Origin of the sequence: Methylomicrobium album BG8, from assembly GCF_000214275.2 — a bacterium.
GTDB lineage: Bacteria > Pseudomonadota > Gammaproteobacteria > Methylococcales > Methylomonadaceae > Methylomicrobium > Methylomicrobium agile.
The window spans coordinates 1,790,211-1,846,801 of the sequence record NZ_CM001475.1 but is presented as its reverse complement, the minus strand read 5'-3'; the positions used below and the strand labels follow the sequence as shown (position 1 = coordinate 1,846,801).

The window sequence follows — 56,591 nt, the reverse complement described above, 5'->3', positions numbered from 1 at the left end:
GCTATCGCTAACCCGGCCTACGCACTTAATCTGTTTCATGATGGTCATATGAAACACATTCATGTCTCTGTGAAACACAATGAGACACCAAAGTACCTCTAATCAGAAACGGTATCCGCAGTTTTCTAAAGCCGGGCCGCTTCACTCAAATTTCCCGCCGGACGGCATCAATCCATCCTCAGCCTGTAAATTGAACCGAGACTCAATCTTTTGCGCCGAAAAGTACCGAGTATTTTCAAAGCGCCTATTCGAACGTTTTTAAGTTGGCACGCACATTGCTGCTAACACAACAGCATTCATTTAAACGATAATCTAGCGGTATCGTTCCTAATAACAAGAGGAGAAGCAAAATGATTTTCAAACAATTATTCGACCCCGAAACCTGGACTTACACCTATTTCATCGCCGATACCGACGCCAAGGAAGCGGTGCTGATCGATCCGGTCAAATCGCATATCGACGAGTACATCGCCCTGCTCGACGAGCACGGCCTGAAGCTGAAATATACGCTCGAAACGCATGTGCACGCGGACCATATCACCGCCAGCGGCCTGCTGAGGCAAAAACTCGGCGCGGAAACCGGCGTCGGCCAGTTGTGCGGCGCCATCGGCGCGGATCTGCAATTGCAGGACGGCGATGTGCTGGAATTCGGCAACGGCGAAAAAATCAAGGTCATCGCGACGCCCGGCCACACCCAAGGCAGCGTCTCGTTCCTGTGGCGGGACCGCGTGTTTACCGGCGACTCGCTGTTCATCGGCGGCTGCGGACGCACCGACTTCCAGAGCGGCGATGCGGGCGCGCTGTACGACTGCATCACCCGGAAACTATTTACTCTGCCCGACGAAACCCTGGTTTATCCGGGGCACGACTACCAGCAGCGCTGGGTCAGCAGCATCATGCAGGAGCGCATCACGAATCCGCGCCTGGCCGGCAAGACCCGCGAGGAATTCATCGAGATCATGAACAATCTGAATCTGCCAAGACCCCGGCTGATCGATGAAGCGGTGCCGGCCAACCGTTACTGCGGCCTGGACGAAGACGAGCGGCAGGACGCGGTGGCGCGGCGCGATTCGACGCGGCCGGAACGGGCTATGATCAGCGCGCAGGATCTGGTCTCGGCAGCCAAAGAGCGGATCACCGAAATCGGCATCGACAAGGCCAGGCAGTTGCTGAACCAGAGCGGCGTTGCCGTGGTCGACGTGCGCGAAGAGAGCGAATATGCGGCCGGCCATATCGACAACGCGCTGCCGATTCCACGCGGCGTACTGGAGTTCAAAGTTGGCGCCACGCCGGAACTGGCCGACAAGTCGAAAACCGTCGTCGTTTACTGCCGGACCGGCGGCCGCGCGGCGCTGGCCGCGCAAACCCTGCAAAACCTGGGGTATTCGAACGTGCTGTCGATTGCCGGCGGTTACGAGGCCTGGCAAAAAAGCCTCTGATGCGGTAAATCCGCAATGCCGGTTGACTTAAGCCGAGTTTAGCGTAAAAGTGAAGCCGGACGGACGATCGGACGTTCGTCCGGCAAAGTCTACGGATACCTGAGAGATTAAAGAGGCTTTGCTTCTACCAATAAGAAACTTCAAGCGAGGAGATTTTATGTCGCAACACCATACCCTTCTGATCGTCGGCGGCGGCGCTGCCGGCGTGTCGGTCGCGAACAACCTGCTTCGGCAACGGCCGGAAATGGATATCGGCCTGATCGAACCTTCCGAAAAGCATTATTACCAGCCGGGTTTCACGATTATCGGCGGCGGCGAATACACCCTGAAAAAAACCACCCGCAACGAAGCCGACCTGATCAACCCGAAGGTCAACTGGATCAAGGACTATGCCGAAAGCTTCCAGCCGGAACAAAACACCGTCACGCTGCGTTCGGGCGAAACGGTCAGTTACGATTATCTGGTCGTCTGCCCCGGCCTGCAACTGGATTGGGACAAGATCAAAGGCCTGAAGGAAACGCTCGGCAAAAACCGGGTCAGCAGCAACTATTCGCCCGAAACCGTCGAGTATACCTGGGAGTGCATCCGCTCGCTCGAAGGCGGCACCGCGCTGTTCACCCAGCCGACCATGCCGATCAAATGCGCCGGCGCGCCGCAAAAGATCATGTATCTGGCGGCCGACCGTTTCCGGAAGAAAGGCATCCTCGACAAATTCACGATCGAGTTCTGCAATGCGGGTCCGGCCATGTTCGGGATCCCGTTTTTCGCGAAGGCATTGGAGAAAGTGGTCGACGGCTACGGCATCAAAAAATGTTTCAACCATAATCTGGTCGAGATCGACGGCCCGAACAAGACCGCGATTTTCGAAACGACCGACAGCGACGGCAATAAACAGCGGGTCGAGAAAAAATTCGACTATATCCATGTAACGCCGCCGCAAAGCGCCCCGGATTTCGTCAAGCGCAGCCCGCTCGCGAACGCGGCCGGCTGGGTCGACGTGAATGAAAATACCCTGCAGCACAACAAATATCCGAACATTTTCGGCCTGGGCGATGCGACCTCGACTCCGAACGCAAAAACCGCCGCAGCAATCCGCAAACAAGTGCCGGTCGTGGTCGACAACATTTTGCGCCTGATCAAAAGCGCCGGTGTGGAAAGCCAATACGACGGCTACGGTTCCTGCCCGCTGACGACTTCGCTGAGCACGGTGATGCTGGCCGAGTTTTCCTATGGCGGCAAGGTGACGCCTTCGTTCCCGCTCCTGGATCCGCGTATGAACCGCTGGATCTGGTGGTGGGGGAAAAAGGTCGGTTTTCCCTGGATGTACTGGCATTTGATGCTGAAAGGCTACCGGATCGACATTCCGCACAAGACCCGCTATGCGGAAAAATTCTTGAAGGAACAATAAGCGAGAAAGGCTCCGGACAAACGGCGCAAGAAAAACGCGGAGCCATCGCCGGGCAATTCAGCCCCCTTTCTACCCGGCGCATCCGCAGCGCTAAATCCGGCCCCATACTCAGCAACGTTCCCACGCCCTTTGCGTGGGAATGCCTTCCGCGATGCATTGCAGCCTTCCGCGCTTTTCCAGCCGGCTCTTGCCTGATTCCGATCTTGAAGACGTTTTTCAGGAACGATCCATCCGCGGCCGCAACCGCGGTCCTTGCTGAAAAATTGTTTTTGACCGGTTTTGTCACTAACCTATTTGTTTTCGATGCGCCCGACTGACTTTCTGCCCATTTTCGGCTGGCTCAAAACCTATTCCCGGAGCGATCTCCAGGGCGACGCGTTCGCCAGCGCGATCACGGCCATCCTGCTCGTGCCGCAAGGCATCGCTTATGCGCTGCTGGCCGGGATTCCGCCGCAACTGGGACTCTATGCCAGCATTTTGCCGCCGATGCTGTATGCGCTGTTCGGCACCAGCCGGACCTTGTCGGTCGGTCCGGTATCGATCGCCGCGGTGATGATCGCCAGCGCGCTCGCCTCGCCCGAGATCAGCGCCCTGCATCAGCCCGAACAAAGCGCCGTGATGCTGGCCGCCGAAACCGGGATGATTCTGCTGCTGATGGCCCTGTTGCGCATGGGGAGCCTCGTTAATTTCATCAGCCATCCGGTGCTGACCGGCTTTACCAGCGGCGCCTCGATCCTGATCGTATTCAGTCAGCTGCCGCCGCTGCTCGGATTGGCAAAATTCGACTGTACATGGAGTCTCGGCTGCTACGCAGACACTGTACGAACGGCCAATCCCGCTGCCGCGGCCACCGGATTTTGCGCGCTTTCCCTGTTGATCCTGTTCGGCAGGCCGCTCACCGGCCTGCTCAAAAAAACCGCCATGAAACCGGCCTGGATTACCGCCGTCAGCAAATGCGGACCGTTACTGGCGGTCGCCCTCGGCGCGGCGGCGGTCAACCGGTTCGATCTCCATACCGATTACCGCGTCGCCACAGTCGGTCCAATTCCGGCCGGACTTCCCGCTTTGCGCTTCGATATGGGCGATTATGCCCATTGGCGGCTTCTGCTGCCCTATGCCGTCTTGATCGCCCTGGTCGCCTATGTCGAAAGCGTCGCGATCGCCAAGGCGATTGCGAACCTCAAAGGCGAAAAAATCCGGCCCAATCAGGAATTGTTCGGCCTCGGCGCGGCCAATATCGCCTCGGCCCTGTCCGGCGGCATGGCCGTGGCCGGAGGCTTCAGCCGCACAATGGTCAACTTTTCCGCCGGCGCGCGGACCCAACTGGCGATGCTGGCGGCCTCCGGTCTCGTCGCGCTGGCGTTAATGTTTTTCAGCCCTTATTTTGCCGCCATCCCGAAATCGGTGCTCGCCGCGATCATTCTGGTCGCGATCACGCCGCTGATCCGGTTGAAAAACATCGTCGACACCTGGCGCTACGATGCCAGCGACGGCCTCGCCGAAGGCGTCACCCTGCTCGGCGTGCTGGTGCTCGGCATCGAGGAAGGCATCACGCTCGGCATCGTCCTGACCCTGATCAGCTACCTCAGAATCACGAGCCATCCGCACATCGCCGTGGTCGGACGCATCCAGGGCACCGAGCATTTCCGCAACGTCAAACGCCATGAAGTGAAAACCTGGCGGCACCTGCTGCTGCTTCGCGTCGACGAAAACCTCACTTTCGCCAACGTAAACTATGTCGAGGAATTCATTACCGACCAATTGCGGCGCCAGCCGGACATCCGGCATATCGTGCTGATCTTCGCCTCGGTCAGCTATATCGACAGCACTGCGCTCGAAGTGATCGAAGGCCTGAACGATACCTTGAAAAACCGGAACATCACGCTGCATCTTTCCGAAGCGAAAGGCCCGGTGCTCGACAAGCTGCAGAAGACCGACTTTCTCGGCCATCTGAAACCCGGCAAGGTGTTTTTTCGGACCCAGGATGCGGTCAATGAACTGGCTTAGCATGTGGCAAAAAACCACTTCCCGAAAGCCCCCTTGACCGTTCCTCCGCGCTGCGCGCGTTATAGTTGTAGGATACGCTGTGCGCACCATCGGGAAAAAGGTACTCACAGCGTACCCTACAACGGTTTGTGCCCTTTGGAGTGTAACCCAAGCCGGGAAGGCGTCGATCGCGCGCATTCCGAAACAAAACGGCAGCCGGTTCAAAACGCTTGCCGGATCCTATCCTCTCCGCCGAAGGGCGGGCAAGGGCCTCCGCCCCGTCCTCTCAAGCCGCTTTCATCCCGATTCGCCTTCGGTTTTGCCATCGGGCTTAGTACTTTTGTACAATTCACAAACCTCGAAAAATCGGTAAACTATCGCCGTTTACGAACAATCGGCGTATGGGAACCGGAAGAATGGACATTGTGATTATCGATCATCAAGAAACATTGGCCCGTCTGATCCCTACCGATAGAGTTACCGTACAGTTTTTTGACGATCCGCTTGCCGCTTTTCGCTTCATTGAAACTTCTGAACCCGCTCTCGTCTTTGTAAGTTTCGGATTACTGAGAGATGAGGTTTTTCTCTGCATCGAATACCTATACCGGATCATTCCCGACAGCCCGATTATTCTGACCGGCTCGCGACTCGAAGACGACAGCGTCCTCGACTGCCTTCAGGCAGGCGCGCGCGGCTATCTCGAACTCGGCGACGCGGAAAAGTTCGTCGGCAAGCTGATCGGCGCGGTAGTGAACGGCGAAGCCTGGATTTCGCGGAGATTGGTTGCAAAACTGTTGCAGCGATTACAGAACCGCCGTTACGAATCGCTCGGTACCGGCTAACAAGAGCTAACAATAGAAAGAATGGAAATGAAAGATTTGCAAAGCGGCCAAGAGGCGCCCCCGACTCAAACGCAGGAGACATTGAGCCTGCAAGACCTGTTGATCGATGCGGAATCCGATGCGTTAAGCGATTATCTGGCGCTTTCGATCAGCCTGGACGGTCAGGATGCGAGAGTCAGCATCACCACCACCGATGCCGAGCCGACGACTTATTCATCGGTATTCTCCAGCATCCAGGAAATCGATCTGCAGGCCCTGCTGGCCAACTTGCAGGCCGACTCCGGCCAAGGATGAAGCGGCATTTCATCGCAAAGCCGAAACCCGGCCGTTTTGGTCTTCTATAGCCCGGGCTCCAGCGCCGCTTGGCCCGGACGGTAAACGGCGTACACATAGACCGGGATGTCCAGCCCGCCCAGGCGCTCGTCGATCAAGGGCCAGACATCGTCCCAATCCAGGTCTCCAACTCCGGTCGCCAGCCGCGGCAATGCCAACGAGGCCAGTTTTTCGTGGCGAATGATTTTGACCAGCGCGTCCAATGCGTGCCGGACATTGCCGATCGTCGCCTTGCCGTGCCGGTGATCGTGGCTGTCGACGCCTTCCTGAGTAATCAGATTGACGATCCTGACATGGTCCGGACCACCCCACATCCAGGCCTCGCCCGGCTTGGTATTGTGCATGTGGCACCAGCGATGGAAGTCCTTGTGCATGGCCGGATACCGGTCGTGCAGTTCGAGCGCCAGCCCTTTGTCCATCGGATCGTTGAGGCCCACGCCATGCGCGATCGCCTGGGCCTGGGTCAATAAGATATCGCCTTCGACTCGGTAAATCATCGTGTTCTCCTTATGTTATTCCAGGCCTGATCGCGATGGCGTCAGACCGTTTGTTTTTTAGCCACAAAGTCTCCAAAGACGCCGGTTATGCTTGCCAGCCCGAATGATAGATACGCGCTCACTGCGCTGCCGCCCATTATAAGGCGGTTTCGAAGCCTCGCGTTTCCGTATCGGATTCGGTCATCAAAAACACTGACGCTGATGCGAGAATTGCGGTAAATTTCCAATCGCTTCGGGATGAATTCCGAATTACCCTTGTCTATAGTCTAGTTTAACGGAATGAGGCTGTTATTATGAAATTAAAGCCGTTACTTTCTTCTGTCGGAGAACACATGCAGGAGCAGCCGATCGGCTCCTTGCTGACCTTGTTGTTTGCCTTGCTGGTGATCATCCTGATGAGTTTGTATTTTCGGGTTTATATGGACGATGAGCGGTGGGAAAAATTCAAAGCCGAGCACCACTGCGAACTGCGGATGAGCAAAACCGGAACGCAGCGCGCGAGCTGGGCTTGCGACGACGGCAAAACCTATTTCCGCTGGCGCCAGCAGCGTTGAGGATCGGCCAATTCCAAAATCAAGGACGCGGCTCGCGCAATCCTGCATCAACGCCGATTTCGCCGCGCGGATCCAGCGTCAGCACCGCAGACGCATGCTCGCCATCGATCGTGATCCCGCAAGCTTCCGCGGTACGGCCCTGCCACAATAATTCCGCCGCCATCCGGCGGGATATCTGCGCGCCGAACGCCTCTTTCCACAACACAAACTTGCAACCCTTGCGCCAGTCGCTGCAGCCGTAGCCTTTTCGGCCTTCGATGACCGGCGCGCCGCAGAGAGGGCAGCGCCCCAGGTCCGCCAGTGCTTCGCCGCGTCGGGATGAACTCACGATAGCGCGGGTAAAACGGACGATCCCTTCCATGAACTGCCGCGGATCGTATTCGTTCTGTTCGATTCTTTTCAAGCGCGATTCCCATTCGCCGGTCATCGCGGCCGACTTCAAATGCTCGTCGGCGATCAAGCCGATCAGCCGCTGCCCGGTTTCGGTGCTCAGCAACAATTTTTTCTGCCGGCGGATATAGTCGCGCTTGACCAGCACTTCGATGATCGCGGCCCGCGTCGCCGGCGTCCCCAGCCCTTTTTCCTTCAAGGCTTCTTTCAGTGTTTCATCGTCGCAGGTTTTGCCGGCCGACTCCATCATGCCCAGCAAAGTGGCTTCGGTATAGTGTTTCGGCGGAGTCGTCTTGCCCTGTTTGAGCGCTGGCCGGTGCGGCCCGGTTTCGCCCTGCTCGAAAGCGGGCAGAATTTTTTGCTCCTGCTCGGCAGGCTGGGAAGAAGAATCCTTATATAATGCCTGCCAACCCGGCGCCTCGATAACCGTGCCGGTCGTTTTGAACGGCACTTCGGCCGCCTCGCCGAGCACGGTGGTGACCTGCTTCAGGCAGGGCGGGTAAAACCCCGCGATGAACCGTATCGCGATCGCCTGATAGACCTTTTCCTCATCGCCCGCCAACGGCGACCGCGGCAAGGTGGCGGTCGGAATGATCGCATGGTGATCGGTCACGCCGGCGTCATTGAACAGGCGGCCGGTCAAAGCCAGTTGATTCAGGTTCAGCGCTGCGATCTGCGGCTCGAAGCGCGCCTGCAAGGCTTGCAGCAAGGGCCTGACCTGTGGCTTCATGTCCGTGCTCAGGTAACGGCTGTCGGTACGCGGATAAGTGATGTGCTTTTTTTCGTATAACGACTGCGCAAGCCGAAGCGTCTGATCGGCCGTGAAGCCGTGGCGGATGCTCATGTCTTTCTGCAGATCGGTCAGATCGTACAAAGGGGGCGGATAGACTTTTTCCTGCTTGCCTTTGACCGAGATAATCCGGAAATCGCTGCCGTCGATACGTTCCCTGAGCGCCTCGGCCTCCTCCTTTTTCTCGAAACGCCCGCCGCTGTGTTGAAAGTCGACCTCGCGGTACAAGGTATGCAGTTCCCAGAAATCTTTCGGCTTGAAATCGGCGATCTCCCGGTCGCGCTGCACGACCAGCGCCAGCACCGGCGTCTGTACCCGGCCGAGGGTCCACAGCTGCGAACCCTGGCCGAACTTGAGCGTGTAATAGCGGGTCGCATTCAGACCGACGATCCAGTCCGCCTCGCTGCGGCATTTCGCGGCCCGATAGAGCCCTTCGAAGGCCCGGCCCTCGCGCAGCCGGGCGAATCCCTGGCGAATCGCCTCGTCGGTCAGCGAACTGATCCACAGCCGCTTGAACGGCTTATCCTCGCAGCCGCACCAGGACAGGATGTAACGGAAGATCAGTTCGCCTTCCCGGCCCGCGTCGGTCGCGCACACGATCTCGCCGGCGCTCCGCAACAGGCTTTTGACCGTCTGCAACTGCTTCTGCGCGGCCGCGTCCCCCCGCGCCCTGAGCGCAAAACGCTCGGGAATGATCGGCAGGCTCTCCAGGGACCAGCGTTTCCAGGCCCGGTTGTACTGGTCCGGCTCCTGCAATTCGACCAGATGCCCGAAAGCCCAGACGATCCGGTAACCATTGCCTTCCAGGTAACCGTCGCGCCGGTTGTTGACGCCCAGGCAGCGCGCAATGTCCCGAGCCACGGAGGGCTTTTCGGTCAAAACGACTTTCATCGAAATCTATGCCCGGTTCCCCTCGACGGCTTCCGGCCGGACGATCCGGTAACAAGGCACGTATTTCTTGCCCGGCAGTTTCATCCGGTGCTGCTTCACGAAAGACGTCAGCAGCGTATCCATCAGCGCCATGATCTCGGGATCGCCATGAATTTCGAAATGGCCGTACTTTTCGACCGCGCGAATCCCTTCGTCCTTCACGTTGCCGGCCACGATGCCCGAAAACACCCGCCGCAGATTCGCCGCCAAGACATGCACGGCCTGATTTTTATGCAGGGCCAGATTGCTCATGTTGTGATGCGTCGGCACGAAAGGCGTTTGGAAGACTTTGTCGATATGCAACACCCAGTTGAAATAATACGCATCGCCGGCAGCCTTGCGGAAGGCTTGCACTTGGCGGATGCCCGCTTCCATCTCGATCGCGGCCTGCCGGGGATCGTCGATGATGATCCGGTAGCGCTGCCGCGCTTCCGTGCCGAGCGTGCCGCCGATAAACCGGTCAATCTGCTCGAAATAGTCTCCCGCGCTGTCGGGTCCGGTAAAAATCAACGGAAACGGCATCGCCTCGTTTTCGGGATGAAGCAGAATGCCGAGAATGTACAGAATTTCTTCGGCGGTGCCCGCGCCGCCCGGAAACACGACGATGCCGTGGCCGGTCCGCACGAACGCTTCGAGACGCTTTTCGATATCCGGCAGAATAACCAGGTCGTTCACGATCGGATTCGGCGATTCGGCCGCGATGATGCCCGGCTCGGTAATGCCGAGGTATTGCCCGTGCTTGATCCGCTGCTTCGCATGGCCGATCGCCGCGCCTTTCATCGGACCCTTCATCGCGCCCGGCCCGCAGCCGGTGCAAATGTCCAGGCCGCGCAGGCCCAGTTCATGGCCGACCTGCTTGCTGTACTCGTATTCCTTACGGCTGATCGAATGCCCGCCCCAACAGACGACCAGCTTCGGATCCACCATCGGCAGCAAAATGTTTGCGTTGCGGAGAATGTGGAACACCGCATTGCTGATGCCCTCCGAGGTTTGCAGATCGAAGCGCGGATTGTCGTTGATCTCGTCGCTGACGTAGATAATGTCGCGCAATACCGCGAACAGGTGCTCTTTGATCCCCTTGATCATGTTGCCGTCCACAAAGGCGTGCGCAGGCGCATTTTTCAGCTCCAGCTTGATTCCGCGCTGCTGCTGGACGACACGAATCCCGAAGGACGAATACCGTTCCAGAAGCTCCTTGCCGTCGTCCATCGAACTGCCGCAATTCAGTACCGCCAGCGCGCAATTGCGGAATACCCGGTATAAACCGCCTTGGCTGGTATCCAACAATTTACCGACTTCGGCTTTCGATAGAATGTCCAGGCGGCCTTCCTCGGGCGATATGACCGCATCCATTACTTCTTGTTTCATTCTGTTCCTCTACACTTCACTCTTCGGTGGATTGCTTCGCGACGCTCGTTCCTTGACGGAAAGTTAGGCCTCTGGCCAACACCCGCCTTTCCCGGATAAAAAACAACCGTGTATTCATGACCTATTCAGCATTTTCAATTATGATTTTCCTGACTCATAATTATATAGGGCTAAAATCATGAACCCCATCATTAAAGGAGCGATTCTGGCTGGATTGGCGATATTGCCTGCGGCTTGCGCAACCTATCCCCAAGGGTACTATGACAGCGCCGGCTACGGCTATTCTCCGAATTACTACGACAGCGGCTACGGCTATGGCGTCGTCGAACGTAATTATTACAATACATACACCTACCCTACCCCTACCTACCCTACCCCGGCTTACCGCACCGTGGCACCCTCCTATCGCCACGACGACGGCCGGCACTACTCGCCGGCTTCCGGCACCCTTTACCCTAACTCCGGCTCCCGCGGCCGCGACGCAAGGAATCATTATAACTGGAACGTACAGGCTGCGAAGCCCTACGACAACCGGAAATTCGATCGGGACCGCCAGGGATATGGCGATCGGCGCGAAGGATGGCCGCAGCATCCGGCCGCACCGAATGCGTCCGGGCAAGGGCCGCGCCGGCAAAATTGGGATCGGCAGGAAACCGGAAGTCAGAACAGCGGTTTTGAAGAGCACCACCCGGCTTACGGCAGAGCGGGATCGGAATGGCGGAACAATGCCCCGGCCGCCCCGAAAAACGGGCAGGACGGGCAAGCGAGACAAAGGCCCGGAAAACGGCACGCTCCGAATCGGCAGGACATGCAAAATGGTCAATGACCGCTTTCCGCCGGCCTGGAAGATCGAAGAGACGCGCCGACCCGCAACGAACGGATTGGATATCACTTCCCTCCGGACCGGCCGGACGCTCCGGCTTCAGGCCCCGCGAGATCATTCGACGCTTTTTAAATTATATTTTCGCACCCGGTAACGCAGGGTTTCCCGTGTCGCCCCCAAATCCCTGGCGGCCGCGGTCAGATTGTAATCTGCACGCTCCAATGCGGTCTTGATGATGAACTTGTCCATGTCGTCCAAGGCCATGCTGCCGTCCAGCGGCAGCAGAATCATGTTTTTATCGGTCACCCCGACCTGCGGCGGATTGGCCTGCCCCGGCAATTGCAGCCATTGTCCCGGAAAAACCGGCCCATCGGCAAACAGGACGCAACGCTCGATCACATTGCGCAGTTCGCGCACATTGCCCGGCCAGTCGTAATTTTTCAGTTTGCTCCAGACCTCCGCCGGAATATCCTTGACGCGCTGGCCGGCTTTCGCATTGAATTCGGCAACGAACAACGGCACCAGATCCTCCAGGTCTTCCTTGGCCGCACGCAAGGGCGGCAGCATGACCTTGAAAACGCTCAGGCGGTGGTAAAGATCGCTGCGGAAGCTGCCTTCGCGCACCATCTGTTCCAGATCGCGGTTGCTGGCTGCGATAATCTGCACATCGACACCGACCTCTTTTTCGCCGCCGAGACGGCGCACCTTGTGATCCTCGATCGCCTTGAGCAGCTTGGCCTGCAGTTCGAGCGGCATTTCGCCGATCTCGTCCATGAACAGGGTTCCGCCGTCGGCCTGTTCGAGCAGGCCGCGATGCCGGGCGGTCGCGCCGGTAAACGCCCCCGATTCGTGGCCGAACAGTTCGGATTCGAGCAGTTCGCGCGGCAGCGCCGCACAGTTCACCTCGATCATCGGCTGCTGCGCGCGGGCGCCGCCGTAGTGCAGGATTTTCGCGGCCAGCCCCTTGCCGGTGCCGGTTTCGCCGCCGATGATCAGGGCGCTGAACGGCACCTGGGTCAAGCGTTGCAGCAAACTCCGCACCTCCTGCGCCTGCCGGCTCCGGCCGACATAGGCGCTTGGCGAATAACGCTTATGCCCGGCGCTGGCCTGCTCGCGCACTCGCCTGATGATTGCGGCGCTGCGTGCGGCGCTGGCAACCACCAGATCGAGCCGCTCCAGATCGCAGGGTTTTTCCAGAAAATCATAAGCGCCGAGCCTGAGCGCCCGCACCGAATCGGGCACGCTGCCGTAGCCGGTCAGAAACAGCCATTCGGCATGCCCTGCCTTCTTCTTGATCTTTTCCATCAAATCCAGGGCATTGCCGTCGGGCAGATTCAGGTCCGAAAGTATCAGCAACGGCGCCAGATTTTTTTTGACCAGCCAATCCTCGGCTTCGGCCAGCGTGGTCGCCAAGACGACTTCCCATCCCGATTTCCGGTAATGCAGCGACAGTTCGGAACCCAACAGTTTTTCATCTTCGACGATCAGCAAGGTCTCTATCATCGATGCGCCTCCTCAACAATGGCCGGCCAACACAGCGAGACACAGGCGCCGTGCGGTATCAGATTCTTGAGACCGATGCAGCCGCCGGTCTCTTTGACATAACGTTGCACCATCGACAGGCCGAGCCCGGTGCCCCGCTGGCGGGTCGTCCGAAACGGCCGAATGCCCTGTTCGAGCAGTTCCGGGGAAAATCCGGGACCGTCATCCGCCACCTCGATCCTGAGACCTTCTCCATCCCGAACAGCCGTGACGCATATCATACCGCTCCGTCCTTCCAGAGCATCGGCCGCATTCAAGATCAGATTCAACAAAGCTTGCCTGAGGCCGCCCGCCGGCAAATGCGCCCTGAGCGGCGGAGGCGCCACAACCTCCAGACGGATGGTTTCGGCGATCTGATAACGGGTCAATGCCGCCAGATCGCGGATCAGCATCGCAATATCGATGTCGTCGGGCTCTTCCGGCGCATGGCGGCTTTGGTTCAGCAGATCGTTGAGCAAATGGCCGAGCCGTTTCAGTTCGCCGCCGATCAATTCCATGCGCGCATACTGGCCGGGATTATCGATCTCGCGCCGCAAGTTGCTAAACGCGATCTGGATGCCCGCCAGCGGATTGCGTATTTCGTGGGCAAGTTCGGCCGCGACTTCGCCGACCGCCGCGAGCCGTTCGGCCCGGGCCAGGCTGGCCTGCTGTTCGAGCAGGGCCTGGGTCGCCAGCCTGACTTCCCGCTGAAGCGATTGCGCATACAGGCGTTTGGCTTCCTCGAGTTCGGCCAGATGGCTGACCATCTCGTTATAGCTGTTGAAAACCGGCAACAGCAAAGGATCGAGATGGTCGGTCGTGATTCGGGTAAAATTGCCTTCGGTCAGGCGCTGCAGCAGCAATCTCAGATCGTGCAAAGGGTGTAGGATACGTCGATAGAAAAACCCGAACGCGACGACCACGATTACGATAAACGTGACTGCGGCCAGATCAAGTTCGGTTTGCGTGTCTTCGCTGATCTCGCCGAGCAATTTCTCGCGCTGCCCAAGCTCGTTATCCAGCGTATCGCTGAGCAGATTCAGCGCGCTGATCAAACGCTCCTGCCTGTCTGTCACGCCAGGTTGCCGCCATTCATCGAGTATCGACTTAACAAGGGTCATGTTTCCGGCGGAGCTTTCGGCCAAAAAACCGCTTTCCGCAAACAGCGCATTCAATTCGGCGACCGTGCCGCTCAACGCGTCGATCGTCGGCAGCAAGCGCTCGTGCCGGGCGATTGGGGTCACTTTGGTCAGATAATCGATCAGCGCCTTTTGCAGCGCCACCGATGCATGCTGCACGCTATGCGAATAATTGACGTGGAAAAAGACCGTATTGAAATGATGCAGGTTGCGCCAGATCATCCCGACGAACATCGCCAGCGTCAACGACATCAACAATAAAAAGGCCAGAACCCGATGCTGGATAGGACTACTCAAGAATTGCATAAATTTTAAACAGGATAGATGCGCCTGCGATCAGGGCGGGTATTTCGCCCGCCCTGATCGCTCCGGAGATTAAACTTCCTCCGTCGAACGCCGTTTATTGTCCGCGTAGCCCGGGAGACCGTGATGATCCGAGCGCCGTCTACACATGTGGTCTCTTTTCATTTTGCGCACAGCCAGCGGATGCCGTGAGTAGGTATCATGGTATTCCATCCCGAAGAACTCGCAGACGCCGCCCTGTGCTTCATAATTGTGCTGGAATTCGTGCAGGAATTCCATCACGGTATGATCGATCAGATAAGCATTGCTCAACTGAAAGATCACATGCCGGCCCTTGTCGATGCCGGCCAGCGCGTTTTTCAACGCCATGAAGTTCGAAAAGATCGCCGCCCCGACGATTTCGACCAGCAGCACGCCATTTTCCAGGCGTTCCAGCACGAAATGAATCTTGAACAGATTATTCAGCCGGACGCCTCTGAACATATGGATCGCGAATTTGGCCGCGATACCGATCGCCACGCCGACCAACAAGTCGGTCGCCAGTACGCCGATAATGGTGAGCACGAACATGAACAATTGTTCCTTGCCGATCCCCATCACTTTGGCGAATTCTTTCGGCGAAGCGAGACGAAAACCGGTAAACACCAGCAAAGAGGCCAAAGACGCCAGCGGAATGCTGTGGATCAGGCGCGGAAACAGCACCACGAACAGCAGGAGAAACGTGCCGTGAAAAAAATTGGCCCAGCCGGTTTTCGCCCCGTTGTTGCAGTTGGCGGAACTCCGGACGATTTCGGCGATCATCGGCAGCCCGCCGATCATCCCCGCCACGAGATTACCGATGCCAATCGCAGTCAAATCGCGATCTAGGTCCGAGTGCCGCCGATAAGGATCGAGTTTGTCGACCGCCACGGCGCTGAGCAGACTTTCCAGGCTGCCGACCAGGCAGATCGCGACCACCGCTTCCCAGAACTCGGCCGTCGCGATTTTCGAGAAATCCGGAAAATAGAAACTGGACAAAAAATTATCCGAAATCGCGACCAGAAACTTCGGCCCGACCGTGGCCTCGTGATGCGGCAGAAACGTAGCATCCGGCAGAAACAGATACATGTGTTCATGATCGAGATCGTAAAACTTCCCCAAACCGATACCGGCCAGCACCACCAGAATCGGCGCCGGCAGCATTTTCAGCTGCGGCTCGCGGACCACCTGCCAGAAAATCAGGATCGCGATGCTGGTCACCCCGATCATGGCGATTTCCGGATTCAGGTCGACGATGCTGCGCGGAATTTGCGCGATCGTCGAGAACAGACTGCCGCTTTCCGGTGTCACGCCGAGCATCACATGAATCTGCTTGGCCATGATGATGATCCCGATCGCGGCCAGCATTCCATGCACGACCGAAGCCGGAAAAAACGAACTGAGCCGGCCGGCCTTGAAGAACCCCATCGCGATTTGCAGCACGCTGGCGACCACGATCGCGGCCAAGGTATAGCGATAACCCGCCATCGCGTCGCCCTGCCCAAGGCTTTGCACCGCGTCCAGCACGACCACGATCAGGCCGGCGGCCGGGCCGTTGATCGTCATGAACGAACCGCCGATCCTCGAAACCAGCATGCCGCCGACGACCGCCGTAATGAGCCCGGCGGACGGAGGAAATCCCGACGCCATCGAGATCCCCAGACACAACGGCAGCGCGATCAAGAACACCAAAAACCCCGACAACAGGTCCGCTCGCCAATTTTCCTTTAATCCGGCAATCCCCGTTTCGGGTAAGCCGGGCGATAAACCTTTAGACATCAGCATCTCCGTAATATTGATAGATGCCTAAGCCTTAGCGAATACCATGCCAGCCCACATAAAACTATAAACTATTGTTTATAATATATCTTCTTATCAAGAAGCCCTCATCGTCCGGAAAAACGGTGTAAAACCACCGTTTTAAGGTTGTATTACACCTTAAGCCTGTATTCCGCCCTGTTCGCCGAGCGTTTGCCAGCTAAGAAATCGTCCGCAGGAACCGCTCGAACTCTTGAATGATAAACGGCAGTTCGCCCATCAAGCGATGATCCGCATCCACCATCGTCAGACGGACCCGGTATTCCCGGCAAAAGCGCCAGGCATGCTCGGGCGGCACGATCTCATCGCGCCAGCCGTGATAAACCCAGGTCTTGTCCGGCGGGATCGTAAACGCGGTTTGCCGGTAGCCCGGCAGATAAAAAGCGGGAGCCAGTAGAAAAAGACCGGCCGGCTTGACCGTTTCGGCCGCAACGGCGGACACGTAAGCACCCATACTCGAACCGACCAGTACAACCCGGTCGAAATTCCGCCATCCCGTCGCCAGCAATTGGTCAGCACGCCGATCGGGATCGGGCTGCGCCCGGTAATCGGGGCTTTCGAACCGGTAACCCTGACTTTCTGCGGCTTTCGCAAATGCCAGCGCCTTTTCGCCTCCCGGCAGGCTGTCCTTACCGTGGCTGTAGATCAGTAATTTTTTCATCCGTTTCTCCGATAGATCTTGCCCATTCTGGGTAATACCTTAAAATCATATAGCATTTGACCATAGCAAGGTTTCACGATAAGATTATTGATTTATGTTAGATCGCCTCCCCCGAACTATTGATCCGTTACATCTCGCCGACAAGCGCAGTGTAATTAAAGGGGAGCTTTCGCTTAAAGATTTTGGCCGCCTCTGCGGCATGCTGTTCGATACCGGCGGAAACGTCGCGATCGAGCTCCATTTCAGCCGCGAAGGCCGATTGGCCAAAATCGAAGGGAAGATTGAAACCCGTCTGCAACTGATCTGCCAGAATTGCCTGCAGCCTATCGACTGGCCCGTACAGGCGCCCGTCCGGCTGGGCGTTGTGAACTCCCTGGAGCAAGTGGACCGCTTGCCTCCGGACTTCGAACCGCTGTTCGTCGAGGAAGAAAAAATGCCTCTGCTGGATATCGTCGAAGACGAGCTGTTGCTGAATCTTCCCCAGTACCCGAAACATTCCGAAGCCTGCCAGATTCAGGAGACGGACAGCCGCGTGCCGACTCGACCCGAGGCAGGCCGGCAAAAAAGACAGGATAACCCTTTTTCCATTTTAGCCAACTTAAAAAACCAGGAGAACCCTCATGGCAGTACAAAAAAGTAAAGTATCCCGCTCGAGACGCGGCCAGCGCCGCTCGCACGATGCATTGACCGCCCGCACGCTGTCGCAAGATCCGTTGACCGGCGAAACCCATCTGCGTCATCACGTCACTCCCGACGGCTACTTCAAAGGCCGCCAGATTACAGCGGTTGCCGGCGACGAAGAATAAGCAGCGAACTTTAACTTGGCGCCATACCGAACCCTCGCCGGTTCGGTTTTTTATTTTTTGATGCGGAGACCTCGGTTAAGGTGAGCTTGACAATTTCGATTGATGCGATGGGTGGGGACTTTGGCCCGGACGTAACGATCCCGGCCTCCCTGGATTGCCTGAAGAGCAATCCGGAACTAAAGCTGATTCTGGTAGGCAATGAAGCCGTCATCAAGGAGAAGTTGGGAAACCATCTCGAAGCTTATCGCGACAGACTCACCATCCATCATGCATCCCAGTGCGTCGACATGGACGAACCGCCGTCAAAAGCTTTAAAAAACAAAAAGGATTCCTCGATGCGGGTCGCGATCAATCTGGTCCGCGACGGCCTTGCCGATGCCTGCGTCAGCGCGGGCAATACCGGCGCGCTGATGGCGACCGCCCGTTTCGTGCTCAAAATGATACCGGGTATCGACCGCCCGGCGATCATTTCCACACTGCCCTCGATTCACGGTCATACCCATGTGCTCGATCTGGGCGCGAATGTCGACTGCACGGCGCAGCATCTGTTCGAATTCGCGGTGATGGGCGCCGAACTGGTCAAGGCGGTCGAGAACATCGAATCGCCGCGGGTCGGCCTGCTGAACATCGGCGAGGAAGAAATGAAAGGCAACGAGCAGGTAAAGGCCGCCGCCAAGCTGCTCGAAGCCTCCTCATTGAATTACATCGGCTATGTCGAAGGGAACTCGCTGAACGCTGGGGACATCGAGGTCGATCTGATCGTCACCGACGGCTTCGTCGGCAATGTCGCGCTCAAGTCGATCGAAGGCGCCGCCAAAATGATCGGGACCCTATTAAAGCAGGCGTTTTCGAAAAACCTGCTGACCAAGGCGGTCGGCCTGATTGCCTATCCGGTTTTATCCTCCTTCAAAAAACGGATCGATCCGCGCCTTTACAACGGCGCCAGCTTTCTCGGCCTGCGTGGACTGGTGATCAAAAGTCACGGCGGCGCCGACGTGCTGGCTTTCAAAACTGCGATACGGTTGGCTGAAATTGAAGTCAAACAGGACGTCATACGCAAAATCAGCCAGCAGGTCGAACAGAACCTGTCTTTGGGAATGCATTCATGACCCGCTATTCAAGAGTCATTGGCACCGGCGGCTATCTCCCCTCGGAAATCTTAACCAACGATCAAATTTCGGAAACGGTCGACACCTCTGACAGCTGGATCTTTGAACGGACCGGCATCAAGAGCCGGCGTATCGCGGCTCCCGACGAAACCGCCGCCAGCATGGCCGAAATTGCGGCCCGCCAGGCCATCGCGATGGGCGGCATCGATCCCGAAGAAATCGACCTGGTCATCGTCGCGACCGGCACGCCGGACCGCGTCTACCCGAGCACGGGCTGCCTACTGCAGCATCGGCTCGGGATCAAACATTGCGTCGCGTTCGACGTCCAGGCCGCCTGTTCCGGCGCGATCTTCGGGCTGAGCATCGCCGATCAGTACATCAAAACCGGTGCGGCCCGCAAGGTGCTGATCGTCGGCTCCGAAATCTGCTCGCGCATCGTCGACTGGACCGACCGGACGACCTGCGTGCTGTTCGGCGACGGCGCCGGCGCGCTCCTGCTGGGCGCTTCCGAAGAAACCGGCATCCTGTCCACCCACATTCATTCGGCCGGCGAATACGAAGAACTGCTGTACTGCCCGAACCCGCAGGCCGCAGCGAACGGCCATAAACACGAAATGGGCTTCATCAACATGCGCGGCAACGAAGTCTTCAAAGTGGCAGTCAACACGCTCGGGCGGATTGTCGACGAAACCCTGGAGGCCAATGCGCTGGACAAGGAAGCGATCGACTGGCTGGTCCCGCACCAGGCCAATATCCGGATCATCCAGGCCACCGCGAAGAAGCTGAAAATGCCGATGGAACAGGTCGTCGTCACCCTCGAAAACCAGGGCAACACGTCTTCCGCTTCGGTCCTGCTGGCGTTCAACGAGGCAGTACGCGACGGGCGGATTCAGCGCGGCCAGATCGTCCTGCTGGAAGCCTTCGGCGCCGGGTTCACCTGGGGCTCGGCATTGCTAAAGTATTAATAAAGCGGGGGTAAAAGCACAAGGCGGAAAAGCAAAGTGGCTTTTCGCCTCGCGCTTTTGCCTCGCTCAAAAATAACAAAGACTTTAAAAAATACTCGACACTTCGCATGAGCACACAACACTACGACTTAGCCTTCGTTTTTCCAGGCCAGGGTTCCCAGTCGGTCGGCATGATGGCCGACCTGGCGGCCGGTTTCCCCGAAATCAAACAGACGTTCGAACGCGCTTCCGATGCGTTGGGCAAGGATTTGTGGACCCTGGTCGGCGACGGCCCGGAAGCCGACCTGAATCAGACGCAGAATACCCAGCCCGCCATGCTGGCTGCAGGGTTTGCGATCTGGGAAGTCTGGCGCAAGCAGTGCAGCATCCGGCCGGCCTGGACCGCAGGCCACAGCCTCGGCGAATATACCGCCCTGGTCGCCGCCCATGCGATCGCGTTCGAAGATGCCATCAAGCTGGTCGCAGTCCGCGGCCGCCTGATGCAGGAGGCGGTGCCGCCGGGTACCGGGGCGATGGCCGCGATTCTCGGACTTGAGGATCATCAGATCGTGGAAGCCTGCAAAAAAGCGGCGCAGGGCGAAGTCGTCGAGGCGGTCAATTTCAATGCGCCGGGCCAGGTCGTGATCGCCGGTCACGCAAGCGCGGTACAGCGCGCGATCGCCGAAGCCCAAATACTGGGCGCCAAACGCGCCGTGCCGCTGCCGGTCAGCGTGCCCTCGCACTGCGCACTGATGCGCGACGCCGCCGATAAACTCGGCGAGGAACTCTCGCGGATTCAAATCGACAGCCCCGAGATGACGTTGATCCACAATACCGACGTGATGTCGCACAGCGCCCCGGAAGTGATCCGCAACGCGCTGAAGGAGCAGTTGTTCAAACCGGTGCGCTGGGTCGACTCGATCAGATTCATGCACGACCAGGGCGTCACCCGCATTGTCGAATGCGGCCCCGGCAAGGTCCTGATCGGACTGAACAAACGCATCGCGAAAGATGCCGAACACCTGTCCATTTTCGACACCAAATCTTTCCACACTACACTGGAGCAGTTAAATGGCTAAACAAGTCGCCTTAGTGACAGGCGCCAGCCGCGGCATCGGCAAGGCGATCGCCGAAAGACTGGCCGGCGACGGCTTTTTCGTGGTCGGCACCGCGACCACCGACAACGGCGCGAAAGCGATCTCGGCTTATCTCGGCGAAAACGGCAAGGGTCTGCGTCTCGACGTCGCAAACGCCGATTCGGTCGCCGAAGTGATCAAGACCGTCAACGACGCATTCGGCGCACCAACCGTATTGGTCAACAATGCGGGCATTACCCGCGACAATCTCTTGATGCGGATGAAAGACGAAGAATGGGATGCGATCATCAACACCAATCTCGCTTCGGTCTTCCGAATGAGCAAGGCCGTGCTGCGCGGGATGATGAAAGCGCGAACCGGACGGATCATCAGCATTTCTTCGGTGGTCGGTTCGACCGGCAACGCGGGACAAGCCAATTATGCCGCCGCCAAGGCCGGCATCGTCGGATTCAGTAAATCGCTGGCAAAAGAAGTCGGCTCGCGGAATATTACCGTGAACGTGGTGGCTCCGGGCTTCATCGACACCGACATGACCCGGGAACTGGGCGACGAGATCAAAACCTCGCTGCTGGCGTCGATTCCGCTGGAACGGCTCGGCTCCGCCGAGGAAATCGCGCACGCGGTATCGTTCCTGGCCTCCCCGGGAGCTTCCTATATCACCGGCGAAACCCTGCATGTGAACGGCGGGATGTATATGCCCTAACCGTTGCGCCCGAGATTGGGCAAGCGTCAACCCAGCTTTATATTGTGACTTTGAATTCAGATTAAAGTATAATTTTCGCTACCGTCGTCTGGAATTTCCGTGGACGGGATTTCTAGTAAAACCAATAACAATATCATTGTAAATATATGATTTCTTATTAGAAGTATATTTACATTGCTTGAGGATATAAATTATGAGTAATGTTGAACAACGAGTAAAAAAGATTGTTGCAGAGCAATTGGGCGTCAAAGAAGATATCGCCAACGACGCGTCTTTCGTGGACGATCTGGGTGCCGATTCTCTGGACACCGTTGAACTCGTTATGGCGCTTGAAGAAGAATTCGAATGCGAAATTCCTGACGAAGAAGCTGAAAAAATCACCACCGTTCAGCAAGCTATCGACTACGTCGAAAAAAATACCTGATAGCGATTTCTTAGTGGATGACAGCCCGCGCATCCACTAACCCTCATCCCCGTTTTTCTAAACCACAGATTCCACACGGTAACACACATTGAGCACACGTCGAGTCGTAATCACCGGTTTGGGCGCCATTACGCCTTTAGCAAACACGGTAGCCGAAACCTGGGACGGCATCATTAACGGCAGAAGCGGCATCAGCCCGATCGATTCGTTTGACATCTCGCCTTTCGCCACTACCTTCGGCGGCGTGATTCGCAATTTTGACGTCACCCAATATATCCCGGCCAAAGATGCCCAGCGCATGGACGGCTTCATCCACTACGGACTGGCGGCCGGCTGCCAAGCGATCGAAGATTCCGGCCTCGAAGTGACCGACGCGAACGCGGAACGGATCGGCGTGGCGATCGGCGCCGGCATCGGCGGCGTGACCGGCATCGAAGAGTGTTACGCGCTGTACGACAAAAGCGGCCCACGGCGGATTTCGCCGTTCTTCGTGCCCGGCAACATCATCAACATGATTTCCGGCAACCTGTCGATCAAGTATGGATTGAAAGGCCCGAATTTCGCGATCGTAACCGCCTGCGCGACCGGCACGCACAATATCGGCGATGCGGCGCGGCTGATCCAGCACGGCGACGCGGACGTCATGATCGCCGGCGGCGCGGAACGATGCACGACCTCGCCGACCGCGATGGGCGGCTTCATCTCGGCAAAGGCGTTGTCGCGCCGCAACGATAGCCCGGCCACGGCCAGCCGGCCCTGGGACAAAGACCGCGACGGCTTCGTACTCAGCGACGGCGCGGGTGTGGTCGTTCTTGAAGAACTCGAACACGCGAAAGCGCGTGGCGCCAAGATTTATGCGGAACTGATCGGTTACGGCATGAGCGGCGACGCCTATCACATGACCACGCCATCGCCGGGCGGCGAAGGCGCGGCGCGCTGCATGCGCAACGCCCTGCGCAACGCCGGCCTGAATCCCGCCGACATCGATTACATCAACGCGCACGGCACCTCGACGCCGGCCGGCGATATCGGCGAAACTCAGGCGATGAAAGCCGCCTTGGGCGACCATGCCTATAAGATCGCGGTCAGTTCGACCAAGTCGATGATCGGCCACATGCTCGGCGCGGCCGGCGGCATCGAGGCGGTATTGACCGCGCTCAGCATCGAGCACCAGATCGCGCCGCCGACGATCAACCTGGATAACCCCGATCCCGAGTGCGATCTCGACTATGTCCCGCACGTGGCCCGCGACATGAAGATCAGCATTGCGATGTCGAACTCCTTCGGTTTCGGCGGCACCAACGGAACGCTGATCTTTAAACGCTACGAATAAGCCCGATCCCGCACAGGGTCGCCCTGTCCGCCGATGCTGCTTGTCAATGGTGAACGCAGAAAGACCCTGCCCGTTTCGGACCGCGGCCTGCAATACGGAGACGGCTTGTTCGAAACGATCGAAATCGAGAATTCCCGGCCGGTTTTTTTCGATCTGCACCTGAGGCGTCTCGAGGCGGGTTGCCTTCGGCTCGGGCTTCCGTTTCCCTCTCCCGGCCTATTGGCCGAAGAAGCCCGGACCTTGTGCCGGGAGTCGCCCGCTCAAGCCGTACTCAAGATCATTGTGACCGCCGGCTCCGGCGGGCGCGGCTATCGCCGTCCCGAGACGATCGAAACCACCCGGATTTTGAGCCTGCACCCCTACCCCGAGTACCCGGCCGCCTTCGGCACCGAAGGGATCCGGGCCCGCCTCTGCGCAACACGCCTGGGCATCAATCCGGCCTTGGCCGGCCTCAAACATCTGAACCGGCTGGAACAAGTACTCGCCCGCGCCGAATGGAGCGACTCCGCCATCCAGGAAGGCCTGATGCTGGACAGCGGCGGCCATCTGATCGAGGGGACGATGACCAACCTATTCTATGCCCGGAACGGCGCCCTCTACACCGCCTCGCTCGAACGGTGCGGGGTTGCGGGCATCATTCGCGAACTGATCATGCGGCTTGCCGCCCGGCATCGACTTGCCGTTATAGAACTCAGCTACACGCCCGAACGGTTAGCGTCGGCCGATGAAGCCTTCGTCTGCAATTCGATTATCGGCATCTGGCCGGTCCGGCAATTCGAGCAAATCGCCCTCCGTCCCGGTCCAATTACCCGTAACATGCAGCAATGGCTGGCGGATTACAAACAAGAGACGCTTCGCAGTGAGCCATAAAATCATAGGACTGACCTTATTATTCATCAGCTTCACGGCCGGCTGGGCGTGGATGGATTACCGTGCCGTGTTGGAAACACCGGCCGTCAAAGATAATCCGGTTGTGATCGAGATCGCGAAGGGCGATTCGATGGACCGAATTGCCGAAAAACTCGCCGAACAGCATCTGAAGATCAATCCATTCTGGTTCAAGGTGGTCGCGCTCCGAAAACAGGCGGCCTCCAAGCTGAAAACCGGCGAGTTCGAATTCGCCGTCGGACTGACGCTGCCCGAAATCATCGATCAAATCGCCGCCGGCAAGACCCGGCAACACAGCGTCACCTTTCCGGAAGGCTGGAGATTGACCGATATTCTGAACGCGCTGAACAACAACCCCTACATCGAACACACCCTGAAAGATGCTTCCCCCGACGCCCTACGCAACCGGCTTGAAATCAAGGAAAACCATGCCGAAGGCTTGTTTTTCCCGGATACTTATTTTTTCGAAAAAAACATGACGGATGTCTCGCTGCTGAAAAGAGCCTACGGTAAAATGCAGTCGGTGATGCAGGAAGAATGGCCGCAAAGATCGGCAGACCTGCCGCTTGTCTCGCCTTACGAGGCGCTAATCCTAGCCTCGATCATCGAAAAAGAAACCGGCGCGGACGACGAACGGCCCCTGATCGCGGGCGTGATGACGCGCCGACTGAAAAACGACATCCCGCTACAGACCGACCCGACGGTCATCTACGGGATGGGCTCCGATTATCAAGGCAATATCGGCGAGCAGGATCTGAAAAATCCGACGCCCTATAATACCTACCAGGTCAAAGGCCTGCCGCCGACGCCGATCGCGATGCCGGGACGCCAGGCAATCCGCGCCGCCCTTCACCCCGATGACGGCAGCAGCCTGTATTTCGTCGCGAAAGGCGACGGCACCCATGTCTTTTCATCGACCCTGCAGGAACACAACCGCGCGGTCGAACAGTTCCAAAAACAAAAAAAATGAGCGGCATGACACGCGGAAAATTCATCACCCTCGAAGGCGGCGAGGGCGTCGGCAAGAGCACAAACCTGATCTTTCTACAGGATTATCTGAAGCACCGGCGCATTTCGGCCGTCGTCACCCGCGAACCCGGCGGTACGCCCTTGGCCGAGAAGCTCCGCGAAGTTCTGCTCGCCCACGGCAGCGAATCGATCGCCCCGACCACCGAATTATTGCTGATGTTCGCGGCCCGCGCGCAGCACATCCGCCATGTGATCGAACCGGCGCTGGCTCGGGGCGAATGGGTGCTGTGCGACCGTTTCACCGATGCGACTTACGCCTACCAAGGCGGTGCGCGCCACATGGATTGCGCCGCGATCGCCTGGCTCGAAAATCTGGTGCAGGGATCGCTTCGCCCCGATCTGACGCTGCTGCTCGATGCGCCGGCCGAAATCGGCCTGGCGCGCGCGAAGGGACGCCGGAGCGAACCAGACCGCTTCGAAACCGAAAAACGCCGGTTTTTCGAAGACGTGAGGCAGGCCTATTTGCGGCTCGCCGCACTGCATCCGGAGCGGATCAGGCTCATTGCCGCAGACCGCCCTCTGCCCGAAGTACAGGCGGATCTCGCCGCTTCGCTGTCGGCTTTGCTCAAATGAAACCGTTACTGCCCTGGCAGCAAACCCAATGGCGGCAGCTCTGCGGCTACCTCCGCCAGCGGCGCATTCCGCAGGCGCTGCTGATCAGCGGCAACAAGGGCCTCGGCAAACGCGAACTGGCCGAACGCTTCGCCGCGGTCCTGCTCTGCCGGGCGCCTTCCGCCGAAGGGGAAGTCTGCGGCAGTTGCCAGGCCTGTAAACTGCATGCGGCAGGCAATCATCCGGACCTGTTGGTGGTGGCTCCGGAAGAACCCGGCAAGGCGATCGGGATCACCCCGATCCGCGAACTGATCGCCGATATCCAATTGAAACCGCAATACGACGCCCACCGGGTCGTGATCATCGATCCCGCCGAACAACTGAACCGGGCGTCCGCGAACGCATTTTTGAAGTGTCTCGAAGAACCGACCGAACGCACGGTGATCATTCTGGTCACCGCCAACCCGGCCAGACTGCCGATCACGATCGCCAGCCGCTGCCAGCGCCTGGCCTTGATGCCGCCGGCCCGGGCCGCCGCCGTTGCCTGGCTGCAAGCCCGGTCGGTCGCCGATGCGGATGCGCTGGCGGCGCTGGCTCAAAACGCGCCGCTGACCGCGCTGGCCTATGCGGAAGAACAGGTCTTGACCACCCGCAACGGCTGCTTCAAAGCCTGGCTCGACATCGCCCGCCGTCGCGTCAGCCCGGTCGCCATTGCCGAAGACTGGCAAAAACTGCCGCTCTCCCCGCTGCTCTCCTGGCTGACCGGCTGGGTGATCGAGCTGGTCAAATGCAAATTCCAGCCGCAAAATCCCCCCACGCCGCCTGCTTCGGCCGAACGCCCCTTGCAGGAACTGGCTGAGCGGCTAGACTTAAAGGGCCTGTATCGATTGTACGATTTATTGCTGGCGGCCCGCGAGCGGCTCGACAGTCAGATCAATAAACAAATGATGCTGGAAGAAATTCTGATTCAATGGACCGAACTCAACCGGAGCTAATCATCATGTCATCGCCAGACTCTACTCCCCGGCAAGGCATCTTGTCGCTGTCCATCAAGGAAAAAAGCGCGCTGTATATGGCTTATATGCCTTTCGTAACCAACGGCGGCTTGTTCATCCCGACCACCCGGAATTATGAAATGGGCCAAGAAGTATTCATTTTGCTGAGCCTGATGGAAGAAACCGAAAGGCTGCCGATTGCCGGCAAAATCGTCTGGAAAACCCCGGCGGGCAGCGTGTACCGCGCCGCCGGCATCGGCGTGCAATTCAGCGACCAGGACGGCGGCATGGTCCGCAATAAGCTCGAAAACTACCTGGCCGGCACACTCGAATCCGAACGGCCAACCCATACGATGTAAAATTCGGATGCGACTAATTTCTGCACATCGCGCCCCGATCGCGTAAAATATTTCTCCCTTGCCGGCAGCCACATCGTTGCCCGCCGGCAATCCGGGAAACGGGCCGGCATTCCACCTGTCCTCGTTTTCTAATTCAAGCCGTTTCTTATTATCCCGAAAGCTACCTCCGAAGCCTCATGCTTATCGACTCGCATTGCCATCTCGACCGCATCGACCTCGAACCCTACCTGAACGATTTCTCGGTTTTCCTGAAAGAAGCTGAAAATCAGCGCATCGAACACATGCTCTGCATCTCGATCGACATGGAAGCGTATCCGGCCATGCTCGACCTGGTCAGCCGTTATCCGCAGCTCTCGGCGACGGTCGGCGTGCATCCGAACGCGCATGAAGGTTTTGAGCCGAACGTAGAGCAATTGGTCGAGCTGGGCAGTCATCCGAAAGTGATCGGCATCGGCGAAACCGGCCTGGATTATTTCCGCAGCGCCGGCGACCTCGGCTGGCAGCACGAGCGTTTCCGGACCCATATCCGCGCCGCGAAAGCGCTAAACAAGCCGCTGATCGTGCATACCCGCGAAGCGCGCGAAGACACGCTGCGCATTCTGAAGGAAGAAGGCGCCGAAAGCTGCGGCGGCGTCATCCATTGTTTTACCGAAAACCAGGCATTCGCCGAACAGGCGCTCGACCTGAACTTTTATCTTTCATTCTCCGGCATCGTGACGTTCAACAGCGCGAAGGAAATCAAGGAAGTCGCGAAACGTGTGCCCCTCGACCGTTTTCTGATCGAAACCGACTCGCCTTATCTTGCGCCGGTGCCGTTCCGCGGCAAGCCGAACTATCCGACCTACGTGCGCTATGTCGCCGAACAGATCGCCGAATTGCGCAATACCTCGTTCGAAGAAATCGCCGACGCCTCGACGAGAAACTTTTATACGCTGTTCAAGTTGAACCAACAATCGGATAAAAAACCACTCCCTGAAATTTAACCCGCGTAGGGTACGCTGCGCGTACCTTTCGGAAGCGTGCCTTATCGGAATGCCCTGATAAGATACGCGCAGCGTACCCTACGATTGATCCATTAACCCATCCAAACCATGACGACGCTTCCTTCACTCGGGCCGGTCATGCTCGATGTCGAGGGGCCGACCCTCGCCGTGCATGAGATCGACAAAATCCGCCATCCGAACACCGGCGCGGTAATCCTGTTCGCGCGCAACTATGACAATCCCGAACAGGTCCGGGCGCTGATCGCGAGTATTCGCAAGGCGCGCGGCGGCGAAATTTTGATCGCAGTCGACCAGGAAGGCGGCCGGGTTCAGCGTTTTCAAAACGGTTTCACGCGCCTGCCGCCGGCCGCGCGCTATGCGGAAAAACCGGAACTGGCCGAAGCGGCGGGTTGGCTGATGGCCAGCGAACTGCTTGCGGTCGGCGTCGATTTCAGTTTTGCGCCGGTGCTCGACGTCGATTGCGGGATCAGCCAAGTGATCGGCAACCGCTCGTTTTCGACCGATCCCGAACGGGCGGCGGAACTGGCTTCGAGGTTCAGGAAAGGCATGCAGTCGGCCGGCATGGCCGCGACCGGCAAACATTTTCCGGGGCACGGCGCGGTCGCGCCCGATTCGCATCTGGCGCTGCCGGTCGACGAACGCGGCCTGGACAGCATCCGCGCCAAGGATTTGCTTCCGTTCAAGCGGCTGATCGCCGAAGGGCTCGAAGGCGTAATGCCTGCGCATGTCGTGTTTGCGGCGACCGACCCGCGGCCCGCCGGTTTTTCGCCGTTCTGGATACAACAGGTTTTGCGGAAAGAATTACAATTCGACGGCGCGGTTTTCAGCGACGATTTGAGCATGGCCGGCGCTTCCTGGGCCGGAGGCTATCCCGAACGCGCCGAGGCGGCGCTCGCCGCCGGCTGCGACATGGTGCTGGTCTGCAACAATCCGGCCGCCGCCGAACAAGTGCTCGAAACCCTGCCGACCAAAGCCGACCCGCTCCGGGAACACCGCCTTGCCGCGATGCGGGGCAAAGCGCAATTTACCCGCGAAGAATTAATGAATTCGGTACAATGGCGCAAAATTTCAGAACGGATCAATCGAGCTTTTCACTCATGCTAGACGAAATTCAACAGGTACAAGAAACGGCCGATTTGCTGTACAGCGAACAGGAAGTCGAAACGGCGCTCGACCGGATGGCCGAACAAATCAACCGGAAACTGGCCGGCACCAACCCGGTGTTCGTATGCGTGATGCACGGCGGCGTCGTCGCGGCCGGCCGTCTGCTCACGCGGCTGACCATGCCGCTGACGATCGATGCGGTCAACGCGAGCCGGTATCAGAACAAAACGTCGGGCAGCACACTCGCATGGACGCTGAAACCCGGCACGCCGCTGGCGGGCCGGACCGTGCTGATCGTCGACGACATTCTCGATGAAGGGATTACCCTGAAGGCGATCGTCGATTATTGCCTCGAACAAGGGGCGAACACCGTCTACACGGCCGTGCTGGTCGATAAAAAGCTCGACCATCCGAAGCCGATTCAGGCCGATTTCGTCGGCGTCGAGACCGAAAACCGTTATCTGTTCGGGTACGGGATGGATTACAAAGGCTATTTGCGCAACGCGGCCGGCATTTATGCCTGCAAGGAAGGCGGCGCATGAGCAAACTCGCGATCATCGGCGGCACCGGCCTCATGCAGCTCGAAGGTTTGAAGATCGTCAAGCGCGATGCATTGACGACGCCTTACGGCCAGCCGTCGGCCGAATTCCTGACCGGCGACTTCCACGGCCACGAAGTGGTTTTTCTGGCCCGGCACGGCAATCCGCATGCGATCCCGCCGCACAAAATCAACTACCGGGCCAACCTCTTCGGGCTCCAGCAGCTCGGGGTCGAACGGATCATTGCGGTGGCGGCGGTCGGCGGCATTACGCGGGAGATGGAACCCGCGCACATTGCGATACCAGATCAGATCATCGACTATACCTACGGCCGCCACCACACCTTTTTCGAGGGTGAAAACGACCCGGTTACCCATGTCGATTTCACCTATCCGTACACCCAGAAGCTGCGTACCGGACTGATCACGGCGGCTGCGAAAGCGGATATCCGGGTTTCTCCCCTGGGCACCTACGGCTGCACGCAGGGTCCGCGTCTTGAATCCACCGCCGAAATCCGCCGGATGGAACGGGACGGCTGCGATGTGGTCGGGATGACCGGTATGCCGGAAGCGGCGCTGGCGAGGGAAGTCGGGATCGATTATGCGGCGATGGCGGTGGTTGCGAACTGGGCCGCCGGAAAGACCGAAGGCGAAATCACGATGGTGGAAATCGAGATGCATCTGCACAAAGGCATGGCGAACGCGGCAGAAATTCTGAAAGCGTTTATTGCAGCCTGAAACGCCGCCTTTCCGCCCGGTTTCCGCGCACCCTGCGCGGAAACCGGATACCCCGCCCCGGACGGGAACAACCGTTCACTGACGGCGCAGATTATGCTTTTTGCGGTAAATGTTCTGGCTGGCCTGATTCTGGCGGCGATTCAGGCGGACCTGCTCTTTCCGCGTGAGGACCCCGTCGGCTTTGGCCTTGTCCTCCATGCGCCGGATCTTTTCCTGCTGCGCTTGCAAACGCTGCACTTCTTTCGAAGTCAATCTACCCGAGCTGACGCCTTGTTCAATACGCTGCTGCTGCTTTTCCTGGCGCCGGTCGACCCGCAGCGTATCGGTGCCGGCGTAACCTGCCGGAAGCACGGCGGTAACAAGTAAAAACCCGGCAAGTATTAAAGCGGTTAACGGCTTCATTGTCATTTTCCTCGAGGAACGTTAAACAGAGGGCTCACATTCTATCCGGTTTGAACAAAAAACCCATCTCGGATTCGCTTCTTCGGTCATTCCAGACGGTCCGCCTGAATCCGCTCGCCTTCCGCCGGAAGCAGCGGCAATGCCAACCCTGCCCGGCGCGGACAGGACCGGCCGCCGGCCAGGGACTTGGCACAATAAACAGAGATTCCGCTCAATCGATAACCGATCATTTGGCTCCCCACCTCGCGGTTTTCACCTCGACCGGGCAATGCGTCCTGCGTCACTTGAAAGTCAGTTTTTCCTGGGTCTTCAGCATATAGTCGCCGAGCTCGTTATTATAAGCGGCGAATTTTATCCCATACTGGTCCTCGCCCTCGGATTTTCTGATCACCGTGGCACCAATCTCGAAGCGCCTGGCGGTTTCGAACGTCAGTAATACGATGATCTTGGAACGTACCGCCAATTTCTCCGGACTGAAGATCAAGCAGCCCCGGTTGCTGATATCGAGTAGCTCGACCGGAATCTCCTGCCGAAACCGGTCGCCCCCGATCGCGCTAAACCAATTCTGTTTGCGGATATGGACCTTGATGTCCTTGCGGATATAACGCACGGTCCGGCGCTCGTTGGCTACCTGCCCATTTCCCTTTCGGTCGGGAGTTAAACCCTTATTGTCAATATTTAGAGTCATGGCGATACTCGATCAGAAATGATTGTCAGAAAACCAGTATCGATCTTTATCAGGCAAAATTCAATTGCCGGCCCGCATGCGGGCGCCAAAAGTTAAATAAAATTCATCAAATCCGTTAAAATTGAGTCTCTTGTTATTTAATCGTCAAAATATGATTGATCTTCTCAAGTCCTCCCTCCTTAGGAACCGGCTGCCTATCGCACTGATCACGCTGCTGGTCATGGCGGATCCGGTCGCCGCGAAAGCCCAGCCGATCCCGGTGCCGATCGCCTATCTGACCCAGGAACGGGAAGTCCCGCCGCCGCTGTCGAATCTGGACCCTTTCATCAAGGACAAGGGTCTGCCAGGCGCGGAACTCGCAATCGAGGACAACAACACGACCGGACAATTTACCGGACAGGCGTTCGCTTTGAAAGCCTTTACCGTTCCGCTGCAGGGCGATCCACTGGCCGCGTTCAAACAGTACATCGCCGGCAAATACCGTTTTGTGGTCGTGAACCTGCCCGAGATCCAGCTGATCAAGCTGGCCGACCTGCCGGAAGCGAAAGACGCCTTGTTGTTCGATATCGCCACCACGGACGACAAACTGCGCAACCGGGACTGCCGGGCGAACGTGCTGCACATCCTGCCGAGCCGCGCCATGCGCGCCGATGCCCTGGCGCAGTATCTGCTCAAAAAACGCTGGACCAAATTGTTCCTGCTGCTGGGCAACCATGACGAAGACCGCCTGTACGGCGAGGCGATCAAGCGGGCCGCCACCCGTTTCGGACTCGAAATCGTCAGCGAGAAGCCCTGGGAACATACCGCCGATGCACGCCGCACCGCGCAATCCGATGTCCCTGTCCTGACCCAGGCGGACGACGAATACGATGTGCTGATCGTGGCGGACGAACGCGGCGAATTCGGCGAATACCTCGACTACCGCACCTGGCTACCCCGGCCGGTCGCCGGCACGCAAGGCCTGACCGCGACGGCCTGGCATCGGACGCACGAACAGTGGGGCGCGGTGCAATTGCAAAACCGTTTCAAGGAAAAATACGGCCGCTGGATGGAAGAGATCGACTATGCCGGCTACCTGGCCGCCCGGGCGGTCGGCGAAGCGGCAACGCGCGCCAAGTCGAACGAATTGCAGCCGGTCAAAGACTATCTGCTGAGTCCGGCCTTCGCGCTGCAAGGTTATAAAGGCACGCCGCTGTCGTTCCGGGCCTGGAACGGCCAGTTGCGGCAGCCGGTCCTGCTGGCGGCGCCGCGCTCGCTGGTGGCCGTCGCGCCGGTCGAAGGCTTTCTGCACCCGAAAACCGAACTCGACACGCTCGGTTACGATCAACCCGAAGCTACCTGCCCCTTGAACAAATGATTAAAAACACTTTGCTCGCCGCGTTGCTGGCCACCCCGTTTATCGGCCCCATCGCGCATGCCGAAACGCTGTTCGTGACGCTCGAAAAAGACAACGCGCTCGCCGTCGTCGACCCTATCGCGGGCAAACTGCTCAAGACGGTGCCGGTCGGCCAGCGTCCGCGCGGAATCGCGCTCAGCCCCGACTTCAAGTCGATTTATGTCGCCACCAGCGACGACGATACGATCCGAATTCTCGACGCGGAAACCTTGAAGGAAACCGGCAAACTGCCATCCGGCGAAGACCCCGAAACCTTCGCGCTGAATCCGGACGGCACGATGCTGTATGTCTCGAACGAAGACGACAGCAGGGTCACCGCGATCGACCTCAAGAAACGGAAAGCGGTCAAACAGATCAAGGTCGGCGTCGAACCGGAGGGCATTACCGCCAGCCCCGACAAAAAATGGGTGATCAGCGCCTCCGAGACGACCAACATGGTGCACTGGATCGACGCGAAGACGCTGGAAGCGGTCAACCACATTCTGGTCGATCCGCGCCCGCGCGCGGTCGCGTTCACGGCCGACAGCGCGCAGTTGTGGGTCACCTCCGAAATGGCCGGCACCCTGACGATCATCGACGTGAAATCGCAGCAAATCGTGAAGAACATCAAATTCGCAGTCCAGGGCGTGACGGCGGACAAGATCCAACCGGTCGGGATCGTGATCGACAAGGAACGCAAGCGCGGCTATGTGGCGCTAGGGCCGGCAAACCGGGTCGCGGTGATCGACGCACAGAAACTGGAAGCCGAAAATTATCTGCTGGTCGGCCAGCGCGTCTGGAATCTGGCGTTTTCGCCCGACCAGCAGCGTCTGTATACGACCAACGGCGTCAGCAACGACATCTCGATCATCGATCTGGCCAGCCAGACCGTCACCCAATCGGTCGGCGTCGGCACCTACCCGTGGGGCGTCGCGGTCAAACCATGAACACGAATGCCGCCTTAACCGTCACTGACGTCAGTTTTTCCTACGGCGCCAAAAAAGCGCTGGACCGGGTCGACTTCGAGATTCCGCCCGGACACTGCACGATGCTGCTCGGGCCGAACGGCGCGGGCAAAAGCACGCTGTTTTCGCTGATCACCCGCCTCTACGACACGCCGAACGGACAAATCGAACTGTGCGGCTACGATATCAAAAAAAGGACCACCCGGGCGCTGGCCAACCTCGGGATCGTTTTTCAGCAAACGACGCTGGACCTGGACCTGACCGTGCTGCAAAACCTGCGCTACCACGCCGCACTACACGGTATGAGCCACAAAGTCGCCGCACAACGCATCCATGAAGAATTGGAAAGGCTCGACATGTTCGCGCGCCGCTTCGAAAAAGTCCGCCAACTGAACGGCGGCCACCGCCGCCGCGTCGAGATTGCCCGCGCCCTCCTGCACAAGCCGGCGCTGCTGCTGCTCGACGAACCGACCGTCGGCCTCGACGTGCCGAGCCGCACGTCGATCGTCGACTATGTGCACAGCCTTGCCCGCACCGGCCATATCGCGGTGCTGTGGGCCAGCCACCTGATCGACGAAATTTATCCGGACGACCGGCTGATCGTGCTGCACAAAGGCAAAATCAAGGCGGCCGGCAGCGTCGACGAGATCCTCCAAAGCACCGGCACGGCAACGGTCAAGGACGCTTTTTTCAGACTGACCCAGGGAGACTGAAGGCACGATGAACATACTGCACTTCTGGCGCGCGCTATGGGGCATCGTCGGCCGCGAACTCCGGCGCTTCGCCACCCAGCGCGAACGTTTCATTTCAGCGCTGGTCAGGCCGCTGATCTGGCTGTTCGTCTTTGCCGCCGGCTTCCGGGCCGCGCTTGGGCTCGCCATCACGCCGCCTTACCAAACCTACATTCTTTACGAAGTCTATATCACGCCGGGCCTGATCGGGATGATCCAGTTGTTCAACGGCATGCAAAGCTCGCTGTCGATGGTCTACGACCGCGAAATGGGCAGCATGCGCAGCCTGTTGGTCAGCCCGCTGCCGCGCTGGTTTCTACTGGTATCGAAACTGTTGGCGGGCACCTTCGTGTCGATCCTGCAGGTCTACGTATTTCTCGCGATTGCCTGGATTTACAAGATTCATGCGCCCTGGCAGGGTTATCTCTGGATCGTCCCGGCACTGATCCTGTCCGGCCTGATGCTCGGAGCGCTCGGGTTACTGTTGTCGTCCTTCATCAAACAGCTCGAAAACTTTGCCGGCGTGATGAATTTTGTGATTTTTCCGATGTTTTTCCTTTCGACCGCGCTCTATCCTTTATGGAAGCTGAAGGAATCGAGCCTGCCGCTATACCATCTGGCCCAATACAACCCCTTTTCCCAGGCCGTCGAACTGATCCGCTTCGCCTTATACGGCCAACTCAACCAAGAGGCACTGCTTTATACGCTGGCTTCCTTCATGGTGTTTATCACTGCCGCGATTATTGGCTATAATCCGTCAAAAGGAATGATGGTAAAAAAAGGCGGCGGTTAAACATTCCTCGGCAGCATGCTCCGGCCGGACGAGAATAAAAACTTCCGACCTCCGCCCGGCATCTGTCAAAGCGCCTTCCTCTCTCCGGTGACTATGTGAAAAATTCTTTTTACCTTGTTATTCCCAAACAGGAAAACAATCCGCAACGCACCAAAGAATACGAGGCCAAACCCCTCCAGCAGTGGATCAACGAGCTTCCGGCGGCGAATCCGGGCCTGGCGACGCGCTTGGTGCACGATTTGATTATCGAGTTCAATACTCTGGCGATCTCGGCCGATCTCCGGATCGCGGCGCTCGAACAGCTGCGCCCCAGTATTCTCGCCATCGAAGAAAATTTACTCAGCCGCCTGACCAAAACCGGTTTTCCCAAAGAAGAGAACGACCAAAAAATCTTCAACGTACTCGTCTCGATCGAAAAGGAACTGACGCTGAGCTACTGGATCGTGCTGAAGGAACTGTCGCAGAAAACCTTCGGCTGGTTCCAGGGCAAACAATTGCCTCTGGCCCTGCATCGCTGTATCAGCGGACTCAGCGGCATCGTGGTCAGCCATTGCCTGATGGGCATATCGATTCCGGACTGGATATGGATTGACCTGCATTCGCTCTACAAACTCAGCATCAAGCTGAAAAAAGACACGGCCAGGATTATCGACGATCCGACCCATCCCTCCGAAAAAAGCAGCCCGGAAGACTGCTACAAGCAAATCCTGCTGCTCAGCCTGGCCGCTCCGAACGGACTGATGCAAAAAGAGGTGCTGCGGGTCTATCACTTCATTAAAACGCTCTGCGAATCGGTGCATATCCAGAACACCCCGGTTTCCGGTCAGTCGGCGCAATTTGTGATTCTGACCGACGAAGACCGGCCGCCCTTTCTCTTGAAAGAAGGAGCCCATCGTCCGGATTCCGCCACCCTGTATCTGGACTTCACCAAACTCTATAAAACGCTCGAACACAAGGCAAGACTCGCCAACATCGGCGAAGGGCGCTTCAACTCGGTGCTTGCGCTGCAAAACAATCAAATGCCGAGCTTCGATCTCTTGGAATATCTGTTCCACCGCTGGTCCGGCTTCGAGCTGGAAAGCACCCCGCTATTCGAAGACCGCCTGGACCGCTGCATTACGCTGGGCCTGATCTCTGCCCACGAACTATTGAACGATTCGCTGCACCCATCGGAAAGCCAAACCGAACTGCAGGCCCATACGGCTTCCGAAAGTTTGCTGACCTACCGATTCGAACAAGCTGGCATCTTATCCATCGGGCGCCTGATCGGCATCCGAAAAGCCGACCGCCGGGACGACGCCCTCGTACTGGGTATCGTCAACCAGATCCTAATCGAGAAAAAGACGAACAATCTGCTATTCGGTGTCGAATTTCTGGCTTCACAATGCTATGCGGTTACCTATAACCCGCTCGACTCATCCAAAAAAGAAGAATCGATCAAAGCGCTGCTGTGCACCGTTACAGAAGCGGACGGCGACAAGAGCTACCTGATTACGGATAACTTCATCCTGAAAGACGGGGATACCGCCCGTATTTACTGGAAAAACGAAGATTATTCCGTTTCGCTGCGCGATCGGAAAAATATCGGCCTGGGCTACTGGCGATTTCAATGCATAAAAATAATGGAGAGGCCAAAAGCTTCCACCCCGGCAAAAGGCTATGACTTCATCTAGCTTCCTTAGAAAATCCGCCCGGCACAAAAAACACAAACCACTTGAAAAGTTTTTTCATCGTGGTAACTTGTGCGGTCGAGTGAGCGATTAAAACAGTAGGAAAATAGGTTGCGGCCTCATCGGCCAAAACCGCTGCACTCCGCACGCAATGAATTTTAGACAAATGCAGACCTTCCGCTCCGGATCAGGGAAAGTCAAAGGCAAGAATCGTCCGAATTCCTATGCAATTACAATAATAAAATCAATATCGTGAGGATAAGAAATGAGTAACGAAGATAAAACCAAACCCTCGTTGGATACGGCCAAAAACCTGTTCGGCAATCTGACTTCTGCGGCGTTGAACCTGAAAGAAACCAAACCTAAAGTGTTCTACGGCGCGGTCGGCGGCGTTGCCTTACTGGTTTTGATCGCGGTATTCAGCGGCGGGGAAAGCCGTCCGGCCGTTCAACAATATAATAAGCAAGCTCTTGCCGTCGGTCAGACCTATTCATTAAAATCCCCGAATAGCTACGATCCGAACTCCACGATCCGTATCGTTCCTGCTCCGGGCACCCTGGCTGCCTACGATGACACCGAAGAAGCGGATCGCACCGGCACCTGCCAGCATTTCCCGCAAGGAACCAAAGTCAAAGTGCTGAGACTGCAGGACGCTTTCGATACCGCCAACAGCTTTGCCGAAGTTTCGATCGAAGGCGGCGAGTGCAACGGTAAAACCGGCTGGGTTTTGTCGATCGATCTGCAATAAATCGATCGGCGCTGTAAAAATTATTTGACACATTCTGTAAATACTATATAATTTGCGAATAATTTCTAGCGCGGGAATAGCTCAGTGGTAGAGCACAACCTTGCCAAGGTTGGGGTCGCGAGTTCGAATCTCGTTTCCCGCTCCAAAATATGACAAAAAAGCCGCGGAACTCGCGGCTTTTTTGTATCGAAAACCAATAGCGTGTCGCTCAAATTCAACTTCAAGGGTTTGATGCACCCGGTATTATCCCTCCTCAACCGGCCAAAATCCGAGCCGGATACAGCACCTATGGACGATGCGGCCAGTGCGGCTACCGGGGCTTTTCCGCATTCTTGCGGAGTTCCGCAGTATCCCGCAGTTTCAGGCGGGTCTGTTCCGACAAGCCGGCCAAGCCTGCGCAGGACTTCGGCGCCTCGAGCACTTTGAGCAGGGCCGCCGCCAGTCCGGAATCCGGGTTATCCTCCGTTGAGTTGTTGAAAGCCCGTCTTGCGATACCGGCGGCAATCGCCGGGTCCGAACAGGCCAGGTCGATCAGTTTAGGGTGCAGCACTTTGGTGCGATAAACATCCAGCTGCGCCGGACTCTTGTATTTGCATCCCAACAAGACGCGGTGATCGCTGTAACAATTTGTCCGGCTGGCCGCTTTGCCCGGCGACAAACCGGTGCCGACCTGTTTCATCCGTTTCTGCAGGGCGCTGAATTTTTCATCATCGAGTAACGGTTTCAGCATCGCTTCCAGGCTGCGCTGTTGCTGTGCATCCCACTCCAGCGAGGCATGATCGGCAATAAAGATACCGTCGAGATTGGCGGCAGACCAATCGCTCCCCTGCAGTTGCGTTTCCCGCAGCTCCGCCCCCTGCAGATCGGCCAGGACCAGGTCCGCGCCCTGCAATTCCGCGTAAACCAGATCCGCGCCTTGCAGATTCGCCTTGCGCAGCGTAGCGCCCTGCAGTTTCGCGCCTCGCAGGTCGGCACCCTGCAGTTTTGCCCCACGCAGATCCACGCCCTGCAGGTTCGCCCCGCGCAGGTCCGCACTCTGCAAGTTCGCCCAGCTCAGGTCGGCGCCCTGGAGGTCGGCACCGCGCAGGTCCGCGCCCTGCAAATCCGCTTCGACCAGGACCGCGCCTTGTAGTTGCGTACCTCCCAGGATCGCGCCCTGCAGTTGCGTCTTGTCCCAGCCAGCCACCCCCTGGAGCTTTGCTCTCAGCAGCACAGCGCCCTGCAGTTGGACATGGCGAATGTCCGCCTTGGGTAATTGGGCTCCCTGCAAATTGGCGAAACGTAGATCGCGCTTTTGCAAATTGAGGCCGTCGAACTCCTTGAAGGCCGCATCGCGGATTGCCTTGTTCGGGTCCGTTGCGCGCGTCAGCAGGGACAAAGAGACTTCTTTCGGTACCAGGCGCCTTTCCTTCAGATTCAGATTGCGCGAAAAAAAGCTCAAGTCGAACCACGCACAGGGCCCCAGCATCACCTGAAGAATCGAAGCTTCGGTTTTTTCGGCCCGCTCCAGCGAAGTGCAGGATATGGTCCCCTGTTTATGCACCGCGACGCTCAGCCAAGTTTCGGGCACTTTCCGGATCAGCCAATCTTCGAAATACCCGGAGTCCTGCTCCGGAGAGCCGTTTCCAGCATCGCTTTTCGCCGGGCTGTAATAAGCCTGGACGGTCATCCTGCCGGGTATCACCGCGACCAGGCTCAACAAAACCACCAGCGGCAGCGACACCATCAGAACGATCATTCCCTTGGGTTCGGTTCCGGTTTGCTGAACCGGCCGCAGGGCGACTTCGCGCAGATGCCGGTTCGGCCAGCGCCGCTGGATCGCCCGGACCGACCGGTTCCATCCCAGTTCGCACAGATAGTGGAGCGAGGCCGGCCAATACCCGAACAGCTTGAAGGCGAAGTTTTGCCACCATTCCCCAGCCCGGTCCTGCGGCGATGCAATCAGCGGCCAGAGCGCGACCAGCATGACCGCGTCGACCCAGACCGCGAGCCGCTGGGACCAGGTGATCGCCTCATCGTGAAACGGCAGAAAACGGATTTGCGCTGCCAGCAGCATGAATAAAGGCAAGGCAATGATCGTAATGCCGACGATCAGCGACAGCAGCCAGCGTATCAGCCAGACATTGGACCTCCCGACGATCAGGTGCGTAAAAGGAAAGATGAACAGGCGGTCGCGGATTTGTTGCCCGGCCGAAGTATTGGGCAAATCGTGGTCCAGATTCCAGAGCTTGCAGGAAAGCAGCTCCAGTTGCATCAGCAGATTGAAATGCAGCAGCACGACCATCCACGGGGCGAACGAATAAAAAGCCGTCAGCGGCAATTCCACATCCAGAATCGGCAGCTTGACCGGACTGATCCGGAGCAGATCCTCGTGCGTGGTTCCCCAGACGATCACGCCGAGATAGGCGGCGAACGCGATGAACGCGACATGCAGCGCCGCCACCGTCTGCGAGGCGGAATTGGCCGAATCCAGCAGTTTCTCGATGTGCGGAGAATTTTCGGGGTTGGGAGACAATGCAGGGCTGGTCATGGCGGCGAATACGAAAAGCGGCTTACTGGGTTTTGAGTTGCCAATGTCCCGAATCGATCCTTCGGGTTTGGCTTGAATGCCCGCTACGTTACCGGAGGCACGAAGACGCGTGAACAGAGACGACGCCGATTCGCGGTACACGGCTTCGGGCTTCGCTTCGTAACGGCGGGAAAAAATCGTTTGGCGTCGGCCCGGGCCGCATCTCACCGTAGGCTCTCGCGGTTAGATGGCCGGGCCGGCGCGCCTGCTCGATATCCGCCCTCAAAAAAGCAGGTTACCCGAACCGAACGGCGCCGCACTAACAAGCAGCCCGTTCTTATCGCTATGGGCATCGCGCACCAGCGGCGTAAGCCATTTCCCCGTTCCGGCAACCGGTCGGCGAATCTCCGGGAACCGTTTTCCGAACATGCCGACACAAGGCAATTCTTTTCACAAAATTGCCGCAGCCCTGTAGGTCGGGTACGCGCTTTTTGTACCCGACATTTCCAATGGCATGGTTTCGGATCAATACAATATTCCGAAACATGATCGCCATCCACACGTCGGGCAACGATATGGAAACAATATGAAAATACTCTAATCCAGGTTTCTATTCGGAAGCAGAAAAGACGTTTACCTAGGATTTGGTCAGTAATTAACTTCCCGAATGCGAATCGTTGTAGAGGCAGCTTCCGCCTCGACAGATGCCTCGGTCGCGGCTGAAGCCGCTTCTACACACGCTGGGCATGCCAATATCCGGCCTACTACACGAACCGGCCGTTCGCAGACTACAAGCCCAAGATAAATTCCTAGGAAAAAGACAAAATGCTTGACAAAGTCCATATATAGACTTAATTTTTATTATAATACATAAATAAACCCATTTAGGAGGTACGGCGTGTTATCTATCGCAAAAGACCGCCCCGGCCTTGACCAGGCCACGGTGGCAAAAAGTGCGTTACGGACTTTTTTTAATATCGCGGAAGCCTGGAAGCTCAGCACGGAGGAAGCGATGACGTTGTTGGGAGTGGATTCCCGCAGCACTTTTTTCAAATGGAAAAAGCAGCCCGAACTGGCCAAGTTGAATCCCGACAAACTGGAAAGGCTCTCCTATATCTTCGGTATTTACAAAGCCTTGCAGATTTTATTGCCAAAACCCGAAGCGGCCGACCAATGGATCAAGCGCCCGAATTCCGTAGCCTTGTTTCAAGGCAAATCCGCGCTTGACCGAATGCTGAAAGGCCGCGTCATCGATTTGTATATCGTCCGGCAATACCTCGACGGGCAGCGCGGATGATGAATCATATGCCGACGCCGCCGATCAATCGTGTGGTCTGGCGGCCCTGTTGGCGGCTGGTGCCGAGCCGGTTTCCGCCGTCCGGATTATTCGACCGGGTCGCCGAGCCGGAAGACCTGGACATTGTTTTCGCCATCGAAGCGCTGACCAATGACCGGTTGTTGGACGAATCGGGCGACATCATGCGGGTTCCCTTCGAAGACCGTATCTCGGGTCCCGGAACAACGCCGATCATGGCTGCGTTCACTCACCTCACCCCCGAAGGAAGCCGGTTTACGGACGGCACTTATGGGGTTTACTACGCCGGCAGCGACATGGATACGGCCATCGCCGAAACCCGGTTCCATAAAGCCAGGTTTCTGGCGGCGACGAACGAGCCGCCGATAGAAATTGACATGCGCAGTTATGCTTCGGATTTGGACTCCGAACTGCATGATATTCGAAAGATGCAATCGCGGATGCCGGCTATTTATACAGACGACCCGGAGAGTTATAGCCATCCTCAAGCACTGGCGAAAGCATTGCACGGCACGGGATCGAACGGCATCGTTTACGACAGTGTCCGTTATGCCGGCGGGGAATGTATAGCCGTCTTTAAACCGCGCGTGCTCTCTCCCGTTCGGCAAGGCCCGCATTTTTGTTATGTATGGAACGGAGAAGCCATCACGGAGATTTATCAAAAAAACCGTTACCAACCGGGGCAATCATTCTGACGCCGTCCCGACTGTCCTATAAAAACCCTTTATGGGCAACCCATGCATTATTTTCCGGACTATTGGCTGCCGGGATGGCGAAACACCGGTAAAATTCTTACGGCTTCGCAACTGGAAGCCGTGCACTAACCATGAAACCTTTGGAATACGGATTTCGCGTAACGCTTCATTCGCCCCCTGTAAGGATCATTGTTCCAAACTGATCAATATCGATATTACGTAGCCGGTTTCACCGCCTTGAATAAGCCCATGGATGACCCTACCCAACACAAACCCACATTAAAGAGCAATTAACCATGACAACTCTCACGCCTTATTAATGTCCAAAGCAAACCAGGGCTGGTCGCTGCTAAAAATTAGACTACAATAAGTGAATCTCTCAAGTGGTTTTGAATACCGAATAAAACCACTTGAGCGTTTATATTGTCCTCACTCTAAGGCCTAGTATCCAGACATGGAACGCTTCGAACGTATTTACCAACTGCACCATATCCTATCCGGCCGCCGTACGCCGATCGCCAATAGAGACCTTCAGGAACAACTGGAATGTTCCGAAATCACCGTCAAACGCTTGATAAGCCTGATGCGCAACCACTTCGCTGCGCCGATCGTGTACAACCGGCAATTGAACGGCTACACCTATGGCAATGAAAATGGTGCGCATCCCTATGAATTGCCCGGATTGTGGTTTAGCGCCGATGAACTTTGGGGATTGTTGACCTGCCACACGCTGCTCAGCAAACTGTCACAAGGCATCTTCGGCGAACACGTGATCCAGTTGCAAAAGCGCGTAGAGAAATTGCTCGCGTTGGATAACACCAGCGCCGGACGCAAACTCGAAAGCGTCAAAATCCTCGCCATGGCTGCCCGGCAAAAAGGCATCAATCCGCTGTTCAACAAAATCGCCTCCGCGTTGTTCGACCGCCGGCAGCTGCGTTTGACCTACAAGGCGCGCAGCGACGGCGAAACGACCGAACGCGACGTATCGCCGCAGACCCTGGTTCATTACCGCGACAACTGGTATCTCGACGCCTGGTGCCACCTGAAAAACGAGCTGCGCATTTTTGCGGTCGAAAACATCCAAACCGCCGCCCGGCTCGACCGGCCCGCCAAAATCATTCCCCGCGCCGAGCTGGATACCTATTTCTCTTCCGCCTACGGCATCTTTTCAGGCAAAGCCGAGCATCTCGCCAAACTCAAATTCACCCCCGAACGCGCCCGCTGGATCAAAGACGAACACTGGCATTCCGAACAACAGGGCCGCTGGCTCGACGACAGCAGCTACGAACTCGCCTTCCCGTTCGGCGACCACCGCGAATTGTTGATGGACATCCTCAAACACGGCCGCCATGTCGAAGTCCTCGAACCGGCGTTTTTAAGGCAGGCCGTTCGGGATGAAATCCAGGAGATGAAAAAAATTTACCGAAAAGACGAGATTGGGATCATCGAATGATACGGTGGCTATGGATAATGCAATTTCGAGTTAAAAAAACCGGCGACATTGACGATGGCAGAAGAAACGAATAAAGAAATTCCGTTGTATTACCGCTATTGGGGCAAGGCTAAACCTGAAACTGATAGCGGAGGTCCGGCTTATCATTTGCTGCCTTATCATTGTCTGGATGTGGCGGCAGTTGCTAATATTTGGCTGAACCGGAGCTACGATATTAAACGTTGTTTCACGGACATTACTGGATTGGATGAAGAAAAAAGCCGGGCATGGCTACTGTTTTTTATCGCTTTACATGATTACGGCAAATTCGATTTGCGCTTCCAGCGCAAGGCGCGAGAAGCCTGGGAAAACGTCAATGCCGAATTGAATGCCATTCCTACACAACTGACCGGCCAAGCAATTAAAGAATATAACCACGGGCCGGCCGGGCTTTACTGGTTTTATCGCGATCAACATCCGCGCTTCTCTTCCGGGGACGGCGATTTTTACTTTGACGATAATGATGAATGGCTGGCCTGGTCAAGTTGGCTGGCGCCGGTGGTCGGCCATCACGGTATTGTGCCAGGCGAACACGAGAAAGACGCGCCGAAATATAGCCTATTCGCTTCCGAAACCCTGTTGGATACTTTCAAGCAAGCCAGGTTACAGTGGCTTCAAGCTTTAGAACGGTTATTTCTTGTTCCTGCAGGGCTAACATTGGCGGATACGCCGCCGCTACTTGAGCAAACCAAAAATAAGCAATCGCCGGCGACGATGCTGGCAGGATTTTGTTCGGTCGCTGATTGGTTGGGGTCGTGCGATTGGTTTCCCTATGACGATCAGCCATGTCCTGATCTTGAAAAATTAACCCAGTGGTATGAGCAGCGGTTGGAAATTGCCGGAACTGTCTTACGGGAAGCCGGCGTTATCAGCCAGATTCACCCTTATCAATCGATCGATGTGTTACTGAATGGCAACTCTCCCAGACAAGTCCAGTGCCTGATCGAACATCTACCCAAAACGCCCGGCATGACGCTGATCGAAGCTTCCACCGGCTCGGGCAAAACCGAAACGGCATTGGCTTATGCCTGGCAATTATTAGCTTTGGGGCTGGCCGACAGCATTGTGTTTGCCTTACCGACCCAGGCGACCGCCAATGCGATGTTGAGCCGTCTGGAAAAAGTCGCGCCGCTGCTGTTTGCCAATCAGACCAATGTCGTACTAGCGCACGGGCGAGCCAAATATCAACAAGATTTCATCGATTTAAAACAAGCCTGTCGCCCGCAAACCGCCCAAGGCAATGAAGAAGCCTGGGTGCAATGCGGCAACTGGCTGGCACAAAGCCGTAAACGGGTTTTTCTCGGCCAGATTGGGGTGTGCACGGTCGACCAAGTCTTCGTATCGGTGTTGCCGGTCAAGCATAAATTTGTGCGCGGATTCGGCCTGGGCCGAAGCGTTTTGATCATCGACGAAGTTCATGCCTATGACAGTTACATGTATGGACTCATGGATGCCGTGCTGGAACAGCAACGCCTTGCCGGCGGCAGTGCGATTTTACTGTCAGCGACGTTGCCGTCCGGGCAAAAACGGCAGCTGGCTGCGGCATGGGCATGTCAATATGAGGTCGTCAATCAGACTTATCCGATTATCAGCCATTACAGCGCCGGACAAGTTGAAACTTTCGATCTCATGGAGATGCCCGAGCAGCAGCCTAAACCGGTTACTATCGGTCTAGAGCTAATAAAATATCCCGAACTATTGCCGGACGCCTCGTTCCTGCAACGGTTACTGGACGCGGTTGAACAAGGCGCGCAAGTTTGCCTGGTGTGCAATCTGGTCGCTGACGCCCAGCAGCTTTACCAACGCTGCCAGGCACTCATCGAACAATCGGCAACACTCACAGCGGAGCAATGCCTGCTGTTCCATTCCCGCTTCATCTTCGGCCACCGCCAGGACAAGGAGCGTAAGGTCCTGGATTGGTTCGGACCCGAACCACACCCGGAAAATATCAGAAACCAAGGTCATTTATTGATAGCGACGCAAGTGGTCGAGCAATCTCTCGATCTCGACTTCGACTGGCTGGTAACTCAGCTTTGCCCGGCGGATTTATTGTTTCAACGCATGGGCCGTTTGCATCGTCATGTCAAAAATCGGCCGAGCAGACCGAAGTTTTTTGCCAATCCGATTTGTACCGTACTGCTGCCGGCCGAGCCGGATTATGCGTTGCACGAAGTCATCTACGGCAACAGTCGGGTGCTTTGGCGCACTCAGCGGCTTTTGGAAACTACCGGAGGTAACGAAGATTTAAAAATCACCTTTCCGACAGCTTATAGGGATTGGATCGAGAAAGTTTATGATGAAAATACATGGCCGGATGAACCTGAATCGGTGCTGAAAAGCTACGACGCCTACGATAAAGAACGCTACACCAGCAAGATGTTGGCGAAGCAGTTGATTAACAGCAGCATGCACGAGCTTTCGGATAATGATGCGAATGTTTCCGTCCTTACCCGTGACGGGGACATGAGCCTGAACGTCATTCCTGTCTATCTCGACCCACAGGGACGGCAATGCCTGTTAAACGGCAAAATGATCGATGAGATGGATGAAAGTCAACGATCGGAAGCCATCAATCTGAACAGCGTTGCCGTACCAAGCAGTTGGGGAAAACACGATCGATTACCGAAACCCGATCAAGAGGGGTTAATTTGGCTCTCTATGCAACGTCAAGAAAACGATCAATTTATAGCTAAACACTACAATGATACTTATTTGTATCATCCCGATACCGGCCTCATCCGCATTGACCCAATCGAGGAGAACGCATGAACTTACTGACAGATGCTTGGATACCCATCCAGCAACAAGGCAGTTACCAAAAGATTACTTTGCAGCAACTGCTGTGTGGCGAACAAAGCGGCGAGCTTTGCCTGCCGCGCGACGACATGGAATTGGCCTGTTTGCAGTTGCTTTGCGCCATAACGCAAGTCCTGTTTACGCCCAAGAACAAAAAGGAATTGGGACAATATATCCAACAACCGATGACGGCACAGGACTATGTCGAAATCAGCCGGGAAAAAATGTCTTGGTTCGATCTGAATCACGCGAAGACCCCGTTCATGCAAATTCGCGGCGTCAAATCCACCCAACCGACAGGCATGGATAAATTGCTGGCAGGCGTAGCTGACGGCACTAATAAAGCCTTCGTTAACCCGCAAGGGCTGGGTGAAGTTTTATGCGGCGGTTGTGCAGCCATTGCATTGTTCAATGCGGCCAACAACTGTCCAAGTATGGGCGGCGGTTTTAAGGGGAGCTTGCGCGGCAGTACGCCCATTACGATTTTGATCCGGGGAAAGGAACTACGGCAAACCATCTGGTTAAACGTATTGACCGAAGAAACAGCGGAAGCCGCGATGCCGTGGTATCAAAATACGAAGGACCAATTGCCGAATTATCTGGACACCGTCAAAGCCGATGTCAAAATCGCTGCGTCCACGATCGGCCTTAATCGAGGTTTGCTGTGGCAGCCGGCGCATTTCGAGCTTTTGCCGCCAAAGGCTTCCGGTTGCTGCAGTTGTTGTGGTTGCATAGAACCGGTATATGACGGTTTTAACAAGGCCAAATTTAATTACACGGTAGAAGGCGTTTGGCCGCATCCCCTATCCGCCCGTATTTTTACCGTTAAAAAAGGCGAGAAAGAAGAAAAATTTCCATCCTTTACCACGACAGCGCCGACCTGGACACATTTAAGCCGTTTGGTTGTCGATCAGCAAACCGATAAGGAAGGCCAACAGACCGCACCGGTGATTCAACAAGCCAGAACCTTCATGGCATCCGATAAAATTCAATTGATCGTCGGCGGCTACCGCAACAACCAGGCTACGATTTTAGAACGCCGTCACGAATTGTTCAGCCTGGCGCAGGGCTGGGCGACACACGGCGAAGTAATTCACCAGATCATCGCGGCCGGCCTGGCTTACAAAACGGCGTTAAGAAAGGCGCTGTACCTGTTTGCGGTCGGCATTAAAGACAAAGTGCATGGTTCCGGCATCAATCTTTGTGAGCCTGCTGAAACGAACTATTACCAGCAAACGGAAAACCTGCTGCATTACAGCTTGGCCTCCGTCGATTACGCCGCACCATCGGCGGCATTAAATGCCCAAAACGGCAAGCTCAAGGCAATGGTGACCGCTTTGTTCGAACAAGCGACCGAACCCTATCGGCAAGAACCCAAGATGCTGAAAGCCTTGGCACTGGCGAGGCGATCCTTAAATAAATCCCTGCAAGAACTGAAACCGGAAGGAGCGAATACATGAGTGTAGGAGAAAACAAGGGACCGGATTTTATGGCTTTGTATGAACATTACCAAAAGCTGAAACCCGGCCCACAAGCCGAACTCAAGCGTGTCGTGCAACCGGACGACTTGCTTGAAATCCCTGCTTTCTATCGGCTATTGCAAGACAACAAGGCGAGCAAAAATATGCAGCGCTTGGTGTTTTGCCTGCCGCTAATCAAGCACCAGAACAACGGCGATTCGCTGGGCAAAGCGCTGGCAAAAGCCAACATCAACGAGAAGCGCCTGTTTATGGTGATTCGTTCTCAGGACCCGAATGACCTGATCCAGTTGAGACGGCTGCTCAAACAGGCCGAGCCGAAGCTGGATTGGCCCTCAGCGGCGAAAACCCTGTATTTCTGGAACGACCGCGCCAAACGCCAGCTCTTGGAAGACTTCTTCTTCTATCAAAACAGCAAAACCAAAGAATCCGCTTAATGCAAAGGAACAAACCATGAACGAGAACTTTATCAATTTCCACATACTGATTTCCCACAGCCCCTCTTGCCTAAACCGCGACGACATGAATATGCAAAAATCGGCGATTTTCGGTGGCAAGCGCCGAGTGCGTGTTTCCAGTCAGAGTTTGAAGCGCACGATGCGCCATAGCGATTATTATCGCGAACACTTGGGGGAACCCAGCGTGCGCACCAAGCATCTGGCGGATTTTCAAACGCAAACCATTGCCGCTCTTTCGGGGCGTTACGAGGAAAAACTGATCAAACAAGCGATCAGCTATATCTCCGGCAAAGATGCCAGCGCCGAAGATGCCAAGGGTGATGCGGTTGCACCCTGGGTATTGGAAGAAGTCGCATATTTTTGCGAGCAAATCACAACGATGGAGTCCGATGGCATCGACCCGAAAAAATTGCAAAAACAAATCGAAAAAGACGGCCAAGCCTTTCGCCAAGCCCTTGCGAGAGGTATGGACATTGCCTTGTCGGGACGGATGGCGACTTCCGGTTTGATGAGCGAAGTCGGCAAAATCGATGGCGCCTTGGCTGTCGCCCACGCCATCACCACCCATGCCGTCGATGCCGATATCGACTGGTTTACCGCCGTCGACGACTTGCAGGAATTGGGGTCGGGGCATTTGGATACGCAGGAGTTTTCGTCCGGGGTTTTCTACCGTTATGCCAGCCTGAATCTCAAGCAGCTGCAAGTAAATCTCGGATTACTGCCGGACATGAAAGCGGCAGAAACGGACAACAGCCGTACAAAAGCGCTCGACATTGCCGCGCATGTTTTACACATGCTGGCAACCGAAGTTCCCAGCGCCAAGCAGCAAAGCTTTGCCGCGCACAATCTGGCTGACGTTGCGTTGGTCAGCTTTGCCCATCAACCGATTTCGCTAGCCAACGCCTTTGAAAAACCAGTGCCGGCGGACTATAAAACCGGCGGCTTTAGAGAACCGTCGATCAAAGAATTAAACGCCTATTGGGATAAAGTGCATCGCGGCTACGGTTTGGCGGAACGCTGCGCCGAATTCGCTTTGGATGAAGTCGCGCTGCCAGCGGGAATTGTGGCCAAATCCTCTCTGCCTGATCTTGAAAACTGGCTCAGAAACAACGGTCAAGGTTAAAAGCCATGCGCGACTATCTGATCTTAAAACTGCAAGGCCCGATGCAGGCATGGGGGCGGGAGAGCTTTGAAGGCTTACGGCCCTCTGAGCTGTTCCCCGGACGCAGTGCTTTGTTGGGTTTGCTCGGAGCATGCTTAGGGATCGACCGTACCGACCGGCAACGGTTGCAAGATTTGGCAGCCAGCGTTTCGTTTGCCGTACGAGTCGACCGGCAAGGACAAAAAATGACCGATTACCATACCGTCAAGGATGCGAGAGAAGATTATCGCGGCCTCAAAAGCCATGACACCATTCAGACCTGGCGGGAATATTGGCAAGATGCCTGTTACACGGTAGCAATTTGGGCAAATGTGGATGCACCGCTAAATTTGGCCGCTATCGAGCAGGCAATTAAGCAGCCGATCTACACACCAGTACTGGGGCGGCGCAGCTGCCCATTAGCCAGACCGCTGTTTGAAACGAAGATTGCCGCCGAATCCGCTCTGACGGCATTGGCGCAAACTGGAGCGAATCAAGGCACCCTTTATAGCGAAGAGAATAGTCCCGGCGCGATACCTCTTAAAAAACGGGATGTGCCGATCATTCATCAACCGCGCCAATTCGCCAGCCGAACCGTGTTTATGACCGCCGTTCAAGGAGCGCTCCATGTATCTGAGTAAAATTCATATTCCCTGGCATCAGGCGAAAAACCCTTATCAGTTTCATCAGGCGCTCTGGCGTCTGTTTCCGGGACAGGATGAATCAACGCGGGATTTTTTATTTCGGGTTGAACAGATGCAAAAAGGCATTGGAGCCAATGTTCTTTTACAGTCCACTTTACAACCTCAAAGCAGCGTCCAAAGCCCGTCGCTTCTCGCTCAACGCGAATACGATTTGAATGTGCAGAACGGCCAACACTTTCGCTTTCGCCTGCGCGCTAATCCGATCAAAACGATTAAGGACAGCGACAAAGGCACATTCGAGAAAAAAGGCAAAACCTATACGAAAACCGTGCGCGTTCCTTTGTTGCAAGAAGAACAGCAGCAGGCCTGGCTGGAACGTAAGCTACAAACTTTTGCGCGACTGGAAACACTGACGATGCAGCCGGAACCCGTTCTATATTTTCGCAAAATTAAAGAAGGCCGAAGCGGTAAAATTCAAACCGTGCTGTTCGACGGCATATTGACTGTCACTGATGCAACCCTATTTAAGCAGGAAATAACTCAAGGTATTGGCCCTGCCAAAGCCTTCGGCTGCGGCTTGCTATCTATCGCCAGGATTTAATGTTACAGTCCGTATGACAATTCATACAATGAGGTAATGCCATGAGAATCAACGCAAAATTAGACGAGCAAAGCGAGAAAAACTTGCAGTTTATTAAAGAGCAAACCGGCGAAACCGTGACCCAGATCATCAAGGAACTGCTCGCGGATAAAGCGGGCGAACTCAGGCAAAAACAGCAGCCGGGAAGCAAAATGAAAGCCTTGCTGCAAAGTAAGTTTGTAGGCTGCGGCGAAGGACCGGAAGACGGTTCCGTCAATTACAAAAAATATATCCGCGACTATATCGATGAAAAATTTAGTCATCGCTGATACGGGATATTTTGCGGCGTTGGCTAATCCCAAGGATAGGTACCATCTGCTTGCACTTTCGGTAAGTCAATCGATTTCCGACGACTTGATCACCACTTGGCCTGTCATTACCGAATTATGTCATTATTTGGTTAAAAATATTTCACCGCAGGCGCAAGCCTTTTTTCTGGATGAAATTTCAACAGGGATTATTCAGGTTGTGAATACAGAAAAGGAGCATCTCAATCGAACGCGACGCTTGCTTTTGAAATATGCTGATCTTCCTATGGATTTTGCCGATGCCTCCCTGGTGATTTTAGCCGAAGAGTTGGGCCACGGCCGGATTCTCTCGACCGATCGGCGCGATTTCAACACGTATCGCTGGAAAAATCACAAACCATTCCAAAACCTGCTGCTGCCGGACGACTGATTCGGCTTCGATGAGAACGCATGCCATGTCTGAACTGCTGCAAAAAATCGCCGAGCTAGCCGATAACGATTCCGACATTGCGGTCGTCTGGCTCTACGGTTCGCGCGCGAAAGGCAATGCCCATGCGTCCAGCGATTACGATCTAGCCGTAGCATTCAACCGCTTCATCAAAGACGATCCGATCGAAAAGCGGCTACGGCCCGAGTGTCTCGCGCTGGACTGGCAACGGGCTTTAGGTCTGCATGATTTTCAGTTGTCCATTGTGGACATCAATCAGGCGCCGATTCCTTTGGCGTTTGAAATCATTCAGGCCGATACGGTCATTTTTTGCCGGGATGAAAACCGGCTTTGGCAGGAAACGCTCCGCATTCATAGCCGCATGGAACTCGATTATGCCTGAAGCCTATCTCGACTCGATCGAACAACATAGCCGGGAGCGCCGGGAAGACCTTGATGGCTTGTCTGTTATCGCCGCAGAGCGCCCATTCAGCCGAATTGAACGCCGTGCCGCCGAACGGGCTTTGCAGATATTGATAGGAGCCTGTATCGGCACGGCAAAATTTTGGTTAAAGGCCGAACATCTTAACCTGCCGTTGGACGCATACGAGAGCTTTGCCAAATTGGCCGAATTGCAAAAGCTTTCGCTGGATGAACTGAAGCAATGGCGCAAAATTGTAGGGATGCGCAATGCTTTGGTGCCCGATTATCCGGCCATCGACGCCGACTTGTTACGGACAGTTTTGGCTGAGCGATCGTACGATTTTCTGATCGACTTCATTTTGAAGGTTAAACGGCAATGCACGACTCAACGTTAATCGAACAAGGAAATCTTTCATGCTCCCACCACTCAAACCCATCGCGATGAAAGAACGCGTGTCGATGGTCTTCATCGAAAAAGGCCAGATCGACGTGAAAGACGGCGCCTTTGTCGTGATCGACGAAACCGGCATCCGCACTCACATTCCGGTCGGCAGCATCGCCTGCATCATGCTGGAACCGGGCACCCGCGTTTCCCATCATGCCGCAGCGCTAGCCGCCAGAGCCGGCACATTGCTGGTCTGGGTCGGCGAAGCGGGCGTCCGGGTCTATGCTTCGGGACAGCCGGGCGGCGCGCGTTCCGACCGCTTGCTGTATCAGGCCAAACTGGCGCTGGACGATGCCGCCCGCTTGAAGGTCGTGCGCAAGATGTACGAGATCCGCTTCGGCGAAAAACCGCCCGAACGCCGCAGCGTAGAACAATTGCGCGGCATCGAAGGCGCCCGCGTAAAAAAAACCTACGAACTGCTGGCCAAGCAGGCCGGCGTCACTTGGAAAGGCCGCCGCTACGATCCGACGGAATGGGACAACAGCGATATGGCCAACCGCTGCGTCAGCTCGGCTACCGCCTGCCTCTACGGTATCTGCGAAGCGGCCGTGCTGGCGGCCGGCTACGCACCGGCGATCGGTTTCATTCATACCGGCAAGCCGTTGTCTTTCGTGTATGACATCGCCGACCTGTTCAAATTCGACGAGATCATTCCGCACGCCTTCAAAATCGCTGCGAAGAATTACCGCGATCCGGAACGCGAAGTCCGGCTGATGTGCCGCGATATTTTCCGGCAAAGCAAAATCCTGAGAAAAATCATTCCCACCATCGAAGACGTACTGGCCGCCGGCGACTTGGAAATTCCCAAGCCCGCCGAAGAGTCCGTACTCCCCGCCATCCCCAATCCCGAGAGCATCGGCGATGTTGGTCATCGTAGTTGAAAACGTCCCGCCCCGGTTGCGGGGGCGCCTTGCCGTCTGGCTGATCGAGATTCGTGCCGGGGTTTATGTAGGCGATTTGTCGGTCAAAGTCAGGGAAATGATCTGGGTACAAATCGAGAATGGCATCGAAGACGGCAACGCGGTCATGGTCTGGACCACCAATACCGAACCCGGTTTCGACTTCATCACCCTGGGCAAAAACCGCCGCCTGCCGGTCGAGTTGGACGGCTTGAAACTGGTTTCGTTTTATCCCGAGGAAGACCCGAACGATCAGAATGCTCTTTAACAATTTAACGTTAAAAAACCGGCAAAGAATCGGTGGAAATTTTGAGGCGATTATTTCGCTTGTCTAACAATGTGTTAGGATAAGTGTGTTCCCCACGAGTGTGGGGATGAACCGTGTTTCTTACGTTGGCGCCAATGCCAAACTGAGTGTTCCCCACGAGTGTGGGGATGAACCGCTTATCTTTGCAGATACTCTAACAGAGGATGAGTGTTCCCCACGAGTGTGGGGATGAACCGGTGACGGATGGCTTTGCGTCCCAGATTAAAAAGTGTTCCCCACGAGTGTGGGGATGAACCGCCGGAGTCTGTATGGGTTGAAGCGGCTAAAATGTGTTCCCCACGAGTGTGGGGATGAACCGCATGACGACGGCGCAGATTGAGATTCCTGACAAGTGTTCCCCACGAGTGTGGGGATGAACCGTACCAGAAAAATACCCGGTAATTCTCGGTATCGTGTTCCCCACGAGTGTGGGGATGAACCGCAGGGTAAGGCTTGGAAATGGTTGGAGTGCAGGTGTTCCCCACGAGTGTGGGGATGAACCGATTTATCTCCCGCACGATGGCGTAACTCACGAGTGTTCCCCACGAGTGTGGGGATGAACCGCAATCTGAACGCCGTCCGGATTGCCGTCATACGTGTTCCCCACGAGTGTGGGGATGAACCGCTAGTGCCGGTCTTTTCCGGTGAGGCGCGTTAGTGTTCCCCACGAGTGTGGGGATGAACCGCAATCGCCGCTTTAATCTCGGCAAACGATGAAGTGTTCCCCACGAGTGTGGGGATGAACCGCCGTTGTAATAAGCCTCCGTGAACTCGGAGGCGTGTTCCCCACGAGTGTGGGGATGAACCGGCTTGACGCTCATTACTTCTAAGTCGAAAAAGGTGTTCCCCACGAGTGTGGGGATGAACCGTCGGCGTATTCAAGGGTGGCCGGCGGTTGCTGGTGTTCCCCACGAGTGTGGGGATGAACCGCTGGCGAACTGACCATATTCGAAGCGGTACAGGTGTTCCCCACGAGTGTGGGGATGAACCGGCGATCAACGCCGAAGAATTCAGCGACCGCGTGTGTTCCCCACGAGTGTGGGGATGAACCGGGCCGGAAAACTATCGTATTCGCGGCATCCGTGTGTTCCCCACGAGTGTGGGGATGAACCGACGCCAAAGAAACTGCCAAATGGCATTTTGGTGTGTTCCCCACGAGTGTGGGGATGAACCGAACCCTGGATTTCGGCAATGCCCGCAAAGCAAGTGTTCCCCACGAGTGTGGGGATGAACCGATTTCATGCGCTTTCCGCTGGCATTGGTCGACGTGTTCCCCACGAGTGTGGGGATGAACCGGTCGCGTTCGCCGAGAGCGATCTGGACCATGCGTGTTCCCCACGAGTGTGGGGATGAACCGGCGCTGTCGGCAACATCACTTCTTGTCACTGGGTGTTCCCCACGAGTGTGGGGATGAACCGGCCTTTCCTAAAAAAATTTTTCCCGAGGCAACGTGTTCCCCACGAGTGTGGGGATGAACCGTTCCTGGTTATCAATAGCGCTAGTTCGGGCAGGTGTTCCCCACGAGTGTGGGGATGAACCGTTGAATCTTTGGCGCCGGGAAGCGGTCGTGGAGTGTTCCCCACGAGTGTGGGGATGAACCGCCCATTTGCGCACGCACGGCGACACGACGCGCGTGTTCCCCACGAGTGTGGGGATGAACCGGCCGCCTTGCGCAAAATGGGAGTAACCCAGAAGTGTTCCCCACGAGTGTGGGGATGAACCGCACCATGAGGACCTGATCGACCAGGCAGAAGAGTGTTCCCCACGAGTGTGGGGATGAACCGGCCCGGGACGGATGTCGGCCAGGCAACAAACCGTGTTCCCCACGAGTGTGGGGATGAACCGCCAGGGGGATGCGCTTCGAACTGCGCCAACAGGTGTTCCCCACGAGTGTGGGGATGAACCGGACATGATCGAGGGTGCGCTATCGGCTGTCGGCGTGTTCCCCACGAGTGTGGGGATGAACCGGATGTAAATCAATCGCCCGTGCCTCAAACTTGGTGTTCCCCACGAGTGTGGGGATGAACCGATCCTGGTCGATAACGGCGCGCCGCAGTCCGAGTGTTCCCCACGAGTGTGGGGATGAACCGGGATTGAAGATCCCGGTCGCCGGCGGCCAAGGGTGTTCCCCACGAGTGTGGGGATGAACCGATCGGCGCCGTCTTGATCTTTAGCGTTGTTGTGTGTTCCCCACGAGTGTGGGGATGAACCGAGGGTGGCTTCGTCTGTCATATTGCCTCGTTCGTGTTCCCCACGAGTGTGGGGATGAACCGATCGGCGCCGTCTTGATCTTTAGCGTTGTTGTGTGTTCCCCACGAGTGTGGGGATGAACCGCCTCGTCTTCATCTGCTACCGGTTGGGCATTTGTGTTCCCCACGAGTGTGGGGATGAACCGCCGTCTTTTGTCATTTCGTACATCTGGCGCTTGTGTTCCCCACGAGTGTGGGGATGAACCGGTGTCTGAGCATTTTGGGAAGCGTCACAAGAAGTGTTCCCCACGAGTGTGGGGATGAACCGTAAGCGTCCATCCGAGCCACCTATAAAATAGTTTTCGTCTGCGGCATCCTGTGATTTTTTTGATCAGGAGTTTTAGCATGGCCATCACAGCGAAATGGCGTCAGCATATCGAAGCGTGGCAACGCAGTGGTTTGTCGCAAGCCGCGTATTGCGCAGCACAGCAACTCAATGTCCGTACGTTCACAGCACGGCTGAGCGATTATCGCAAATTACCCAAGCAGGATTCGACGGCCTTGATACCGGTGCAGATTCAACCGGCTGTCACTGAGGTCATTGTCTTTACCCATGCTCAGGGCCATCGCCTGGAACTGCCGGCTTCGATGCCGGCGAGTTGGCTCGCGG

At 56.4% G+C, this 56,591-nt stretch carries 57 protein-coding genes, 1 tRNA gene and 1 CRISPR repeat array; of the genes, 47 read left to right on the top strand and 11 right to left on the bottom strand.

The annotated features are described in order from the left end of the window. The first annotated feature begins 350 nt into the window (after window positions 1-350). From METAL_RS19890 to METAL_RS07950, 5 genes are all read left to right on the top strand, one after another. Entirely contained in the window at window positions 351-1,439 is a 1,089-nt protein-coding gene (locus METAL_RS19890; RefSeq protein ID WP_005371248.1) for an MBL fold metallo-hydrolase, read from the top strand. Between the two features lie 157 nt (window positions 1,440-1,596). Continuing rightward, entirely contained in the window at window positions 1,597-2,847 is a 1,251-nt protein-coding gene (locus tag METAL_RS07965) for an NAD(P)/FAD-dependent oxidoreductase (protein WP_005371245.1), read from the top strand. Between the two features lie 303 nt (window positions 2,848-3,150). Continuing rightward, window positions 3,151-4,854 carry a SulP family inorganic anion transporter gene (locus tag METAL_RS07960; RefSeq protein WP_005371242.1) on the top strand — a complete coding sequence of 568 codons (1,704 nt, stop codon included), beginning with the start codon at window positions 3,151-3,153 and terminating at the stop codon, window positions 4,852-4,854. 395 nt (window positions 4,855-5,249) lie between these two features. Next, window positions 5,250-5,675, top strand: a complete 426-nt coding sequence (locus METAL_RS07955) for a response regulator (RefSeq protein ID WP_005371237.1) — start codon at window positions 5,250-5,252, stop codon at window positions 5,673-5,675. A gap of 27 nt (window positions 5,676-5,702) precedes the next feature. Next, entirely contained in the window at window positions 5,703-5,969 is a 267-nt protein-coding gene (locus METAL_RS07950; RefSeq protein ID WP_157203450.1) for a hypothetical protein, read from the top strand. Between the two features lie 44 nt (window positions 5,970-6,013). Here the strand turns inward: METAL_RS07950 and METAL_RS07945 are convergent, their stop codons facing one another. Then, window positions 6,014-6,505 (bottom strand): macro domain-containing protein, encoded by a 492-nt coding sequence (locus METAL_RS07945; RefSeq protein ID WP_005371233.1) that lies wholly within the window; start codon window positions 6,503-6,505, stop codon window positions 6,014-6,016. A gap of 293 nt (window positions 6,506-6,798) precedes the next feature. Here METAL_RS07945 and METAL_RS07940 point away from each other — a divergent pair, with 293 nt between their 5' ends. Next, a complete protein-coding gene (locus tag METAL_RS07940) occupies window positions 6,799-7,059 on the top strand; it encodes a hypothetical protein (protein ID WP_036304045.1) in 261 nt (86 codons plus the stop codon). Between the two features lie 19 nt (window positions 7,060-7,078). Here the strand turns inward: METAL_RS07940 and METAL_RS07935 are convergent, their stop codons facing one another. Together METAL_RS07935 and ppnN are read right to left on the bottom strand one after the other, a co-directional pair. After that, window positions 7,079-9,130 (bottom strand): DNA topoisomerase 3, encoded by a 2,052-nt coding sequence (locus METAL_RS07935; RefSeq protein ID WP_005371229.1) that lies wholly within the window; start codon window positions 9,128-9,130, stop codon window positions 7,079-7,081. Window positions 9,131-9,136: 6 nt separating this feature from the next. Continuing rightward, on the bottom strand, window positions 9,137-10,537 hold the full coding sequence (gene ppnN / locus METAL_RS07930; RefSeq protein ID WP_005371227.1) for a nucleotide 5'-monophosphate nucleosidase PpnN: 1,401 nt from the start codon (window positions 10,535-10,537) through the stop codon (window positions 9,137-9,139). A gap of 178 nt (window positions 10,538-10,715) precedes the next feature. On the opposite strand from ppnN, the gene METAL_RS07925 reads away from it, so the two are divergent. After that, entirely contained in the window at window positions 10,716-11,363 is a 648-nt protein-coding gene (locus METAL_RS07925) for a hypothetical protein (protein WP_005371226.1), read from the top strand. Window positions 11,364-11,474: 111 nt separating this feature from the next. Here the strand turns inward: METAL_RS07925 and METAL_RS07920 are convergent, their stop codons facing one another. The 4 genes from METAL_RS07920 to METAL_RS07905 all read right to left on the bottom strand — a co-directional run bounded on the left by METAL_RS07920 (window position 11,475) and on the right by METAL_RS07905 (window position 16,820). Beyond that, a complete protein-coding gene (locus METAL_RS07920; protein ID WP_005371225.1) occupies window positions 11,475-12,863 on the bottom strand; it encodes a sigma-54-dependent transcriptional regulator in 1,389 nt (462 codons plus the stop codon). Then, window positions 12,860-14,326 carry a sensor histidine kinase gene (locus METAL_RS07915; protein WP_005371224.1) on the bottom strand — a complete coding sequence of 489 codons (1,467 nt, stop codon included), beginning with the start codon at window positions 14,324-14,326 and terminating at the stop codon, window positions 12,860-12,862. Before METAL_RS07915 ends, METAL_RS07920 begins: the two co-directional genes overlap by 4 nt. Before the next feature lie 69 nt (window positions 14,327-14,395). After that, window positions 14,396-16,120: a SulP family inorganic anion transporter gene (locus METAL_RS07910; RefSeq protein WP_005371223.1), complete on the bottom strand. Its 1,725-nt coding sequence runs from the start codon at window positions 16,118-16,120 to the stop codon at window positions 14,396-14,398. Between the two features lie 199 nt (window positions 16,121-16,319). Then, window positions 16,320-16,820, bottom strand: a complete 501-nt coding sequence (locus METAL_RS07905; RefSeq protein WP_005371222.1) for a YqiA/YcfP family alpha/beta fold hydrolase — start codon at window positions 16,818-16,820, stop codon at window positions 16,320-16,322. 199 nt (window positions 16,821-17,019) lie between these two features. On the opposite strand from METAL_RS07905, the gene METAL_RS07900 reads away from it, so the two are divergent. The 17 genes from METAL_RS07900 (at window position 17,020) to METAL_RS07820 (ending at window position 30,443) form a co-directional block, all read left to right on the top strand. Beyond that, window positions 17,020-17,460 (top strand): YceD family protein, encoded by a 441-nt coding sequence (locus tag METAL_RS07900; RefSeq protein ID WP_245549492.1) that lies wholly within the window; start codon window positions 17,020-17,022, stop codon window positions 17,458-17,460. After that, on the top strand, window positions 17,441-17,626 hold the full coding sequence (gene rpmF, locus METAL_RS07895) for a 50S ribosomal protein L32 (protein ID WP_005371218.1): 186 nt from the start codon (window positions 17,441-17,443) through the stop codon (window positions 17,624-17,626). The genes METAL_RS07900 and rpmF overlap by 20 nt, the downstream gene beginning before the upstream one ends. Window positions 17,627-17,733: 107 nt before the next feature. After that, window positions 17,734-18,735, top strand: a complete 1,002-nt coding sequence (gene plsX / locus METAL_RS07890; RefSeq protein ID WP_031431494.1) for a phosphate acyltransferase PlsX — start codon at window positions 17,734-17,736, stop codon at window positions 18,733-18,735. Continuing rightward, entirely contained in the window at window positions 18,732-19,700 is a 969-nt protein-coding gene (locus METAL_RS07885; RefSeq protein WP_005371214.1) for a beta-ketoacyl-ACP synthase III, read from the top strand. The genes plsX and METAL_RS07885 overlap by 4 nt, the downstream gene beginning before the upstream one ends. A 107-nt stretch (window positions 19,701-19,807) precedes the next feature. Further along, entirely contained in the window at window positions 19,808-20,758 is a 951-nt protein-coding gene (gene fabD / locus METAL_RS07880; protein WP_005371212.1) for an ACP S-malonyltransferase, read from the top strand. Beyond that, on the top strand, window positions 20,751-21,479 hold the full coding sequence (fabG, locus tag METAL_RS07875; RefSeq protein ID WP_005371209.1) for a 3-oxoacyl-ACP reductase FabG: 729 nt from the start codon (window positions 20,751-20,753) through the stop codon (window positions 21,477-21,479). The genes fabD and fabG overlap by 8 nt, the downstream gene beginning before the upstream one ends. 193 nt (window positions 21,480-21,672) lie before the next feature. Beyond that, complete coding sequence (gene acpP / locus METAL_RS07870; RefSeq protein WP_005371208.1) at window positions 21,673-21,903, top strand: acyl carrier protein; 231 nt, start codon at window positions 21,673-21,675, stop codon at window positions 21,901-21,903. Between the two features lie 88 nt (window positions 21,904-21,991). Beyond that, on the top strand, window positions 21,992-23,236 hold the full coding sequence (gene fabF / locus METAL_RS07865; protein ID WP_005371206.1) for a beta-ketoacyl-ACP synthase II: 1,245 nt from the start codon (window positions 21,992-21,994) through the stop codon (window positions 23,234-23,236). 33 nt (window positions 23,237-23,269) lie between these two features. Beyond that, window positions 23,270-24,106 carry an aminodeoxychorismate lyase gene (pabC, locus tag METAL_RS07860; protein ID WP_005371203.1) on the top strand — a complete coding sequence of 279 codons (837 nt, stop codon included), beginning with the start codon at window positions 23,270-23,272 and terminating at the stop codon, window positions 24,104-24,106. Then, on the top strand, window positions 24,096-25,094 hold the full coding sequence (gene mltG, locus METAL_RS07855; protein WP_005371202.1) for an endolytic transglycosylase MltG: 999 nt from the start codon (window positions 24,096-24,098) through the stop codon (window positions 25,092-25,094). The genes pabC and mltG overlap by 11 nt, the downstream gene beginning before the upstream one ends. Window positions 25,095-25,099: 5 nt before the next feature. Further along, window positions 25,100-25,726 (top strand): dTMP kinase, encoded by a 627-nt coding sequence (gene tmk, locus METAL_RS07850; protein ID WP_040578484.1) that lies wholly within the window; start codon window positions 25,100-25,102, stop codon window positions 25,724-25,726. Continuing rightward, window positions 25,723-26,700: a DNA polymerase III subunit delta' gene (locus METAL_RS07845; RefSeq protein ID WP_005371198.1), complete on the top strand. Its 978-nt coding sequence runs from the start codon at window positions 25,723-25,725 to the stop codon at window positions 26,698-26,700. The genes tmk and METAL_RS07845 overlap by 4 nt, the downstream gene beginning before the upstream one ends. 5 nt (window positions 26,701-26,705) lie before the next feature. Beyond that, entirely contained in the window at window positions 26,706-27,059 is a 354-nt protein-coding gene (locus tag METAL_RS07840; RefSeq protein WP_005371196.1) for a PilZ domain-containing protein, read from the top strand. A gap of 176 nt (window positions 27,060-27,235) precedes the next feature. After that, window positions 27,236-28,042 carry a TatD family hydrolase gene (locus METAL_RS07835; RefSeq protein ID WP_005371194.1) on the top strand — a complete coding sequence of 269 codons (807 nt, stop codon included), beginning with the start codon at window positions 27,236-27,238 and terminating at the stop codon, window positions 28,040-28,042. Between the two features lie 108 nt (window positions 28,043-28,150). Continuing rightward, complete coding sequence (nagZ, locus tag METAL_RS07830; RefSeq protein ID WP_040578303.1) at window positions 28,151-29,167, top strand: beta-N-acetylhexosaminidase; 1,017 nt, start codon at window positions 28,151-28,153, stop codon at window positions 29,165-29,167. Then, window positions 29,161-29,709 (top strand): hypoxanthine-guanine phosphoribosyltransferase, encoded by a 549-nt coding sequence (locus METAL_RS07825; protein WP_005371190.1) that lies wholly within the window; start codon window positions 29,161-29,163, stop codon window positions 29,707-29,709. The genes nagZ and METAL_RS07825 overlap by 7 nt, the downstream gene beginning before the upstream one ends. Beyond that, a complete protein-coding gene (locus tag METAL_RS07820) occupies window positions 29,706-30,443 on the top strand; it encodes an S-methyl-5'-thioinosine phosphorylase (RefSeq protein WP_005371188.1) in 738 nt (245 codons plus the stop codon). The genes METAL_RS07825 and METAL_RS07820 overlap by 4 nt, the downstream gene beginning before the upstream one ends. A gap of 75 nt (window positions 30,444-30,518) precedes the next feature. Here METAL_RS07820 and METAL_RS07815 read toward each other — a convergent pair whose 3' ends face one another. From METAL_RS07815 to METAL_RS07810, 3 genes are all read right to left on the bottom strand, one after another. Next, a complete protein-coding gene (locus METAL_RS07815; RefSeq protein WP_005371186.1) occupies window positions 30,519-30,845 on the bottom strand; it encodes a hypothetical protein in 327 nt (108 codons plus the stop codon). Between the two features lie 86 nt (window positions 30,846-30,931). Then, window positions 30,932-31,075, bottom strand: a complete 144-nt coding sequence (locus tag METAL_RS20640; protein WP_213069476.1) for a hypothetical protein — start codon at window positions 31,073-31,075, stop codon at window positions 30,932-30,934. 50 nt (window positions 31,076-31,125) lie between these two features. Next, complete coding sequence (locus METAL_RS07810; protein ID WP_005371185.1) at window positions 31,126-31,533, bottom strand: PilZ domain-containing protein; 408 nt, start codon at window positions 31,531-31,533, stop codon at window positions 31,126-31,128. 151 nt (window positions 31,534-31,684) lie between these two features. Here METAL_RS07810 and METAL_RS07805 point away from each other — a divergent pair, with 151 nt between their 5' ends. From METAL_RS07805 to METAL_RS07775, 7 genes are all read left to right on the top strand, one after another. Continuing rightward, window positions 31,685-32,890 carry an ABC transporter substrate-binding protein gene (locus tag METAL_RS07805; protein ID WP_005371183.1) on the top strand — a complete coding sequence of 402 codons (1,206 nt, stop codon included), beginning with the start codon at window positions 31,685-31,687 and terminating at the stop codon, window positions 32,888-32,890. After that, complete coding sequence (locus METAL_RS07800) at window positions 32,887-33,855, top strand: PQQ-dependent catabolism-associated beta-propeller protein (protein WP_005371181.1); 969 nt, start codon at window positions 32,887-32,889, stop codon at window positions 33,853-33,855. The genes METAL_RS07805 and METAL_RS07800 overlap by 4 nt, the downstream gene beginning before the upstream one ends. After that, window positions 33,852-34,586 carry an ABC transporter ATP-binding protein gene (locus METAL_RS07795; RefSeq protein WP_005371180.1) on the top strand — a complete coding sequence of 245 codons (735 nt, stop codon included), beginning with the start codon at window positions 33,852-33,854 and terminating at the stop codon, window positions 34,584-34,586. The genes METAL_RS07800 and METAL_RS07795 overlap by 4 nt, the downstream gene beginning before the upstream one ends. A gap of 7 nt (window positions 34,587-34,593) precedes the next feature. Beyond that, a complete protein-coding gene (locus tag METAL_RS07790) occupies window positions 34,594-35,397 on the top strand; it encodes an ABC transporter permease (RefSeq protein ID WP_005371179.1) in 804 nt (267 codons plus the stop codon). Window positions 35,398-35,492: 95 nt separating this feature from the next. Continuing rightward, on the top strand, window positions 35,493-37,070 hold the full coding sequence (locus METAL_RS07785) for a hypothetical protein (RefSeq protein WP_005371178.1): 1,578 nt from the start codon (window positions 35,493-35,495) through the stop codon (window positions 37,068-37,070). Window positions 37,071-37,332: 262 nt separating this feature from the next. Then, window positions 37,333-37,815: a hypothetical protein gene (locus METAL_RS07780; RefSeq protein ID WP_005371177.1), complete on the top strand. Its 483-nt coding sequence runs from the start codon at window positions 37,333-37,335 to the stop codon at window positions 37,813-37,815. Between the two features lie 70 nt (window positions 37,816-37,885). After that, a tRNA-Gly gene (locus METAL_RS07775) sits at window positions 37,886-37,960 on the top strand. Window positions 37,961-38,125: 165 nt separating this feature from the next. Here the strand turns inward: METAL_RS07775 and METAL_RS07770 are convergent. Continuing rightward, window positions 38,126-40,345, bottom strand: coding sequence for a pentapeptide repeat-containing protein (locus METAL_RS07770; RefSeq protein WP_005371176.1), 2,220 nt, complete (start codon window positions 40,343-40,345; stop codon window positions 38,126-38,128). Window positions 40,346-41,222: 877 nt separating this feature from the next. Between METAL_RS07770 and METAL_RS07765 the strand changes: the two genes are divergently transcribed. The 16 genes from METAL_RS07765 to tnpA form a co-directional block, all read left to right on the top strand. Beyond that, window positions 41,223-41,621, top strand: a complete 399-nt coding sequence (locus tag METAL_RS07765; RefSeq protein ID WP_005371175.1) for an MbcA/ParS/Xre antitoxin family protein — start codon at window positions 41,223-41,225, stop codon at window positions 41,619-41,621. Then, window positions 41,618-42,334 carry an RES family NAD+ phosphorylase gene (locus METAL_RS07760; RefSeq protein WP_005371174.1) on the top strand — a complete coding sequence of 239 codons (717 nt, stop codon included), beginning with the start codon at window positions 41,618-41,620 and terminating at the stop codon, window positions 42,332-42,334. The genes METAL_RS07765 and METAL_RS07760 overlap by 4 nt, the downstream gene beginning before the upstream one ends. Before the next feature lie 454 nt (window positions 42,335-42,788). Beyond that, a complete protein-coding gene (locus METAL_RS07755; protein WP_005371173.1) occupies window positions 42,789-43,787 on the top strand; it encodes a helix-turn-helix transcriptional regulator in 999 nt (332 codons plus the stop codon). Window positions 43,788-43,841: 54 nt separating this feature from the next. Next, the gene (cas3, locus tag METAL_RS07750) at window positions 43,842-46,595 is read left to right on the top strand and encodes a CRISPR-associated helicase/endonuclease Cas3 (protein WP_005371172.1); all 2,754 of its coding nucleotides are present in this window, start codon (window positions 43,842-43,844) and stop codon (window positions 46,593-46,595) included. Further along, entirely contained in the window at window positions 46,592-48,082 is a 1,491-nt protein-coding gene (gene casA, locus METAL_RS07745; RefSeq protein ID WP_005371170.1) for a type I-E CRISPR-associated protein Cse1/CasA, read from the top strand. The genes cas3 and casA overlap by 4 nt, the downstream gene beginning before the upstream one ends. Next, the gene (gene casB / locus METAL_RS07740) at window positions 48,079-48,537 is read left to right on the top strand and encodes a type I-E CRISPR-associated protein Cse2/CasB (RefSeq protein WP_005371168.1); all 459 of its coding nucleotides are present in this window, start codon (window positions 48,079-48,081) and stop codon (window positions 48,535-48,537) included. The genes casA and casB overlap by 4 nt, the downstream gene beginning before the upstream one ends. Window positions 48,538-48,553: 16 nt before the next feature. After that, window positions 48,554-49,681, top strand: a complete 1,128-nt coding sequence (gene cas7e / locus METAL_RS07735; RefSeq protein ID WP_005371166.1) for a type I-E CRISPR-associated protein Cas7/Cse4/CasC — start codon at window positions 48,554-48,556, stop codon at window positions 49,679-49,681. Window positions 49,682-49,686: 5 nt separating this feature from the next. Continuing rightward, the gene (gene cas5e / locus METAL_RS07730; RefSeq protein ID WP_005371163.1) at window positions 49,687-50,340 is read left to right on the top strand and encodes a type I-E CRISPR-associated protein Cas5/CasD; all 654 of its coding nucleotides are present in this window, start codon (window positions 49,687-49,689) and stop codon (window positions 50,338-50,340) included. Further along, a complete protein-coding gene (gene cas6e, locus METAL_RS07725; protein ID WP_005371161.1) occupies window positions 50,327-50,944 on the top strand; it encodes a type I-E CRISPR-associated protein Cas6/Cse3/CasE in 618 nt (205 codons plus the stop codon). The genes cas5e and cas6e overlap by 14 nt, the downstream gene beginning before the upstream one ends. A 41-nt stretch (window positions 50,945-50,985) precedes the next feature. Beyond that, on the top strand, window positions 50,986-51,252 hold the full coding sequence (locus METAL_RS07720) for a hypothetical protein (RefSeq protein WP_005371160.1): 267 nt from the start codon (window positions 50,986-50,988) through the stop codon (window positions 51,250-51,252). Continuing rightward, the gene (locus METAL_RS07715) at window positions 51,230-51,661 is read left to right on the top strand and encodes a type II toxin-antitoxin system VapC family toxin (protein WP_005371159.1); all 432 of its coding nucleotides are present in this window, start codon (window positions 51,230-51,232) and stop codon (window positions 51,659-51,661) included. Before METAL_RS07720 ends, METAL_RS07715 begins: the two co-directional genes overlap by 23 nt. Window positions 51,662-51,686: 25 nt before the next feature. After that, complete coding sequence (gene mntA / locus METAL_RS07710; RefSeq protein WP_005371158.1) at window positions 51,687-52,061, top strand: type VII toxin-antitoxin system MntA family adenylyltransferase antitoxin; 375 nt, start codon at window positions 51,687-51,689, stop codon at window positions 52,059-52,061. Continuing rightward, window positions 52,054-52,476 carry a type VII toxin-antitoxin system HepT family RNase toxin gene (gene hepT / locus METAL_RS07705; RefSeq protein WP_005371157.1) on the top strand — a complete coding sequence of 141 codons (423 nt, stop codon included), beginning with the start codon at window positions 52,054-52,056 and terminating at the stop codon, window positions 52,474-52,476. Before mntA ends, hepT begins: the two co-directional genes overlap by 8 nt. Before the next feature lie 19 nt (window positions 52,477-52,495). Continuing rightward, entirely contained in the window at window positions 52,496-53,407 is a 912-nt protein-coding gene (gene cas1e, locus METAL_RS07700; RefSeq protein WP_005371155.1) for a type I-E CRISPR-associated endonuclease Cas1e, read from the top strand. Continuing rightward, a complete protein-coding gene (cas2e, locus tag METAL_RS07695; RefSeq protein WP_005371153.1) occupies window positions 53,388-53,693 on the top strand; it encodes a type I-E CRISPR-associated endoribonuclease Cas2e in 306 nt (101 codons plus the stop codon). The genes cas1e and cas2e overlap by 20 nt, the downstream gene beginning before the upstream one ends. Window positions 53,694-53,778: 85 nt before the next feature. After that, window positions 53,779-56,249: a CRISPR direct-repeat array (repeat unit 29 nt; unit sequence GTGTTCCCCACGAGTGTGGGGATGAACCG). Between the two features lie 77 nt (window positions 56,250-56,326). Continuing rightward, on the top strand, window positions 56,327-56,591 hold a 265-nt coding region (gene tnpA, locus METAL_RS07690), incomplete at its 3' end, for an IS66 family insertion sequence element accessory protein TnpA (protein WP_005371152.1).

What these genes read in the sequence shown, in the direction of transcription:
- METAL_RS19890 (WP_005371248.1), top strand. Translation starts at nt 351, where the DNA reads ATGATTTTCAAACAATTATTCGACCCCGAAACCTGGACTTACACCTAT.
- METAL_RS07965 (WP_005371245.1), top strand. Translation starts at nt 1,597, where the DNA reads ATGTCGCAACACCATACCCTTCTGATCGTCGGCGGCGGCGCTGCCGGC.
- METAL_RS07960 (WP_005371242.1), top strand. Translation starts at nt 3,151, where the DNA reads ATGCGCCCGACTGACTTTCTGCCCATTTTCGGCTGGCTCAAAACCTAT.
- METAL_RS07955 (WP_005371237.1), top strand. Translation starts at nt 5,250, where the DNA reads ATGGACATTGTGATTATCGATCATCAAGAAACATTGGCCCGTCTGATC.
- METAL_RS07950 (WP_157203450.1), top strand. Translation starts at nt 5,703, where the DNA reads ATGAAAGATTTGCAAAGCGGCCAAGAGGCGCCCCCGACTCAAACGCAG.
- METAL_RS07945 (WP_005371233.1), bottom strand. Translation starts at nt 6,505, where the DNA reads ATGATTTACCGAGTCGAAGGCGATATCTTATTGACCCAGGCCCAGGCG.
- METAL_RS07940 (WP_036304045.1), top strand. Translation starts at nt 6,799, where the DNA reads ATGAAATTAAAGCCGTTACTTTCTTCTGTCGGAGAACACATGCAGGAG.
- METAL_RS07935 (WP_005371229.1), bottom strand. Translation starts at nt 9,130, where the DNA reads ATGAAAGTCGTTTTGACCGAAAAGCCCTCCGTGGCTCGGGACATTGCG.
- ppnN (WP_005371227.1), bottom strand. Translation starts at nt 10,537, where the DNA reads ATGAAACAAGAAGTAATGGATGCGGTCATATCGCCCGAGGAAGGCCGC.
- METAL_RS07925 (WP_005371226.1), top strand. Translation starts at nt 10,716, where the DNA reads ATGAACCCCATCATTAAAGGAGCGATTCTGGCTGGATTGGCGATATTG.
- METAL_RS07920 (WP_005371225.1), bottom strand. Translation starts at nt 12,863, where the DNA reads ATGATAGAGACCTTGCTGATCGTCGAAGATGAAAAACTGTTGGGTTCC.
- METAL_RS07915 (WP_005371224.1), bottom strand. Translation starts at nt 14,326, where the DNA reads ATGCAATTCTTGAGTAGTCCTATCCAGCATCGGGTTCTGGCCTTTTTA.
- METAL_RS07910 (WP_005371223.1), bottom strand. Translation starts at nt 16,120, where the DNA reads ATGTCTAAAGGTTTATCGCCCGGCTTACCCGAAACGGGGATTGCCGGA.
- METAL_RS07905 (WP_005371222.1), bottom strand. Translation starts at nt 16,820, where the DNA reads ATGAAAAAATTACTGATCTACAGCCACGGTAAGGACAGCCTGCCGGGA.
- METAL_RS07900 (WP_245549492.1), top strand. Translation starts at nt 17,020, where the DNA reads ATGCTGTTCGATACCGGCGGAAACGTCGCGATCGAGCTCCATTTCAGC.
- rpmF (WP_005371218.1), top strand. Translation starts at nt 17,441, where the DNA reads ATGGCAGTACAAAAAAGTAAAGTATCCCGCTCGAGACGCGGCCAGCGC.
- plsX (WP_031431494.1), top strand. Translation starts at nt 17,734, where the DNA reads ATGGGTGGGGACTTTGGCCCGGACGTAACGATCCCGGCCTCCCTGGAT.
- METAL_RS07885 (WP_005371214.1), top strand. Translation starts at nt 18,732, where the DNA reads ATGACCCGCTATTCAAGAGTCATTGGCACCGGCGGCTATCTCCCCTCG.
- fabD (WP_005371212.1), top strand. Translation starts at nt 19,808, where the DNA reads ATGAGCACACAACACTACGACTTAGCCTTCGTTTTTCCAGGCCAGGGT.
- fabG (WP_005371209.1), top strand. Translation starts at nt 20,751, where the DNA reads ATGGCTAAACAAGTCGCCTTAGTGACAGGCGCCAGCCGCGGCATCGGC.
- acpP (WP_005371208.1), top strand. Translation starts at nt 21,673, where the DNA reads ATGAGTAATGTTGAACAACGAGTAAAAAAGATTGTTGCAGAGCAATTG.
- pabC (WP_005371203.1), top strand. Translation starts at nt 23,270, where the DNA reads ATGCTGCTTGTCAATGGTGAACGCAGAAAGACCCTGCCCGTTTCGGAC.
- tmk (WP_040578484.1), top strand. Translation starts at nt 25,100, where the DNA reads ATGACACGCGGAAAATTCATCACCCTCGAAGGCGGCGAGGGCGTCGGC.
- METAL_RS07845 (WP_005371198.1), top strand. Translation starts at nt 25,723, where the DNA reads ATGAAACCGTTACTGCCCTGGCAGCAAACCCAATGGCGGCAGCTCTGC.
- METAL_RS07840 (WP_005371196.1), top strand. Translation starts at nt 26,706, where the DNA reads ATGTCATCGCCAGACTCTACTCCCCGGCAAGGCATCTTGTCGCTGTCC.
- METAL_RS07835 (WP_005371194.1), top strand. Translation starts at nt 27,236, where the DNA reads ATGCTTATCGACTCGCATTGCCATCTCGACCGCATCGACCTCGAACCC.
- nagZ (WP_040578303.1), top strand. Translation starts at nt 28,151, where the DNA reads ATGACGACGCTTCCTTCACTCGGGCCGGTCATGCTCGATGTCGAGGGG.
- METAL_RS07825 (WP_005371190.1), top strand. Translation starts at nt 29,161, where the DNA reads ATGCTAGACGAAATTCAACAGGTACAAGAAACGGCCGATTTGCTGTAC.
- METAL_RS07820 (WP_005371188.1), top strand. Translation starts at nt 29,706, where the DNA reads ATGAGCAAACTCGCGATCATCGGCGGCACCGGCCTCATGCAGCTCGAA.
- METAL_RS07815 (WP_005371186.1), bottom strand. Translation starts at nt 30,845, where the DNA reads ATGAAGCCGTTAACCGCTTTAATACTTGCCGGGTTTTTACTTGTTACC.
- METAL_RS20640 (WP_213069476.1), bottom strand. Translation starts at nt 31,075, where the DNA reads ATGATCGGTTATCGATTGAGCGGAATCTCTGTTTATTGTGCCAAGTCC.
- METAL_RS07810 (WP_005371185.1), bottom strand. Translation starts at nt 31,533, where the DNA reads ATGACTCTAAATATTGACAATAAGGGTTTAACTCCCGACCGAAAGGGA.
- METAL_RS07805 (WP_005371183.1), top strand. Translation starts at nt 31,685, where the DNA reads ATGATTGATCTTCTCAAGTCCTCCCTCCTTAGGAACCGGCTGCCTATC.
- METAL_RS07800 (WP_005371181.1), top strand. Translation starts at nt 32,887, where the DNA reads ATGATTAAAAACACTTTGCTCGCCGCGTTGCTGGCCACCCCGTTTATC.
- METAL_RS07795 (WP_005371180.1), top strand. Translation starts at nt 33,852, where the DNA reads ATGAACACGAATGCCGCCTTAACCGTCACTGACGTCAGTTTTTCCTAC.
- METAL_RS07790 (WP_005371179.1), top strand. Translation starts at nt 34,594, where the DNA reads ATGAACATACTGCACTTCTGGCGCGCGCTATGGGGCATCGTCGGCCGC.
- METAL_RS07780 (WP_005371177.1), top strand. Translation starts at nt 37,333, where the DNA reads ATGAGTAACGAAGATAAAACCAAACCCTCGTTGGATACGGCCAAAAAC.
- METAL_RS07770 (WP_005371176.1), bottom strand. Translation starts at nt 40,345, where the DNA reads ATGACCAGCCCTGCATTGTCTCCCAACCCCGAAAATTCTCCGCACATC.
- METAL_RS07760 (WP_005371174.1), top strand. Translation starts at nt 41,618, where the DNA reads ATGATGAATCATATGCCGACGCCGCCGATCAATCGTGTGGTCTGGCGG.
- METAL_RS07755 (WP_005371173.1), top strand. Translation starts at nt 42,789, where the DNA reads ATGGAACGCTTCGAACGTATTTACCAACTGCACCATATCCTATCCGGC.
- cas3 (WP_005371172.1), top strand. Translation starts at nt 43,842, where the DNA reads ATGGCAGAAGAAACGAATAAAGAAATTCCGTTGTATTACCGCTATTGG.
- casA (WP_005371170.1), top strand. Translation starts at nt 46,592, where the DNA reads ATGAACTTACTGACAGATGCTTGGATACCCATCCAGCAACAAGGCAGT.
- casB (WP_005371168.1), top strand. Translation starts at nt 48,079, where the DNA reads ATGAGTGTAGGAGAAAACAAGGGACCGGATTTTATGGCTTTGTATGAA.
- cas7e (WP_005371166.1), top strand. Translation starts at nt 48,554, where the DNA reads ATGAACGAGAACTTTATCAATTTCCACATACTGATTTCCCACAGCCCC.
- cas5e (WP_005371163.1), top strand. Translation starts at nt 49,687, where the DNA reads ATGCGCGACTATCTGATCTTAAAACTGCAAGGCCCGATGCAGGCATGG.
- cas6e (WP_005371161.1), top strand. Translation starts at nt 50,327, where the DNA reads ATGTATCTGAGTAAAATTCATATTCCCTGGCATCAGGCGAAAAACCCT.
- METAL_RS07720 (WP_005371160.1), top strand. Translation starts at nt 50,986, where the DNA reads ATGAGAATCAACGCAAAATTAGACGAGCAAAGCGAGAAAAACTTGCAG.
- METAL_RS07715 (WP_005371159.1), top strand. Translation starts at nt 51,230, where the DNA reads ATGAAAAATTTAGTCATCGCTGATACGGGATATTTTGCGGCGTTGGCT.
- mntA (WP_005371158.1), top strand. Translation starts at nt 51,687, where the DNA reads ATGTCTGAACTGCTGCAAAAAATCGCCGAGCTAGCCGATAACGATTCC.
- hepT (WP_005371157.1), top strand. Translation starts at nt 52,054, where the DNA reads ATGCCTGAAGCCTATCTCGACTCGATCGAACAACATAGCCGGGAGCGC.
- cas1e (WP_005371155.1), top strand. Translation starts at nt 52,496, where the DNA reads ATGCTCCCACCACTCAAACCCATCGCGATGAAAGAACGCGTGTCGATG.
- cas2e (WP_005371153.1), top strand. Translation starts at nt 53,388, where the DNA reads ATGTTGGTCATCGTAGTTGAAAACGTCCCGCCCCGGTTGCGGGGGCGC.